This window comes from Kitasatospora sp. NPDC059577, assembly GCF_042735475.1.
Lineage (GTDB): Bacteria > Actinomycetota > Actinomycetes > Streptomycetales > Streptomycetaceae > Kitasatospora.
The window spans coordinates 357,734-402,827 of sequence record NZ_JBHWBZ010000001.1 but is presented as its reverse complement, the minus strand read 5'-3'; the positions used below and the strand labels follow the sequence as shown (position 1 = coordinate 402,827).

Annotated in this window: 43 protein-coding genes; 23 read left to right on the top strand and 20 right to left on the bottom strand. The window is 73.3% G+C overall.

Annotated features, from left to right (window positions below):
• Positions 1-127 precede the first annotated feature (127 nt).
• The gene (locus ACFV0O_RS01900) at positions 128-2,209 is read right to left on the bottom strand and encodes a discoidin domain-containing protein (protein ID WP_380334952.1); all 2,082 of its coding nucleotides are present in this window, start codon (positions 2,207-2,209) and stop codon (positions 128-130) included.
• Positions 2,210-2,460: 251 nt separating this feature from the next.
• Between ACFV0O_RS01900 and ACFV0O_RS01895 the strand changes: the two genes are divergently transcribed.
• The gene (locus ACFV0O_RS01895) at positions 2,461-3,255 is read left to right on the top strand and encodes a hypothetical protein (protein ID WP_380334949.1); all 795 of its coding nucleotides are present in this window, start codon (positions 2,461-2,463) and stop codon (positions 3,253-3,255) included.
• 177 nt (positions 3,256-3,432) lie between these two features.
• Here the strand turns inward: ACFV0O_RS01895 and ACFV0O_RS01890 are convergent, their stop codons facing one another.
• Entirely contained in the window at positions 3,433-4,599 is a 1,167-nt protein-coding gene (locus ACFV0O_RS01890; protein WP_380334946.1) for an alanine--tRNA ligase-related protein, read from the bottom strand.
• A 455-nt stretch (positions 4,600-5,054) separates the two neighbouring features.
• On the opposite strand from ACFV0O_RS01890, the gene tgmA reads away from it, so the two are divergent.
• From tgmA to tgmC, 3 genes are read left to right on the top strand one after another with little or no spacing between them, the layout of a single operon-like run.
• Positions 5,055-5,321 (top strand): putative ATP-grasp-modified RiPP, encoded by a 267-nt coding sequence (tgmA, locus tag ACFV0O_RS01885; protein ID WP_360261247.1) that lies wholly within the window; start codon positions 5,055-5,057, stop codon positions 5,319-5,321.
• Positions 5,321-6,286 (top strand): ATP-grasp ribosomal peptide maturase, encoded by a 966-nt coding sequence (gene tgmB / locus ACFV0O_RS01880; RefSeq protein ID WP_380334942.1) that lies wholly within the window; start codon positions 5,321-5,323, stop codon positions 6,284-6,286. Before tgmA ends, tgmB begins: the two co-directional genes overlap by 1 nt.
• Positions 6,283-7,425: an ATP-grasp peptide maturase system methyltransferase gene (gene tgmC / locus ACFV0O_RS01875; protein WP_380334939.1), complete on the top strand. Its 1,143-nt coding sequence runs from the start codon at positions 6,283-6,285 to the stop codon at positions 7,423-7,425. Before tgmB ends, tgmC begins: the two co-directional genes overlap by 4 nt.
• 74 nt (positions 7,426-7,499) lie before the next feature.
• Here tgmC and ACFV0O_RS01870 read toward each other — a convergent pair whose 3' ends face one another.
• Positions 7,500-8,885, bottom strand: coding sequence for a helix-turn-helix domain-containing protein (locus ACFV0O_RS01870; protein WP_380334936.1), 1,386 nt, complete (start codon positions 8,883-8,885; stop codon positions 7,500-7,502).
• A 360-nt stretch (positions 8,886-9,245) separates the two neighbouring features.
• Between ACFV0O_RS01870 and ACFV0O_RS01865 the strand changes: the two genes are divergently transcribed.
• Positions 9,246-10,514 (top strand): Ig-like domain-containing protein, encoded by a 1,269-nt coding sequence (locus ACFV0O_RS01865; RefSeq protein ID WP_380334933.1) that lies wholly within the window; start codon positions 9,246-9,248, stop codon positions 10,512-10,514.
• A gap of 71 nt (positions 10,515-10,585) precedes the next feature.
• Here ACFV0O_RS01865 and ACFV0O_RS01860 read toward each other — a convergent pair whose 3' ends face one another.
• Positions 10,586-11,077, bottom strand: a complete 492-nt coding sequence (locus ACFV0O_RS01860) for a MarR family winged helix-turn-helix transcriptional regulator (RefSeq protein WP_380334930.1) — start codon at positions 11,075-11,077, stop codon at positions 10,586-10,588.
• Between the two features lie 118 nt (positions 11,078-11,195).
• Between ACFV0O_RS01860 and ACFV0O_RS01855 the strand changes: the two genes are divergently transcribed.
• The 5 genes from ACFV0O_RS01855 (at position 11,196) to ACFV0O_RS01835 (ending at position 16,128) form a co-directional block, all read left to right on the top strand.
• Positions 11,196-11,588: a nuclear transport factor 2 family protein gene (locus ACFV0O_RS01855; protein WP_380334927.1), complete on the top strand. Its 393-nt coding sequence runs from the start codon at positions 11,196-11,198 to the stop codon at positions 11,586-11,588.
• A 76-nt stretch (positions 11,589-11,664) separates the two neighbouring features.
• Positions 11,665-12,396, top strand: coding sequence for a hypothetical protein (locus ACFV0O_RS01850; protein ID WP_360266034.1), 732 nt, complete (start codon positions 11,665-11,667; stop codon positions 12,394-12,396).
• A gap of 630 nt (positions 12,397-13,026) precedes the next feature.
• On the top strand, positions 13,027-13,632 hold the full coding sequence (locus tag ACFV0O_RS01845) for a hypothetical protein (protein WP_380334925.1): 606 nt from the start codon (positions 13,027-13,029) through the stop codon (positions 13,630-13,632).
• Between the two features lie 45 nt (positions 13,633-13,677).
• Entirely contained in the window at positions 13,678-14,481 is an 804-nt protein-coding gene (locus ACFV0O_RS01840; protein WP_380334923.1) for a class I SAM-dependent methyltransferase, read from the top strand.
• Between the two features lie 360 nt (positions 14,482-14,841).
• The gene (locus ACFV0O_RS01835; RefSeq protein ID WP_380334920.1) at positions 14,842-16,128 is read left to right on the top strand and encodes an MFS transporter; all 1,287 of its coding nucleotides are present in this window, start codon (positions 14,842-14,844) and stop codon (positions 16,126-16,128) included.
• A gap of 180 nt (positions 16,129-16,308) precedes the next feature.
• Here the strand turns inward: ACFV0O_RS01835 and ACFV0O_RS01830 are convergent, their stop codons facing one another.
• The gene (locus ACFV0O_RS01830; RefSeq protein WP_380334917.1) at positions 16,309-16,935 is read right to left on the bottom strand and encodes an XRE family transcriptional regulator; all 627 of its coding nucleotides are present in this window, start codon (positions 16,933-16,935) and stop codon (positions 16,309-16,311) included.
• Positions 16,936-17,198: 263 nt separating this feature from the next.
• Between ACFV0O_RS01830 and ACFV0O_RS01825 the strand changes: the two genes are divergently transcribed.
• From ACFV0O_RS01825 to ACFV0O_RS01805, 5 genes are all read left to right on the top strand, one after another.
• The gene (locus ACFV0O_RS01825; protein WP_380334914.1) at positions 17,199-17,804 is read left to right on the top strand and encodes a CatB-related O-acetyltransferase; all 606 of its coding nucleotides are present in this window, start codon (positions 17,199-17,201) and stop codon (positions 17,802-17,804) included.
• A gap of 91 nt (positions 17,805-17,895) precedes the next feature.
• Positions 17,896-18,306, top strand: a complete 411-nt coding sequence (locus tag ACFV0O_RS01820) for a PPOX class F420-dependent oxidoreductase (RefSeq protein ID WP_380334911.1) — start codon at positions 17,896-17,898, stop codon at positions 18,304-18,306.
• 127 nt (positions 18,307-18,433) lie between these two features.
• A complete protein-coding gene (locus tag ACFV0O_RS01815) occupies positions 18,434-18,604 on the top strand; it encodes a hydrophobic protein (protein ID WP_380334908.1) in 171 nt (56 codons plus the stop codon).
• A gap of 140 nt (positions 18,605-18,744) precedes the next feature.
• On the top strand, positions 18,745-19,233 hold the full coding sequence (locus ACFV0O_RS01810; protein ID WP_380334906.1) for a hypothetical protein: 489 nt from the start codon (positions 18,745-18,747) through the stop codon (positions 19,231-19,233).
• A gap of 864 nt (positions 19,234-20,097) precedes the next feature.
• Positions 20,098-20,691: an isochorismatase family protein gene (locus ACFV0O_RS01805; protein WP_380334903.1), complete on the top strand. Its 594-nt coding sequence runs from the start codon at positions 20,098-20,100 to the stop codon at positions 20,689-20,691.
• Between the two features lie 192 nt (positions 20,692-20,883).
• Here the strand turns inward: ACFV0O_RS01805 and ACFV0O_RS01800 are convergent, their stop codons facing one another.
• A complete protein-coding gene (locus tag ACFV0O_RS01800) occupies positions 20,884-21,297 on the bottom strand; it encodes a MarR family winged helix-turn-helix transcriptional regulator (protein WP_380334900.1) in 414 nt (137 codons plus the stop codon).
• 281 nt (positions 21,298-21,578) lie between these two features.
• The gene (locus ACFV0O_RS01795) at positions 21,579-22,421 is read right to left on the bottom strand and encodes an NAD(P)H-binding protein (protein ID WP_380334897.1); all 843 of its coding nucleotides are present in this window, start codon (positions 22,419-22,421) and stop codon (positions 21,579-21,581) included.
• Positions 22,422-22,526: 105 nt separating this feature from the next.
• Here ACFV0O_RS01795 and ACFV0O_RS01790 point away from each other — a divergent pair, with 105 nt between their 5' ends.
• The 3 genes from ACFV0O_RS01790 (at position 22,527) to ACFV0O_RS01780 (ending at position 24,484) form a co-directional block, all read left to right on the top strand.
• Positions 22,527-23,084 (top strand): MarR family winged helix-turn-helix transcriptional regulator, encoded by a 558-nt coding sequence (locus tag ACFV0O_RS01790; protein WP_380334894.1) that lies wholly within the window; start codon positions 22,527-22,529, stop codon positions 23,082-23,084.
• A 183-nt stretch (positions 23,085-23,267) separates the two neighbouring features.
• Entirely contained in the window at positions 23,268-24,002 is a 735-nt protein-coding gene (locus ACFV0O_RS01785; RefSeq protein WP_380334892.1) for a hypothetical protein, read from the top strand.
• Between the two features lie 107 nt (positions 24,003-24,109).
• Positions 24,110-24,484 carry a hypothetical protein gene (locus ACFV0O_RS01780; protein WP_360266067.1) on the top strand — a complete coding sequence of 125 codons (375 nt, stop codon included), beginning with the start codon at positions 24,110-24,112 and terminating at the stop codon, positions 24,482-24,484.
• Between the two features lie 91 nt (positions 24,485-24,575).
• On the opposite strand, the gene ACFV0O_RS01775 is transcribed toward ACFV0O_RS01780, so the two are convergent.
• Positions 24,576-25,433, bottom strand: a complete 858-nt coding sequence (locus ACFV0O_RS01775; protein ID WP_380334889.1) for a patatin-like phospholipase family protein — start codon at positions 25,431-25,433, stop codon at positions 24,576-24,578.
• Between the two features lie 228 nt (positions 25,434-25,661).
• Between ACFV0O_RS01775 and ACFV0O_RS01770 the strand changes: the two genes are divergently transcribed.
• Both ACFV0O_RS01770 and ACFV0O_RS01765 read left to right on the top strand, forming a co-directional pair.
• Positions 25,662-26,384, top strand: coding sequence for a hypothetical protein (locus tag ACFV0O_RS01770; RefSeq protein WP_380334886.1), 723 nt, complete (start codon positions 25,662-25,664; stop codon positions 26,382-26,384).
• 92 nt (positions 26,385-26,476) lie between these two features.
• Positions 26,477-27,268 (top strand): DUF2785 domain-containing protein, encoded by a 792-nt coding sequence (locus ACFV0O_RS01765; RefSeq protein ID WP_380334883.1) that lies wholly within the window; start codon positions 26,477-26,479, stop codon positions 27,266-27,268.
• A 55-nt stretch (positions 27,269-27,323) separates the two neighbouring features.
• On the opposite strand, the gene ACFV0O_RS01760 is transcribed toward ACFV0O_RS01765, so the two are convergent.
• On the bottom strand, positions 27,324-27,761 hold the full coding sequence (locus ACFV0O_RS01760) for a hypothetical protein (protein WP_380334880.1): 438 nt from the start codon (positions 27,759-27,761) through the stop codon (positions 27,324-27,326).
• Between the two features lie 137 nt (positions 27,762-27,898).
• Positions 27,899-28,474: a hypothetical protein gene (locus ACFV0O_RS01755; RefSeq protein WP_380334877.1), complete on the bottom strand. Its 576-nt coding sequence runs from the start codon at positions 28,472-28,474 to the stop codon at positions 27,899-27,901.
• 223 nt (positions 28,475-28,697) lie between these two features.
• Here ACFV0O_RS01755 and ACFV0O_RS01750 point away from each other — a divergent pair, with 223 nt between their 5' ends.
• The gene (locus tag ACFV0O_RS01750) at positions 28,698-29,624 is read left to right on the top strand and encodes an alpha/beta hydrolase (RefSeq protein ID WP_380334875.1); all 927 of its coding nucleotides are present in this window, start codon (positions 28,698-28,700) and stop codon (positions 29,622-29,624) included.
• A 178-nt stretch (positions 29,625-29,802) separates the two neighbouring features.
• Here the strand turns inward: ACFV0O_RS01750 and ACFV0O_RS01745 are convergent, their stop codons facing one another.
• The 3 genes from ACFV0O_RS01745 to ACFV0O_RS01735 all read right to left on the bottom strand — a co-directional run bounded on the left by ACFV0O_RS01745 (position 29,803) and on the right by ACFV0O_RS01735 (position 31,658).
• Entirely contained in the window at positions 29,803-30,153 is a 351-nt protein-coding gene (locus ACFV0O_RS01745) for a DUF6296 family protein (protein ID WP_380334872.1), read from the bottom strand.
• Positions 30,150-30,494, bottom strand: coding sequence for a hypothetical protein (locus ACFV0O_RS01740; protein WP_360266086.1), 345 nt, complete (start codon positions 30,492-30,494; stop codon positions 30,150-30,152). The genes ACFV0O_RS01745 and ACFV0O_RS01740 overlap by 4 nt, the downstream gene beginning before the upstream one ends.
• A gap of 591 nt (positions 30,495-31,085) precedes the next feature.
• On the bottom strand, positions 31,086-31,658 hold the full coding sequence (locus ACFV0O_RS01735) for a TetR/AcrR family transcriptional regulator (RefSeq protein ID WP_380334869.1): 573 nt from the start codon (positions 31,656-31,658) through the stop codon (positions 31,086-31,088).
• A 102-nt stretch (positions 31,659-31,760) separates the two neighbouring features.
• On the opposite strand from ACFV0O_RS01735, the gene ACFV0O_RS01730 reads away from it, so the two are divergent.
• On the top strand, positions 31,761-32,672 hold the full coding sequence (locus tag ACFV0O_RS01730) for an alpha/beta hydrolase family protein (protein ID WP_380334866.1): 912 nt from the start codon (positions 31,761-31,763) through the stop codon (positions 32,670-32,672).
• 85 nt (positions 32,673-32,757) lie between these two features.
• Here ACFV0O_RS01730 and ACFV0O_RS01725 read toward each other — a convergent pair whose 3' ends face one another.
• The 6 genes from ACFV0O_RS01725 to ACFV0O_RS01700 form a co-directional block, all read right to left on the bottom strand.
• Positions 32,758-34,533 carry a glycoside hydrolase family 35 protein gene (locus tag ACFV0O_RS01725; protein ID WP_380334863.1) on the bottom strand — a complete coding sequence of 592 codons (1,776 nt, stop codon included), beginning with the start codon at positions 34,531-34,533 and terminating at the stop codon, positions 32,758-32,760.
• Positions 34,534-34,640: 107 nt separating this feature from the next.
• Positions 34,641-36,608 carry a glycoside hydrolase family 5 protein gene (locus ACFV0O_RS01720; protein ID WP_380334860.1) on the bottom strand — a complete coding sequence of 656 codons (1,968 nt, stop codon included), beginning with the start codon at positions 36,606-36,608 and terminating at the stop codon, positions 34,641-34,643.
• 172 nt (positions 36,609-36,780) lie between these two features.
• Positions 36,781-37,620, bottom strand: a complete 840-nt coding sequence (locus ACFV0O_RS01715; protein ID WP_380334857.1) for a carbohydrate ABC transporter permease — start codon at positions 37,618-37,620, stop codon at positions 36,781-36,783.
• A 7-nt stretch (positions 37,621-37,627) separates the two neighbouring features.
• A complete protein-coding gene (locus ACFV0O_RS01710) occupies positions 37,628-38,620 on the bottom strand; it encodes a carbohydrate ABC transporter permease (protein ID WP_380334854.1) in 993 nt (330 codons plus the stop codon).
• A complete protein-coding gene (locus tag ACFV0O_RS01705; RefSeq protein WP_380334851.1) occupies positions 38,617-39,891 on the bottom strand; it encodes an ABC transporter substrate-binding protein in 1,275 nt (424 codons plus the stop codon). The genes ACFV0O_RS01710 and ACFV0O_RS01705 overlap by 4 nt, the downstream gene beginning before the upstream one ends.
• A gap of 241 nt (positions 39,892-40,132) precedes the next feature.
• Positions 40,133-41,293 carry an ROK family protein gene (locus ACFV0O_RS01700; protein WP_380334848.1) on the bottom strand — a complete coding sequence of 387 codons (1,161 nt, stop codon included), beginning with the start codon at positions 41,291-41,293 and terminating at the stop codon, positions 40,133-40,135.
• A 171-nt stretch (positions 41,294-41,464) separates the two neighbouring features.
• On the opposite strand from ACFV0O_RS01700, the gene ACFV0O_RS01695 reads away from it, so the two are divergent.
• Positions 41,465-43,579: an alpha-galactosidase gene (locus ACFV0O_RS01695; protein WP_380334846.1), complete on the top strand. Its 2,115-nt coding sequence runs from the start codon at positions 41,465-41,467 to the stop codon at positions 43,577-43,579.
• 168 nt (positions 43,580-43,747) lie between these two features.
• Here ACFV0O_RS01695 and ACFV0O_RS01690 read toward each other — a convergent pair whose 3' ends face one another.
• Positions 43,748-44,764, bottom strand: a complete 1,017-nt coding sequence (locus ACFV0O_RS01690) for an Lrp/AsnC family transcriptional regulator (RefSeq protein WP_360266114.1) — start codon at positions 44,762-44,764, stop codon at positions 43,748-43,750.
• Positions 44,765-45,094 lie beyond the last annotated feature (330 nt).

The following is a 45,094-nucleotide window of genomic DNA, read 5'->3' as shown; positions in this document are numbered from 1 at the left end:
CGGGCGCGCGCGGGCCCCGCGCCCCCCCCACACCGGGCGCCCCCCCCGCGCCCCCCACCCCCCCCCGCGCCCCCCCCCCCCCCCCCCCCCCCCCCCCCACGACCGGAAGGACCGGAAGGACCGGGCCTCAGGTGCTGTACACGCCGACCTCGTGCAGCGAGTAGCCCCACTGGGTGCCGCGTTGCACCCCGTGGACGCGGACGTAGCGGGCCGGGACGCCGGCGAACCGGGCGGTGTCGAGGCCGCCGTCCCCGGTGGTGGTGGACCAGACCGACTGCCACGTGTTCCCGTCGGTGGAGACCTCGATCCGGTACGCCCGCCCGTAGGCGCGTTCCCAGTCCAGGGTGACGCGCCCGACCAGGGTGGTGGAGCCGAGGTCGATGCGGAGCCACTGGTCGTCGCTCCACTCGCTGGCCCAGCGGGTCCCCGGGTCGCCGTCCACGGCCCGCCCGGGCGCGTAGCTGACGAACGGGTTCCACCACTCGGTGGTGCTGGCCGTGGCCGGCCGGCCTGCGGCAAGGTCGACCGTGGCGTGGTGCCGTTCGGAGGCGCCCCAGGTGGTGAGGTACGACTCGGCGCCGCGGAAGAGGTCGTCCATGACGCCCTGCCCGCCCACCTGCCGGATGTCCTCCAGCCAGTCCGGGACCAGGCCGTAGTGCGCGGCACCGTCCGTGTTGATGTCCCAGGTGCGAGCGCCGGTGGTCTGGCGGTCGATGAGGGACCCGCCGTCCTGGCTGCGGAACGGGTAGTGCACCGGGTTGGGGGTGTTCGCGCCGCGCGGGCCGGGCCAGCCGCCGACGCCGTTCATGTCGGTGCCGTAGCCGTACCCGACGTGGTACTTGTCGCGCAGGGCTTCGGTGCGCTTGGCCTCCGCGCTGAACCCCTCGGCTCCGTTCATGTACTGGGCGACGAAGCCGCCGAGCTTGTAGACCCGCTCGATCCAGTCGAGGTCCATCCAGCTGTGCGAGGAGATCACGCCCGGGTAGGACTCGGACTCCAGGATGTCGAAGGAGCGGGCGGCCGCCTTGACGCTCATGTGGTCGACTTCGAGCATCATCTTGCGTTGCATCAGTCCGCGCACCGCGTACTCGCCGAGGTCGGTGAGCCCGCGGCTGTTGCACTGCGCGTCGCCGGTGTAGGCGGGCACGGCCACCCCCGCCGGGAGTTGCTTCTGCGCCTCGGGTGCCGGGGCGAGGCCGATGGGGTTGTCGTGTTGCGGCCCGGCGCACGTCTCGGTCTTCCAGAAGGTGCCGGTGGAGAGGAACTGGCCGACGTTGATGGCCGTCCCGAGCGCGCCCTCGTCGAAGCGCACCCCGCAGAGCGCGTTGTCGAACTTGTGGCAGAGGAACATGCTGCGCACGCCGAGCCCGTAGAGCTCGTCGAGGCCTCGGTCGATGTCGGCCTTGCTGCACTGGGCGACGTCGAGGATCTGCTTGCAGCCGAACGGCTCGGAGGTCTCCACCCCGAGGACGACGGCCAGTTTGCCCTGTTCGACGACCTGGCGGGCCTGTGCGCTGTCGGTGACGATCCGGAACCAGCCCTTGCCCGGGCCGCCGTACATCGTGTCGATGTAGGCCTGCAGTTCGTAGGTCTTCTGTGCCTGGAGCCGGATGGAGGTCATCTCGTCGCAGCTGCGGTCCTTGAAGAAGTAGACCGAGCAGATCACCCCGTTGGTGACGAGGTCGTTGACGAGGACCCGCTGGCCGCCGCGCCAGGCGCGTTCGATCCAGGCGTAGTAGTTCTGCTGGTGGGTGAGCGAGTCGTGGGCCGGCCAGTCCTTGAAGGTCGGCCAGCCGACCGGGTCGTGCTTGCCGTCGCCGCCCTTGGTGAGGAAGTCGAAGATGGCGAGCGAGCCGTCGGGGTAGTGCTCGGGGCAGTCCTTCAGCGCGTCGGCGATCCCGGCTTCGGAGAAGGACTTGCCGCAGATGAGCCTGCCGCCGAAGGCCTCGTTGGCCATGATGTGGTCGTGCGCGTCGACGAAGCCGCGGACCTTGCCCTGGGCGTCGGTCCCGCGGAACGGCTCGCCGGTGACGCCGATCTGCGAGTCGGGGGCGGGCCGTGCGGTCGGGGTCCACCAGTCCGTCCCGGCCGTGTCACCGGACGCGGCGGGTGCGGCGGGTGCCGGGGCGGCGAGCACCACGGCGGCCAGGGTGAGGAGCGCGGCCAGAAGTGCGATGAATCCGTGCCTGTTGCGCAGGAGTTGGTGCATGGTCACCACCCGTGTCCGAGGTGAGGGGTGGCGCGGCCGCCGGGCGCTGGGAACCGTCCGGGGCGCGGGGACCGACCCGTCCGGGCCGGCTGTCATGGACCGCGCACTCGGTGTGACGAGAATCGCCACTGTTGGACTTTTAGTCAATAGCCGTGCGCGGACTCGGGCTCCGGCGACCACCGCGCGGGCGCGGGCCCGGGGCACCGGAAAACCGGGTACGAGCCCGGCGGCACCCGTGCTGTACTGGGCACATGGGGGTTGACGACGGGCGCACGGGAGTCCACGACGAGCGCGCACGAGCCGACGGGCGCACGCGAGCCGACGAGCGCGCGCGAGCCGTCGACGGGCGGATGCGGCTGCGGGTGACGAGCCATCCGGTCGCCGGCACCACCGGATCCGGGCTCAGCCGGATCCTGAGCACCGGCCCCATGCTCCGCAACACCTTCGTCCTCCCGCCCGACCGCCAGGTCGGGTACCTCAACGCGAGCCGCGCCGATCTCCTGCGCCTCGGCGCCCTGTTCCGCGTCGCCGCGACGAGCCCGCACAGCGCGGTCCACGTCCCCGTCCCGCCGGGCGGCCGGCCGACGTCCTCCCTCGGTGGCGAGAGCCGTCCGCTGCCGATGCTGCTGGCCCGCGAGGACACGGGACTTCGGCCCTCCGACTGGCCGGACCTGCGGCGCGCGATGCGCCGCGCCTCGACGCCCCTGACGGTGACGGCCCCGGCGGCACGGCCTCCCGAGCGGCCGGACGACGTCCGGCGCCGGGCCGACCGCCACCCCGCCCGCTTCGCCGAGCACGCCGCGACGATCGTCATCACCGCCCGCGCCGAACTGCTGTTCTGGATCGGCGACTGGCTCACCGACGTCGGCGACGGCGTCGCCCGGGACGGCCACGTCCACCGGCACGGCGAGAGCTTCCTCGGCGACATCGTCGGGTTCTTCGACCCCGAGGGCACGAACCGGCCCATGCACGCGTTCTGTGTGGTCGCCGTCGAGCCGATCTTCCACCGGGCCCGCTGGCGGCGGCAGCGGACGCCCGCGGGCTGACCGGGGACGACGGAGGACGGCCGCGCCGGAGGCCGGGGCCGGGTCCAGGTCCGGGGCCGGAACGCACGCGCCGGTCCGGCGGCGAGCCCGTGCGTCCCCGGACCCGTCCGGGCCCGGGGACGCGACCCGAGGAGAGCGCCCCGGGCAGAGCAAGCCGAGCAGACCGCCCCGGGACCGTCACCCCGTCCGCAGGTCCAGCACGAGGTCGCGGGGCAGGCCGTGGGTGTCGTGGAGGTAGTGCAGGTCGTCCTCGGTCAGCGGGCCGCGGAAGCGGGGGCGGGAGAGCACCCGGCGGCCACGCTCCAGGAGGCGGACGAACCGCTGCTCCTCGTCGAGCAGGACCCGGCGCACGGTCTCCGGGTCGACGTCCTGGCGGAAGCGGTCGAGGGTGTGGCCGACCAACTCGACCGGCAGGTCGCCGAGTCCGCGTCGCGGGTCGTCCCGGTGGAGCACGGTGAGCACCCGGCGCACCAGGCGGCGCAGCACGTAGCCGCGGCCGGTGTTGGAGGGGCGGACGCCGTCGCCGATGACGACGACGGCCGAGCGCAGGTGGTCGCAGACCAGCCGCAGGGACGGTTCGTCCAGCTGCCACAGGGGCGGGACGAGGCGGCGCCAGGGGTCGAAGACGTCGCACTCGAAGACCGACGACCGGCCCTGCAGCAGCGAGGAGAGCCGTTCCAGGCCGAGGCCGGTGTCGATGTTGCGCTGGGGCAGCGGGACGAGCGTGCCGTCGTCGAGGCGCCGGTGGCGCATCATCACGTGGTTCCACACCTCCACCCAGCGGTCGTCCCGGGTGGGTGTCGACTGCGGCGGGGTGTCGCCGGTCCACAGGAAGATCTCCGAGTCCGGGCCGCACGGGCCGGTCGGCCCGTTGGACCACCAGTTGTCCTCGACGGTGAGTTCGACCGGCACGCCGCGGTCCTGCCACAGCTCCAGCGAGCCGGTGTCCGGGCCGACCCGGTCGTCGCCGCCGAAGACGGTGACGTGGAGCCGGCCGGGGTCGATGCCGAACCCGTCGGTGAGCAGCCCGTAACCCCAGTCGAGGCTCTGCGGGCCCTCGTAGTCGCCGAGGGACCAGGTGCCGAGCATCTCGAAGACGGTCAGGTGGGTGCGGTCGCCGACCTCGTCGAGGTCCGTGGTGCGCAGGCAGCGCTGGACGTTGACCAGCCGCCGGCCGAGCGGGTGCGGGCGGCCCTCCAGGTAGGGCGTGAGGGGGTGCATGCCGGAGGTGGTGAACAGCACCGGGTCGCCGGGCGGGGGCAGCAGGGTCGAGCCCGTGATCCGGCGGTGGCCACGGTACTCGAAGTACTCGATGAAGGTGCGGACGAGCTGGTCGGTGTTCATGGGGTGGCTCCTTCGCGTGTGCCGGGGGGAGGCACCGGACGACGGGCCACGCGGTCATCGGAGCCGAGGGCGGAAACGCCTCGGGGCCACCAGCGGCGGACCGTGTCCGGTCGCCGTGGGGAGGGGTACGTCAGGCGGCGGCAACCGGCGAGCTGGTCGCTCGCGCGGTGGCGGTGATCGGGCCGGTGACGTTCATGACGCCGAGGGTAACGCGGCCGGCGCCCCGGCGGCATCCGGTTTTCCGCGCGAACGCCCGGACGCCCGGACGCCCGGACGCCCACAGCCCCGTCGCCGCGCTGACACGCCAACGCACCGACGCACCGACGCGCCGACGCACCGACGGCCGCACCCCGCCCTGGACAGGCCGGGCCGGCCGGGGTGGGATGACACGACTCGGCCATCGGGCCGGGCTGTTGATCCTGTCAGCACCGCCACGGAATGGAGGCGCAGCACAGATGACGACCGCACCGTGGGGCACGACCCGGATGGGTCCGTACCCCGAGTCCGGCTCGATCCCCGCCGTCACGCCCGTGATCGACCCCGACACCCAGATCGCCGTGTTCGTGGACGAGCACGGGCGCAGGGTCGAGTCGGGTACGCACGGCACCAGCACCAGCGGGCTCACGCCGACGAGCACGCAGCCCGGCGACGGGGCCGGCCCGGGCGGGGCCACCGATGCCGACAGCACCGAGTCCTACGACCAGGACCAGAGCTCCGGCTGATGGACGACCGGTGCGGGTCGGTGCTGGTGCTGACCAATCCCCTCGACGTGACGGCGGATGCGGTCCTGCGGGTGCTCGCGGAGCGCCGGGTCCCGGTGGTCCGCCTCGATCCCGGCGCCGACCTGCACACGGGTGCCTCGCTGACCGCCGCGTACCGCACGGGCGGGCAGCGGGGCGCCCTGCGCACCGCCAGCCGGGTCCTCGACCTCGGCGCGGTCCGGTCGGTGTGGGTGCGCCGGGCCTCGCCCTACGAGGGCCCGTCCGAACTGGACGGGCAGGACCGCAGGTTCGCCGCCTCGCAGGCCCTGTGGGGTGCGGGCGGCATCCTCGCCTCGCTCCCCGGCGCGCACTACGTGAACCACCCGTGGGCCAACCGCGCCGCCGAGCACAAGCCGGCGCAGCTCGCGGCCGCGCAGCGCTGCGGGTTCCCGGTCCCCGACACGGTGATCACCAACGACCCGCGCGAGGCGCGGGAGTTCGTGGCGGCCCAGGCCACCGGGGCGGTGTACAAGCCGCTGTGGAACACCCCGTACGCGGTCGACGGGCGGCCGCACGCCGTGTGGGTGCGCGAGGTCGAACCGGCCGAGATCACCGACGCCGTGGCCGCGTGCCCGCACCTCTTCCAGGCGCGGGTGCCGAAGGCGTTCGACGCCCGGGTGACCGCCGTCGGCGACCGCCTGTTCGGCGTGCGGATCGACAGCCCCGACCTGGACTGGCGGCGCCGCCAGGACCGGATGGCGTGCACGCCGATCGACGTACCCGAGTCGGTCGCACGCTCGGTCGCCGCCTACCTCGGACGGCTCCGTCTGGTCTACGGCGCGTTCGACTTCGCCGTGACCGGCTCGGGCGCCTGGTACTTCCTTGAATGCAACCCGAACGGCCAGTGGGCCTGGCAGCCGGCCGCGACCACCGACGCGATCGCCCGGGCCCTCGCCGACCAGTTAGAGAAAGGTCCCGATTCGTGAGCACATCGGCCCAGCTCCGCGACGCCCTGGTGGACGGGTTCACCGGGGGCGACGGGATCCCCGATCCGGCGTGGGAGCGTGCGGCCCGGGCGGTCCGCCGGGAGCTGTTCGCGCGGTCCTTCTTCCTGCCGGTCCCGGGGAGCAGCCCGAGCGCCTACCGGCCGGTCGTGGAGGGCGATCCCGGCTGGCTGGAGCACGTCTACGCGGACGAAACGCTGATCACCCAGCTCGACGGGCGGATCCGCCCGGCCGACGTGGCCGGGGGCACCGCGACCGGCTCGCCCTCGTCGTCCTCCACCCTGCCGTCCCTCGTGCTGCGCATGTGGCAGCAGCTCGGCGCCGAGGCCGGGCACCGGGTCCTGGAGATCGGCACCGGCACCGGCTACTCGACCGCCCTCGGCGCGCACCGGCTCGGGGACGCCGCTCTCACCAGTATCGAGTACGACCCGGAGGTGGGCGCCGCCGCCGCCACCGCCGTCCAGGCGGCCGGGTACTCCCCCCGGCTGATCATCGGCGACGGACTGCTCGGCGACCCCGACGGCGGCGCGTACGACCGGCTCATCGCCACCTGCTCGGTCCGCTACCTCCCGCCGCCGTGGCTGCACCAGGTGAAGCCCGGCGGCGTCATCCTGGCCACGCTGTCCGGGTGGGGGTTCGGGTTCGGGCTGGCCCGGCTGGTCGTCACGGCGCCCGGCGAGGCCTCGGGGCGGTTCCTGCCCGGCTACACCAGCTTCATGATCGCCCGCCCGCACGACCGTCCGCCCCGCCAGAGCCTGTCGCTGCTCCCCGGGGACGAGCGCCCGACCCGGATCGACCCCGAGGTCATCGGCACCTGGACCGGGAGCTGGGTCTGCCAGCTCGCGGCGCCCTCCGCCGAACGGATGGGGGCCGGCGGGCACCAGGTCCTCTCCGACGTGGCGACCGGGTCGCAGGCCAGGACCGCGCCCGACGCCGGCGGCGGATGGACCGTCGTGCAGCGCGGCCCGCTCCGCCTGTGGGACCGGGTCGAGGAGGCCGTCGAGGCCTGGCAGCGCGCGGGCGAGCCGCACCAGGACGGGTTCGGCATCACGGTCACGGGGGCCGGACAGCGGGTCTGGATCGGAACGGAGGACGGGCCGGGCTGGAACCTGCCGATCTGAACCGGTGAGGCCGTCACTGCCGGCGCCCCGTCACCGGCGGAGCCCCGTCACGGATCCCCATCACCGCCGGACCGTCAGTGCTGGTACGGGCTCGGCTCCCAGGCGTGCCCGCCGATCGGGTAGACGTACAGCGGCCGGCCCTTCACCGCGCTGGTGCGGAACGGCACGCCGTGGCCGAGGTCGACGGGCAGCGTCCCCTTGCGGTTGCCGCTGGACCACTCCAGCTCCAGGTACCAGCTGACGTCGTGGGAGGTGGTCTCGGCGGAGACCTCGATGACCTCCGGATCGCTCGCGCTCACCTTGACCGGCAGGCCGTGGCTTTCCCGGGTCACGACCGGGCGGGGGCGGGCCGCGTCCAGGTCGAGGTCGTAGGAGAGCTTGTCGACCCCACCGCCGCAGCCCTCGCCCATGGAGTAGGCGTTCCAGGCGAGCGGGGCCGAGACCCGGGTGACCCGGACGTTGAGGGCCGTCAGCACCACGGTGTCGCTGCCGGTGCCCTGCACGGTGAGCTCGATCGACTGGTAGTGGCCGGGGACCGCACCGACCTGGGCGGCCCAGCGCGGGACGTCCACGATCGCGGGCGGCCTGGGGACCTCGGACGGCGGGCGGTTCACCACGTACTGGTCGCACGCGGTGTCCCAGCCGGACGGGGTCACCGTGACGGTGATGGGGGCACTCGGGGTGGGGTCCGCCCCGCCGGTCGGCCCCGACGGGCCGGCTCCCGCACCGGTGGAGTCGGAGGCGGAGGCCGAGTCGGACGCAGCGGCGGAGGCAGTGCCACTGGACGGGGACGGCGGCGGGCTCTGGACACCGGGGGCCGGGGAACCGGCGGCCGGCCCGGCGCCTGCCGACCGGACGACGGCGGGATCGGAGTCGCCGCCCGGGTGCGCCCTCAGCTTGGTGACGACGGCCCCGAGGGTGGCGAGCACCACGATGGCCGTCACCGCGGCGATGGCGCCCCGGCGCCGGGCGCGCCGCCGCGGCGGCACCACGGGGGCGGAGGCGGCGGTGGTCTCGGCCCCGGCGGCGGCGCCCGCATCCCGGGTCCCGTCCGCGTCCCGCGTCCCGCCCGCGTCCCGTGTCCCGCCCGGGTCCGGGGTCGCCGCGGCCTCCGGGGTCGCCCCGCTCGCCGGGCTCGCTTCGTCTGCCGGGCTCGCTTCCGTCTCCGGCGTCAGCGGCCGCGCCTTCGCTTCGGCGAGGGGCGGTGGCTTCCTGCTCCCCCGCGCCGCCTGGGCGATCACCCACAGCCGGTACAGCTCGACGAGTTCCTGCGGGGTCGCCCGGCACAGCCGCGCGAGCTGGTCCAGCGGGGCGAACTCCGTCGGCGTCACATCGCCGTTGCAGTAGCGGTGGAGCGTCGACGTGCTCAGGTGCAGCCGCTTCGCCAGCGCACCGTAACTGAGCCCCGACCGGCTCTTCAGCTCCTGCAGCAGCAGCGCGAGCTCACTCGTCTCCTTCAACTCCCCGACCCCTCTTGCTCTGTTCCTTCGACCCGCTCGTCGATCCCGCAGCGATCGCGCCCGCGGTGACCATGCCCTCGCACGCCCCGGCACGCCCCGGCACGCCCCGGCAGAGAAGCACGCCGCACACCGCCCCGCGGTTCCCCCTCCCCCGGTTCGCGCGGGGAGGACGGGCCCTTCCCGGGGCGCCTCCCGCGCCGGTCACTCCGTTCCTCCGTCCCACGGGCGCGTCCCAGGAAGGTTACGTCTTCCCAGCTCACAGCGGGTATCGGCGTCCCCGCGTCCCTGATCGCGGGCCGTTCGTTGCGGCTGGGACGAAGCGGCGGACAAGCTTTCGGCGAACACCGAGAGGGAGCAACTGTGAGGACTGTTCGGGCGGCCCGGGCCGCGATACGCACCACCGACCGTTTCCACCGCGGGGCGGTGGCGCTGACGATGGGCGGGATCCTGCTCATGACCGCGGCCTGCGGCGACGACCAGGGGAAGGCCGCCGACGCGGCGGGGACAGCGGGCGCCGCCGTCTCCGGCGGGCCGTCGGCCGCCGGTGGCGGTGCCGGTGCCGGTGCCGGTGCGGCGAGGACGTCGGCCGCCGTGCTGGACGTCCAGCCGAAGGACGGGGCCCAGGGCGTCGCACCGAACGCGCTGCAGGTGTCCGTCGCCCACGGCAAGCTGACCGCGGTCGACGTGACCGACAAGGACGGCAGGTCCGTCCAGGGCGCGATCACCCCGGACGGCGCCGGCTGGAAGCCCGCCGCCGCGCTCGCCCCCGGCACGGCGTACACGGTGAACGCCCAGGCGAAGGACACCGACGGACTCGTGGCCGCCGCCACCACCGCCTTCACCACGCTCACGCCCGACCGGAAGGTGTCCACCAACGACAACATCGGCGACGGCCAGACCTACGGCGTGGGCATGATCGTCAAGGTGGACTTCAGCGGGAAGGTCGTCAACAAGGAGGCCGTCGCCAAGGCCATCACCTTCGAGACGGACAACGGCACCGAGGTGAAGGGCCACTGGTTCGGCGACGACCGGCTGGACTTCCGCCCGGCCGAGTACTGGAAGCCGGGCACCAAGGTCACCATCCACTACCGGCTGAAGAACGTCGAGGTGTCCCCCGGCGTCTGGGGCGACGTCGACAAGGACGAGCCGTTCACCATCGGCCGCTCCCAGGTCTCCACCGCGGACGCCGCCGCGCACCAGCTCACGATCGTCCGGGACGGCAGGTCCACCACCGTGCCCGCGACCCTCGGGGACGACAAGCACCCGTCGTGGGGCGGCACCATGGTGATCATGTCCAAGGAGAAGGTCACCCACATGAACTCCCAGACGGTCGGCCTCGGCAGCGAGTACGACATCCCCGCCGTCCCGCACGCGATGCGGCTGACCAGGAGCGGCACCTACCTCCACGGCAACTACTGGTACAAGGGCGACCCGTTCGGCAAGGCCAACACCAGCCACGGCTGCGTCGCGCTCAAGGACGTGGAGGGCGGCAGCGACACCTCCGTCGCGGGGTCGTTCTACAACAGTTCGCTGATCGGCGACGTCGTCACGGTCGTGAACACCAAGGAGAAGACCGTCTCCCCCGACAACGGGCTCGGCGGGTGGAACCTCCCCTGGGCCAACTGGTAGGCCCGTCCCGGGCCTCCCGGGCCGGGAGGCCCATCTCGGCTGCCTCGACCGCCTCGACCGGCCGGTGACGGTCAGTCACGTCCGGTGGCGGAGGTGCCCTCGTCCCCGGAGGCCCCCTCGTCCCCGAAGGGCCCCTCGTCGACGAAGCGGCGCAGGAGGCGGGCGAAGTCGCGGGCGTCGGCCTCCGGCCAGGCGGCGAGCGAGTCCTCGATGCCGGTGGCGAGCCGCTGCCTGGTGGCCCCGATGACGGCGCGGCCGTCGTCGGTGAGGGCGAGCAGGGTCGCGCGGCCGTCGGCCGGGTCGGGCCGGCGCTGCAGCAGGCCGGCTCGTTCGAGGCGGTCGGCGCGGCGGGTGACGGTGGTGCGGTCGAGCCCGATCTCGCGGCCGAGGTCGGCGGCGCTGCAGGATCCGGTGCGGGCCAGGCCGCTGAGGACCGGGTAGGTGAGGTCGTCGACCGCCTCCCCCAGCCCGTCGGTCAGGGTGGTGTAGAGGTGGGCCCGGGTGCTGCGCCGCAGGAGCAGTCCGAGGGCGTCGGCGATGTCGTGTCCCGTCGAGTTCTTCACCCCTCCAGATTAGCGTGCACCAAGCACGCTTCTTCTGTATAGTCATAAGCGTGCTTCAGGCACGCATCTCGACACGGTCCACCGCGGGCCCGGCCCGCACGCGAACGAAGGAATCCCCGTGAACCACACCGACATCCGCGCCGCCCTGACCGACCTGCTGCTCACCCCCGGGCTCGACCTCGACGAGGCCGCCGACCGGCACTTCGCCCCCGACTACCGCCAGCGCACCGACGGCGAGTGGGCCGACCGCACCGAGTTCCTCGACCACATCGCCCACCTGCGCACCGTCGTCGCCGACGGCTCCGTCGAGGTCCACGACGAACTCTCCGACGGCGACCGCTACGCCGACCGCCACACCATGACCATCCTCAAGACCGACGGATCCACCGTCCGCATCGAGGTCTACCTCTTCGCCGAGTTCGCCCCCGACGGCCGCTTCCGCCGCATCGAGGAGACCACCCTCATGCTCGAAGGCGCCGACGGCGACCGGAACCTCGGCAGCGCCCGCTGACCCGGCGCGTACCCCGGCACCCCGGCACCGAAAATTGGGTGTCGCCAATCCGTTCGAGACTGGTAGCGTCCTGGACGTGGCAAAGCTGAACCAGATCATCGCCGTTGAAAAGGGCGTCAAGTCCAAGTCCTTCCAGGAGCTGACGCAGGCCCACCAGGACCTGCAGAAGCCCGCGCTGCTGGCCGGCATCTCCCGGACCTACCAGCCCAAGGACGAGGAGGGCGAGCAGCTGCCGGCGGAGTCGACGCGGGTCCAGCTGAAGGCCGAGGACATCCTGCAGTCCACCGCGCGCACGCTGACCCGACTGTTCGACGTGACGGCCACCAAGGACTGGGCCAACATCGGAGCCAGTGCGGACGTGGTGGTGGACGGTCAGGTGCTCCTCCCCCGAGTGCCGGTCCCGTACCTGCTCTTCCTGGAGAAGCAACTCACCGACCTCTTCACCTTCGTGAAGAAGCTCCCGGTCCTGGACGCCTCCGAGTCCTGGAACCTGGACCCGTCCACGGACTCCTGGAAGACGGAGCCGGTGCGCACCATCCGGACCAAGAAGGTGCCGCGCAACCACGTCAAGGCCGAGGCCACCGAGAAGCACCCGGCCCAGGTCGAGGTCTACTACGAGGACGTCCCGGTCGGCTACTGGACCACGGTCAAGTTCTCCGGATCGCTGCCCGCCCGCCGGGTGAACGAGCTCGCCGAGCGCGTGGAAAAGCTCCAGCAGGCGGTCAAGTTCGCCCGCGAGGAGGCCAATGCGGTCGAGGTCACCGACCAGCGCGTGGGCGACGCCGTCTTCGGCTACCTGTTCCGGTAGCCCCATGATCGCCCGCCCGGGGAGCCGGGCGGGTGCGCCGAGCTCGTGCAGGACCTCGCCCCGCTGAACGGGGCGGGTACGCTGCGCGGCACGGCGCGAAAAGCTGACACTGATGTTGAAGCTGACCAGGGGTCACAGTGGAGGTTCGATTCCTCCCCCCGGCACCACCGGCCGGGGTAGCCCAAGCAGGCAGAGGCAGGCCCCGTGAATCTCAGACTCTCGCTCCAGTCTCAGCATTCGCCGCCGAACACCGGATCGACCGGGTGCGGACGAATATCGACGAATGCAGGTTCAAGTCCTGTCTGTGCCGCTCCGTGGCACGGTAGTTCAAAGGTAGAACGCGTCGGTTTCAACCTGATCCGCGACCCTTAAACGTGCCGGTGTGCGCAATTGGGCGGCACACAGGGGCCCGGGAGCAGGCTACGCTCCCGGGTCCTCTTTTCCTTTCCCCACTTGGTCACTCCTCCGACCGTCCCCTCCCTGCGGCCCGACTCCCCCGGACGATCCGACGGTTACCCGTGCCCCGCCGCCGCCCCTACCGTCGGGGAGTCACCCGCGGGTCGCTGTCGCCTGGTCGGGCCGGCTTCGGGAGGCGGGCGCCCGGGCCGGCGCCGCAGAGAGGCGTGCACCGTGTCCGCGGCCGCGAACTTCCGTACGGCGAAGCAACTGACGGGCGGCCGGGTGCTGCTGTGGTCACTGCTCGGCCGGCTGCCGAACGCGATGACCCCGATCGGCACGCTGCTGCTGGTCAGCCGCAACACCGGCAGCGTGTGGTCCGGTTCGCCGGTCGCCGGGGCGCTGGCGGGCGGTCAGGCCCTCGGCGGCCCGGTCCTCGGACGGATCGCCGACCGGCACGGGCAGCGGACGGTGGGCCTGGCCGCCGCCCTCGTCAACGCGGCCGCCCTGATCACACTCGTCGTCGTGTCCGAGCGCGGGCTCCCCCTCGGCTGGCAGGTCGTGCCCGCCGCCCGGCTCGGCGAGGCGATGGCCGCACTGGTCAGCGCACTGATCCTGGCGCAGGCCGCGGGCACCTTCCTCGCCGGCTGGGCCGCCGGCCACGTCGCCCCGGGCACCGTCCCCTTCGCCGCCCCCTTCGCCGTCACCACCGGGGCCGCCGCGACCGCCTTCGCCCTCGCCGCCTGCACCGCCACCGAACGCCGCTACCGCCGTCGCGACGACCCGACCCACGCCCCCGCTCCCCGGGCCGGCCGGGCGGCCCGGGTGGGCGGAGGGTGAAACGGGTCGGAGGACGAGTTCACGGAGTCGGAGGAGAGTGGAGGGGTGGATTCCTCCCCCGGCGGCCGGTTCGCCTCGACGGTGCCGTACTACGCGAAGTACCGGCCCGCGTACGACCAGCACTTGTTCGCGCTGCTCCGCCGACGCTTCTCGCTCGACGGCACCCAGCGCGTGCTGGACCTCGGGGCCGGCAGCGGAGCCCTCACGCTGCCGCTGGCCCCCCTCCTGCGCGAGGTGATCGCCGTCGATCCCGAGCCCGCGATGATCGCCGAGGGCCGACGGCTCGCCGCCCGGGCGGGCGTGAACGGCGTCAGCTGGCGGCTCGGCGACTCCGACACGCTCCTGGCGCTGGACGTGGGGCCGGTACTGCTCACGGTGATGGGCGCCTCCTTCCACTGGACGGACCGCGAACGGCTGCTGCGGGACCTGGACACCCTGATCGAGCCCGGAGGCGCGGTGGTGCTGGCGACCTGCGGAGCCCGGCACGACGACCTCGAACCGCCGGACTGGCTGCCCGTGGTCGAGGAGGTGCGCCGCCGCCGTACGGACCAGGACCGCCCGCCCGGCTCCGGGCCGGCCGGGTATCCCGACGTGCACCACCGCGACGTCCTGCTCCGCTCGCCGTTCTCCCGGATCGAGGAGAGCCACTGGGACCGGACCGTCAGCCGGAGCGCGGAACAGGTCATCGGACTTCAACTCTCCTACAGCTTCACCAGCCCGGCCGCGCTCGGCGCCGGTCGCGCGGCCTTCGAGGACGACCTCCGCCGGGCACTGACCGCCTTCCGACCCGGCGGCGGTCAGTTCGACGAACGTGTCCGCACGGAGGTCGTCATCGCCACCAGACCGTAGCGGCAGCGGCGGTGGCGGTGCCGGCACCGGCACCGCTCTCCTCATCTGGTCCGCTCGTAACAGGCACCCCGCGAGGGAAGCACCACTACGCACAACCGGGCGTGCCGTGCGCAGATTCCCGTTTTCGCTGTGACATTCCCCCACCGCCGGGCGTCTTCTCACGATGGCTCCCACCTGGGCATACTCCACGCCTGCCTCGTCCCAGGACACCACAGTGCGGGGGCCGTTGGGCGTGCCGCTCAGTCTCTCGACGAGCAGTTCGCCCCTCGTGATCCTCGCACCGGAGTCGTGTGGCACGCCGCCTCCACATGCACGTCCCTGAACCCGGGACGACACGATCGACAGACCATGGAGTACAGGGTGAGTCAAGCCCCCGCCACGTCAACCGACAGCACTCCCGGGCGATTCGGCGACGCGCGCCGATCCTGGCCGGTACGGCGAGGGCTGCTGCTGGAGTCCGGGCCCCAGCGGAAGCTGGCCCTCGCCGGATTCGTCAACCAGCTCGGCACCGCGGCCTTCCTGGCAACCGTGCCGCTGTACGCCCATCAGGTGATCCAGCTGTCCATCGGGCAGGTCGGCCTCGGCCTCGGTGCCGCGGGAGTGGTCGGGCTGATCGCCGGGATCCCGGTAGGGCATCTGGCCGACCGCCGCGGCCCGCGGGACATCTTCGTGATCACTCTGCTGATCCAGACACTGTCCATGTTGTCGCTGCTGTTCGCCCACTCGTTCCTGGCGTTCACGCTGGCCGTGGCCGTGACGGACCTCGCCGGCTCGTCCGGTGGTGCGGCTCGTGGCCCGTTGATCCGCCGCTTCGGCGGTGACGAGGTGCCGAAGTTCCGCTCCTACCTGCGATCGGTGGCCATGCTCGCCGGCACGTTCGGCGCGATGGCGGCCGGTGCGGTGGTGCAGATCGACAGCGACTTCGCCTACCGCGTCCTCATCCTCGGCAACGCGCTGACGTTCGTCGGCAGTGCCGCTGTCCTGGTCGGGCTGCCCAGGCTCGACCCCCTGGCGTCCCCGCGCGAGGAAGGCCGGTGGATCGCGCTCAAGGACAAGCCGTACATGGCGTTCGTCGTGCTCGACGGCATCATGTGGATCCACAACGAGGTGCTGTCGTTCGCCCTGCCGCTGTGGGTGGTCCTGCACACGGACGCACCGCGGTGGTTCGTCGGTCCGGCGATCGCCGTCAACACCGTGATGGTGGTGTTCCTGCAGATCCGGACCAGTCGCGGGGTCAAGGGTGGCCCGGCCGCCGGCCGGGCCACCCGCCGCGCCGGGTTGGCGTTCATGATCGGCATGGCGGTCATCGCAACAGCCTCCGGAGTACCCGGCTGTGCCGCCGTGGCCATCATGACGGCCGGCGTCGCCGTTCACACCGTGGGCTCGCTGTGGCATGCGGCCGGATCGCTGGAACTGCGGTTCCGGCTGGCTCCCGCACACGCCCAGGGCCAGTACTCCGGAGTGTTCGGCATGGGCATGGGCCTGTGCTACACCGTCGCACCGAGCCTGCTGGGCCTGCTCTGCGTGTCCTGGGGGACGCCCGGCTGGCTCGTGATGGGCGGCGTGTTCGTCGCAGCCGGCCTCGCCATGCCCTACGTGATCCAGTGGGCCGGCCGCAGCCGGGAGATCGCGGACACCGCCGACTGAGCTGCCCCGGACCTGGTCACCCCTCGATCCGATCGCCCACGCCGCCCGCTGACATCGACTACCGCACATCGTCTTCGAGCAGGAACAGGGATGACTCTCGATCGGGGAGACAGGGCCCTCGTGCCACATCAGGCGCTCGGAACAGCGCCGACGCCGCATCGTGGTGCCGCCGCCCGTCAGCTACTGCGTACTGCCGTCGTCGAGTCCGGCAATGACTCTGACGTCCGCTTCGGACATGCCCAGGACCTTGGCGATCTCCTGGGTGAGCAGGGGCTCCGGGTTGTGTCTTCCGATGCGAAGCATCTGGATGGTGGGCGCCGACCGTCCGGTTTCCATTGCCATCGCCCGGACCGGGATCCCGCGCAGGTCCATCAACCCGGTGAGCACTCTTGCGAACGGGTGCGGCTCCAGCCGCCCGGCCGGGGCGACGGCAGGACCGAGGACCACGTCGCCGATCTTGGCCTGGAATCGGATCAGTCGGTCACCCGAGAATCCGACCTTCGCGACGAAAGGCAGGCTCTCGCCGCCGCCGGAACCGACCGTGCCCGGCACCGATACTTCGGTGAACGTCGAAGGGTAGCCGTGGTGGTCACTGTCGATCTCCAGGGGAAGGCCCGGTTCGACGTGGCTGACCTGCCAGTCGCGGTTCCACCAGGGAAGTTCCTGCAGCACCTCGTTGAAGAAGGGGGGCAGCACAGTGAGATCCACCGGGTCCGGAGGGTTCTTCTGACCGCCCCAGAGAATTCCGGGCCAGTACGTCAGTGCCGCGATCACGTGCACCGTCAGCGTGCGGTTGGCAATCTCCATGCCCACACTCTCCCACCAGTCGACAGAGCAACCTCCCGCTACCAGGCGAACGTTGTCCGAGGCGACACCAGCCGGACAGGGCCCGGCCGAACCGGTGCCGACCGAACCGGTCCCGGCCGAACGGGTCCGCCGTCCCACGCCGTGCGCGCACGGGGCGACCCGCGAAGGCTGCGATCATGGACGCGTCGTCCACGCCGTCGCACGTGAACCGGATTGGTGCTGCCGTGAGTTCTGTCCCGCCGGACCCTTCGACGCTCCACCCGATGCCGGAACAACCGCGTGTCGTCCTCCTGAAGCCGCTGGTGACGTCCCCCCTGATCGAGGTCGGCGAGTACTCCTACTACGACGATCCGGACGGTGCGACCGACTTCGAGACGCGGAACGTGCTGTACCACTACGGCCCGGAGAAGCTCGTCATCGGGAAGTACTGCGCGCTGGGGACCGGGGTCCGGTTCCTCATGAACGGCGCCAACCACCGGATGGACGGCCCGTCGACCTTCCCGTTCCCGATCATGGGCGGGGGCTGGGCCGAACACCTCGACCTCCTCGCCGGCCTCCCCGGCCGCGGAGACACGGTGGTCGGCAACGACGTCTGGATCGGCTACGGCGCCATGGTGATGCCCGGAGTCCGCATCGGCCACGGCGCCATCGTCGCGTCCGGAGCCGTCGTCGTCGACGACGTCCCCGACTACGGCATCGTCGGCGGCAACCCGGCCCGGCTCATCCGCACCCGCTACAGCGCGCCCGACGTCGCCCGCCTGCTCGCCCTGGCCTGGTGGGACTGGCCGGCCGAACACCTCACCCGGCACGTTCGCACCGTCATGTCCGGCACCGTCGAGGAGTTGGAAGCCGCCGCGCCCGCCGGGTGACGGGCCCGGGAATCCGACCGGCCCCGACTCGGCGTGTTGCGTCCCCGACGGCCTTGACCTCAAGCGCACTTGAGTTCCTAGGCTCGACCGCATGATCTTCACCGAGAAGGAACGCGAGTACCTCACCGCCCAGCTGCTGGCCCGGCTGGCCACCACCGGCCCCGACGGCCGTCCACAGGTCCGCCCGGTCGGCTTCCGGCTCAACGCCGACGGCACCATCGACATCGGCGGACCCGCCATGGCCCGCAGCCGCAAGTACCGCAACGTGCAGGCCAACCCCGACGTCTCCGTGCTGGTGGACGACCTGGCCCCGGCCGACGACCCGGTCGCGGGCGGGTGGGGGCGCGGCGTCGAGATCAGGGGCCGGGCCGAGACGCTGACGGTCGACGTGCCGCCGGTGGCGCCCGACCGCTTCAGCAACGACATCGTCCGCGTCCACCCCCGCCGGGTCATCACCTGGAACCTGGAGGCGCTGGGGAGCACCGCCCGCAACGTCGACTGACACGGGGAACGGGAGTCGCGAGACGGCAGACGGCAGACGGCAGACGGGAAATCCGGGGGAATACCCGTCCGGAGTCGGGGCAGGCGAATGACGTCCACAACCGTCACCGACCGGGAGGTCGATCACCGTGGTTCCGCTGCTCCTCGTTCTCCTTCTGGCCCTGGTCCTTTTCGGTGCGGGATTCGCCGTCAAGATCCTGTGGTGGGCCGCCGTCCTCGTCCTGGTGATCTGGCTGCTGGGATTCATCGCACGCGGTTCCGGCACCTCCGGAAACCGCGGCCGCTGGTACCGCTGGTGATCCCCGGACAACGGGAATTCCGGAGCGGTACGCGTTCCGCAAGAAAGCACCACGGAGGAACGCGTACCGCCCGGATCCGGTCGATCCGGAACCGACGAAGCGGGCGCGCCCGCGGACGGAACGAAGGGAAAAAGGTCGCCATGAACCCCCTGCACAGGACGCCTCACCCGGCCGCCGTGGAAGCCCTCCGGGCGCGGGCCCACGAGGCGGTCGCCGGCCCCGCCGCGGCCACGGCGGACGGCCTGTGGCGCACCGCCAGGTCCGTCACGGCCCGACTGGGCCGGACCCGTCCGGGCCACGCCGCGACGCACCGCACGCGGCCCCGGGCGGCTGCGGCCGACGGCCACCGCCGACGGGTGGCCCTACGGACCGCGGCCGCCGCCCGGGACCGGCTGACGGACTCCGCGCACGGCGCCCGCGCGGCCGTACGCACGGTCCGGCACTCCGTGCGGACGGCCGCGCGCCGGAACCGGGGCCGCACGCACACCGCGTTCACCACGCCGACCGCGCTCGCGATCCCGACCGCAGAGGCCTCGACGGCTGCGAAGGCCGCCCGGATCGGCGCAGCGGTGGCCGCACTGACGGCAGGCGTCGTCGGGATGTTCCTGGCACGCCGGCGACGGGGCTGACATTCCCGCCGCACCGAGCCGGGGAAGCCGCCGAATTCCCCGGAGGAACTCCCCGGAGGAATCCGACGGACCGGTGGGTGCCCCCTGAGCGTTGTCGGAAAGCTCGACGACCACCAGCCGCGGCACCGCCGGGCGGGCCTCGCACTCGCGGTCCTCTACACGTTCATCGACGATCAGGGCACATTCACGGCGGCCCTGATCACCTAGTGCGGATTCCTGTCGCTCTTCCCGATGCTGCTGCTCCTGGTCGCGACACTCGGATTCGCGCTTCACGACGGTCCACAGCTGCAGCAGCGGCCGGTCCTGCATTCCGCCCTCGGCCGGTTCCCGGTGATCGGCGACCGGATCGAGCACAGCATCCACTCCTTTCACGGCAGCGGATTCGCGCTCGCCGTCGGCATCACGGGCAGTCTCTACGGCGCGCCGGGAGCCGCGCAGGCGCTCCAGAACGCTTTCAACCACTACGCCAGCCACGAACTGTGCGGCACCACGGCCACGTACGGGCTGTTTCGGCGTGGTGCTCGGCCTGATGGCCTGGGTCTACCTCGGCGCCCTCACCCTCGTGCTCTGCGCGGAGAGTGCGGCGGTGCGCACCCGCCGACTGTGGCCGGGCGGCATCACGGCGCCCTTCACCGACGACGGCGCGCCGTGCGGCGCGGACCGGCGGGCCTACGCCTCCTGCGCCACCGCGGCCGCCCACGAGCCGTGCGAGGAGATCACCGGCGACCTCCACAAGCCCCCCGCCGCCCCGGCAGGACGCCTACGGCCCGGCGGCCGAGTGAACCCGGCAGCCCGAACGCGACCGCCCCGTCACCGACGGGGCACGGATCAGGTCCACAAGTCTCCTCCGGAAAGGACTGCGCCATGCACCGCGCACTGATCGTCGTCGACGTGCAGAAGGACTTCTGCGAGGGCGGCAGCGTCCCGGTCAGGGGTGGGGCCGACCGGGCCCGCGCCATCGCCGACCTCGCCGGCCGCACCGCCGGCACCACGTACTCCCACATCGTCGCCACCCGCGACCACCACATCGACCCCGGCGGCCACTTCTCCGACCACCCGGACTTCCGCGACTCCTTCCCGGTGCACTGCGTCGTCGGCAGCGACGGCGGCGAGTTCCACCCCCACTTCGCCCCCACCGCCCAGTCCGGCACCGTCGACGAGGTCTTCTACAAGGGCGCGCGATCCGCCTCCAAGAGCGGCTTCGAAGGCTTCACCGAGTCCGGCACCCCCCTCACCGACTGGCTGCGCGCCCGCGACGTCACCCACGTCGACGTCGTCGGCATCGCCACCGACCACTGCGTCAAGGCGACGGCCCTCGACGGCACCCGCGCCGGCTTCACCGTCCGCGTCCTGCTCGACTACACCGCAGGCGTCGCCCCCGACACCACCGCCGACGCCCTCGACGAACTCCGCCGAGCCGGGGTCCACCTCACCGGCCACCCCGTCGTCCTGACCTGACCCGCACAGCACGGCCTTCGCGCACAGCACCCCGGCCCGGCCGCCGCGGCAACGGCACCGGGCACAGCTGGAGACGTGCAGCCGGTCCGGCTGCCGCAGTCGACGGTGGCGCCGACCCGGGGCGCCCACCCGGGGCGCCGACCCGGGGATAGCGATTCCGCTACCGCTGACGAGACCGCGGCCGGGGTGCAGTCATCGTTCTGCCCCGTTCTCCAGGTTGTAGGTCATCCGTTCCAGGACGGTGACGGCGAGCCGGTACTCCTCGCCGGTGATGCCGGCTGTCGACAACTCCCGGAAGGCGTCGACGCGTTCGCCGACCTCGGCGAGGCGGGCGCGGCCGTCGTCGGTCAGGGCGAGGCGGCCCGGCTCCGGGCGGATGGCCCAGCCGTCGGCGACGGCGGTCCCGATGGCCTCGGTCAGGGTGGTGACGTCGGCATTCGCGGCCAGGACGGTCAGCACGCCGGTGTCGGTGGCCTGCGGGTCGTCCCCGACGACGTTGAGGACCTGCCAGGCGGGTCGGGTGAGGCCGAACTCGGCCAACACGGTGTTCATGGAGGTGGTGAGGGCCTTGTCGGTGCGGTTGAGCCAGTATCCGATGGGCTTCACTTGGTGCTCCCGGGTGGGTCGGTGGTGCCGGGGTCGGGCGTTGCGGGTCGGCAGCCGCACGAGGGCGCGGCAGGCGAGAATGGCGACGGCGACCACGGCGAGGCTGTGGACGGCTGCGTTCGAGGAACCGCCGGGGTCGGGAAGTAGACGGTGGTGACGGCTGCGGCGCCGATGCAGTCGGCGAGCTGGGCGACGGCGGACAGGGAACCGCTGGCGCTGCCCGACTCCTTCGGGCCGACGCCGCCGCGGGTGACCTCGCCCGTGGCCCGGGCCCGTCCGGATCAGTGCCGGGTGAAGGCGGGGGCGTTCTCGCGGGCCCACTTCCGGTACGTGCGGGCGGGGCGGCGGAGGAGGGTGTCGGTGGTGTCGGCGATGGCCGCCGGACCGTGGTCGGCGGCCTCCCACAGGTCGAGCAGCGAGGAGACCACCGGTGCGGGCATGTAGGTGCCCATCTGCTGCTCGGCCTCGGCGCGGGTGATCCGCTCGACCGGGATCTCATGGCCGAGGGTGTCGGCGAGGACGGCGAGCTGCTCGCGGAAGCTGAGCGACTCGGGGCCGGTCAGCGTGACCGAGGAGCCGGTGAGGGAGGTGCCGGTCAGGGCCTCGACGGCGATGTCGGCGATGTCCTCGGGGTGGATGGGCGCGATGTGCGCGTCCGGGTAGGCGAGTTGGACCGGCATCGACCGGCCGATGGCGCGGGCCCAGCCGAGCGAGTTGCTGGCGAAGGCGTCCGGGCGCAGGAACGTGCGGGTGAGGCCGGAGGCGGCGAGGGCGCGCTCGACCTGGAGGCTGTGGTTGGCGAGCGGGTCGTTCTCGGCGTCGGGGCCGAGGACGGAGGACGAGGAGAGCAGGACGACGTGCTCGACGCCGGCGGCCTCGGCGGCCTCGGCCAGCTCGTGCACGCCGGTGGGCTGGGGGTAGAGGAAGACCTGGCGCACTCCGCGGAGCGCGGCCTCGAAGGTCTCGGGCCGGTCGAGGACAAGCCCGACGGTCTCGACGCCCGCCGGGACGGTCAGTTCGGCGAGGTTGGCGCTGGCAGCGCGGACGGTGCGGCCGGCGGAGTGCAGGCGGCCGATGACGGCCTGGCCGACCTTGCCGCGGGCGCCGGTGATGAGGATGGTCATGAGGGACTCCATTCGCTGCTTAACAACATATGCATGCTTACATGCACACGTTTGCGAGTCAACACATGCCTTCATGAGGTCATCCATACCTTGTACGATGGGGGCATGACGAAGCATGAGCCGAAGACGGCGAACGAGCTGCTGAACGCCGTAGGCCCGGCCTTCGGGAAGCTGCGACGCTCCTCGCTCCTGGACGTCGAGGACCCGATCTCCCAGAAGGACCTCAGTCGCACGCTGGTGCTCAGAATCGTCCTGGAGTCCGAGCAGAACGCCCCGGACAACGGGCAGGACAACGGGCGGGAGAACGGCCAGTCCGGGCAGTCCGGGCAGTCCGGCGCCAACGAGGTCACCGTCGGCGCGGTCGCGCGGCACCTGGGCGTGGACCCGTCGGTGGCCAGCCGCATGGTCTCCGACTGCATCTCGGCCGGCTACCTGATCCGCGCGGCCTCCCAGCAGGACGGCCGCCGCACCGTCCTCCGACTGAGCCCCGAAGGACGCGAGTTGATGGCCCGCTTCGGCCGCCACCAGCGCTCGGCCTTCGAGTACATCACCGCCGACTGGAGCGAGCGGGAACGCCTGGAGTTCGCCCGCCTCATGCTCAAGTACGTCGCCTCCCAGGACGCGCTCCGCCACCGACCCCCCGGCGAGAACCCCCCGCGCTGAGCGGCCGGGCCTTCGATCACGGCGGAACGTACGGGATTCGAACTCGCGAGCGGGTGCCCCGCAGCGGGCTCTCCGGCGGTCCGCCGCGCGCTGCCGATCGGCTGCTCCCGGGCGGCGGGCGAGCGGAACGACTGCCGGGGCCCACCGCTCGCGGCGGGCGCCGGGCCTGGTTGGATCCTCCGCATGACGGACTGGACGGAACTCAGCCACGCCTACGGCTCTGCCGAGGACATACCCGCCCTGCTCGCACGGATCGCGGCGGAGCTGGAGCCCGGGCTGTGGAGCGAACTGTGGTCCGCGCTCTGCCACCAGGGCAGTGTCTACTCGGCCAGCTTCGCCGCACTGCCCTGGCTGGCCGGCACGGCCGAGAGCGACGACCGGGAGCAGGCGGTGAACGCCCTCTGTCTTGCGGGTTCCATCGTGGCGGGTGCCGGGCAGTCGCACGGCGCGGATGACGTCCGGGCCCGGTACTCGGCGGAGATCGCGGCGCTGTCGGTGTCGGCGAACCGCCGTCTCCGGACCGCGGCCGACCAGGTCGAGTACGTCGACCTGCTGGCGTCCATGCTCGGCTTCGAGGGTGTCGAGGGCTGGGGCGAGGACCTGGCGTGGGGGCTCGGGGCCGAGGAGTTCCAGGTCTCCTGTCCCGGATGCGAAGCCGGGCTGTTCATCGCCCTCGGCGAAGGCGGGTTCTTCTGCAGCAGCGAGGACTACGCCCTGTCGGACGAGCCCGTCGAGAGCCGCCCGCTCCGGCCGGCGCGCCCTGCGGATCTGACGGGCCTCGGCGGTCGCCTCCACGGCATCGCGCTCGGCGACGGCCGGGACGAGGTCGCGCGTCTGCTGACCTACGTCTTCGGGGACGCGTCCTGCCCGGACTGCGGGAGCGGGTTCTCGGTCGCCGACCGGATCGGCGCCGGATAGTCCCGATCCCCGCGAGGTCCGGCGCGCGGTGCCGGTGTCGTGCCCGGCGGATAATGGCCGCGGGCCGGCGGCGCCGGCGGAACGGATCGAGGAGAGGCAGAGGACGGATGACCCTGGTGGAAGGCCTGCGTGTCAGGCTGGCCGAGGACCTCGGGATCGGTGAGGCGGTCGCCGGGGAACCCGGGGCCGTCGTCGGCTTCCTCTCGTTGGGGGCCGGGATCGAGGGCACCGTCGAGCGGGTGGACGGGGAACTCCCGGAGAGCCACGAGGTCCGCGAGTACCAGCGGCTCAAGGCACTGTTCGAGGACTACGGGCACACCATGCCGGTGGCGAGCCGGGAGCGGCTGGAAGCGGAGATCGCCGTGCTGGAGCCGCAGTGGGCCGCGTTCCGGGACCGGGGGAAGCTGGTGACGGTCCGGGTGCGGTGGGACAACGGCCTCGTCCTCGACGGCGCGCACCAGGACGTCCTGGTCCCGCTGTGACGGACGACGCCCCGGAGCAGTGACGGGCCCGGCACCGGGTCGGGCCCGGGCGCTCGGCCGGGTCGGGCACCCACGGCGGGTGGCCCGCCGTTCAGTCCCCGGTGCTGCGGCGTACCGGCCAGGTGCGGGCGACCGAGGCGGCGAGCGCCGTGCCCTGGCGGTGGCCGGCGCGGGCGGCGGCCGGGCGGCGGGCGTTGGCGGTCAGGTTGCGTCCCATGGCGCGGCGGGCGTCGGCGTCCGGCGCGATCAGAGTGGTGTGGGTGCCTGCGGCGCGCAGTTCCGCCGCCTGCTGGTGGGCACCGGGGTGCGGGCCGACGGCGGTGGGGATGGGCGTGACGGCGAGCACCTGGCGGTGGCCGGAGGCGAGTTGGAGGTTGCCGGTGGAGCGGGTACCGCCGTCGATCCAGCGCCGCCCGAGGGCTGCGGCGGGCGGCCAGACCAGCGGGACGGCACAGCTGGCGGCGACGGCGTCGGCGAGGTCGAGGCCGGAGTCGGCGTCGAAGGCTTCGACGGTGCCGGTCTCCGCGTCCACGGCGGTGATCCGTAGCGCGGCCGCGGGCCAGGCGGTGGCACCGTTCAGCAGGGTGCGCACGGTGTCGTGGAGGTCGTGGGCGGGGGTGGGACGCGCGGTCAGGGCGGCGCGGCCCAGGCGTCGGACGGAGCGTTCGGGGTCGCGGGTGGCGAGGGCCGCCCAGAGGAAGCGCAGGGTCTGTGCGGTGGTGACGCCCATGTCGACCCGGTCGAGGTCGGCCAGTTGACGTTCGTACAGGTCGCGGGCCGTTTCGCCGCTCACGAGCCGGGTGCCGAAGACGGCTCCGGCGGAGGTGCCGATGACGGTGTCGGCGGCGGTCAGGTCGATCCCGCCGTCGGCGAGGCCGGCGAGCACGCCGGTCAGCCACGCCCCGCCGACCGGTGCGCCGCCGCCCAGCACCAGTGCTGTCCCGTCCATGGTGTTCCTCTCCCCCAGCCGCCAGAAGTGGGGATTACTCCCCACTTCATTCTCGTGTGACGATACACCGCCGGAGGACGGCGCGGAACGGCCAAGGCGGCGTCAGACATCGGCCCGGACCGGGAGATCGACGACCCGCCGCCCCCACCGGCCGCAGCGCCGCCCGCACCGACCACGAGCAGCGACATCAGGGTGCGCAGCAGCGCGCCTGCGCACTACAAAGTGGGGATGGCCGTCTCCTTCTGTTTCACCTACGGCACCGTGATCAGGCCGGAACCGGTCGGGCTCGCCTGGTACCTCCTGGTCCGGGAGGACGAGGACGGGGCGGAACGGCTCTGGGGGAGGTGCGCGGGAGTCGAGGGACTGTTCGTCGACCCGGTCCCGCCGCCGCGCGAGGTGCTCACTTTCCGCGGCTGCCGCCCCGACGGTCTCCTGAAGGACGTCCTGGCCGGGCCCGGCGTCTCCCTGCGGGGGCCTGGGCGACGTGTGCGTCGAGGTCCGCAGCGACGGGCGGCCCGTGCAGTGGTGACACTCGTCGACGCGGTCGTGCCGGCGCATCGGCCCCACCCGGCGGACCCGGCGCGGTACGACGTCGTGTTCGGCGCCGGCGTCAGGAGCGAGGGGAGCGGCGTCGCACTGCCCGCGGCGCCGCGCTTCGAGCTGTTCGCAGGACCGGTGTCCACCACGAACGCCGGCCGGTGCGCCGCCGTCGACAGCCTGTTCAAGGCGCGGGCGGACCCAGCCCCCGTTCCGATGGAGCTCGTCGGCTGTGAGCCTGCGGAGCCCCTGCTCGCGGTGCTGCGGCACCCCGGGCGGTCGGAGCGGGACCGGGCCCGCCTCCTGGTGCTGGACCGTCATGGCGCGTGGGAGGACCCGCAGGGCCGGCTCTCCTACGTCGAGGAGATCGTGCGACTCCTCGAACGGCGCGGTGTCACGGTCGTGCTGCGGTGAGCCGCCGACGCGGGTCCCGCTGACGGGTCGAGACCGGTGCCCGGACATAATTCGCGGGCGCACGGCACCGGCCGGAAGCTAGGCTGCCCGCCGTGATCGACTGGAAGAGCGTCGAGGCCGCCGACTGCGCCGTGCCCGCCGGCCGCCCCGTGGACGACCTCGTCGGCGAGCTGTCCCGGGCGCTGGCGGATCCCGATCCGCTGGTCCGGGACGGCGCGCCCTACACCGTCCTCGCGACCTGGATCGCCCGCGGGACGATCGGGACGCCCCGGCGGCTGGAACTCGGGGACGAGATGGCCGGCCGGTTCGCCGACCCCCGGATCGAGGCCCGCAGCTTCGCGCCCCTCGTGCTCGACATGCTGGTGGCCGCAGGGGACTTCAGGGCCGGCTGGGTCGACGCGTTCGAGCGCTGGTACCCGGCGGAGCAGGACCTGCGCGGCCACGACGGGACGCTCGGCTGGCTCCACGCGGTGGCGCACGGCGCGGACCTGCTCGCCCGGTTCGGCCGCCACCCGGAGGTGGCGCCGACCCGGATGCTGGACCTCGCCGCCGCCCGGCTGACGGCACCCACCGACCACGTCTTCGAGCAGATGGAGGACGACCGCCTGGCCCGGGCCGTCGCCCTGGTCCTCGCCCGTACCGACCTCGGCGAGCGCGACGCCGTCGGCTGGCTGGAGCCGATAGCCGACCGCTTCGGGTCCGACCGCATCAGCACCCCGGTGCCCGCCCACATCAGCAACTGCCTGCGCACGCTGCGCCAGCTCCACGTCCTCGCCGACCGGGGCGTGCGCCCCGGCGGCGACCTGCCCGCGGAGCCCGTCCCCCACCGCGACACGGTCAAGTCCGGCGTCGCCGCCGTCCTCGACCGGATCGTCAGGCGCTGACCGGCGGGACACGGACCGACCCGCCTCCGCGGGGGAGCACGAGGGCCCGCCCGGATCAGGCGGCCGGGTCCGCGGGGGCCTCTGCCAGCCGGGCCTCGATCTCCTCCAGGACCGGACGGTAGGCCTCCTCGGCGGCCCGCATCAGGGTCCGGCACTCGGCGAACAGCCGCCGGGAACGGGCCCTGCGGCCGGGTATCAGGTCGTAGCGGCGCAGGCGCACCGACCGCATATCCACCATGAAGCCGGGCCTGCAGCGCACGCCGTGGGCGTGGCGCACGACGTCCTCGGCGTGGCTCAGCAGACCGTCGTAGGCGTCGTGGGCGACCTTCCAGCGGGCGGCGTCCTCCGGGGTCCCGGGCACCTCGATGCCGCGCCCCGGCGGCTGGACGACGTCGTACAGGGTGAATTCGAGGTCCTCGGGCACCTGGACCCAGCGCATGACGCGCCACGGCCACGGGATCAGGGTGTAGGTGCGTTGCTTTACGCGTATCACGCGGTCCCCCCGGGGTCTGTGCGGATCGGGCCGGACGGCCCGCACCCGCACCAGGTGCGCTGATGCGTCGCCGAGCCGCCCCGCGCCCGCGGCGGGCCACCGGTCCGTTCGGCCGACGCGGACGTGCACGCCGCAACCTACTCCACGTAGGCCGGTTCCGGCTCCGCCCCCGGGCAGCAGACGGTGTCCTCATCGGCGATCTCCGCGAGGCAGCCACCGCAGAGCCACACCGTCTCGGGCTCCACGGGCCCGGACGCGGACACCTCGTTGTCACGCACCGTCAGCTGCCAGGTGTCCCAGGACTCCTCGCCCTGCGCGTCGATCACACCGTTCAGCACGTGGTCGAAGGTGAAGCCCTCGAACCCGGCCTCGCCCCGGGCACGGGCGCCGGGCTTCAGGAAGTGGTCGATCAGGTAGGCCATCCACTCCGACGCGTCGTAGAACTTCTCGTGCCCGTTCCATTCGATCGCGGCCCCGTCATCCGTGGGCTCCCACTTGCACCACAGGCCGGGCTGGCCCGCCGGCGGCCTGTTGAAGTCGCGGATGTCCGCGTCGTGGCCCTGTCCCGCGAAGCCGGTGCCGCCGACGTAGTAGGGACCGTGGGCACGGTCCATGCGCCGGGTGTGCGCGAACGTCCGCAGGTAGGCGATCTCCTGCGCGCCGAGTCGCGGCTCGACGGCGATCCGTCCGGTGAACGTCGTGGTGTAGCCCATGCCCGGGATCGTAGCCACGCCCTCCGACATCCCGGACCGTCCGGCCGGGGGCCGGGCGACGTCGATCACGGTGACCGATGCCGGAGGACCGTGTCAGCACCGTCATTTGACTGTTCCGCCGGACTCCTCCCGGGCGGAGAGTGAAGGCCCGGTCGGCGCCCGGCCGGTACGGGGCGGGCGCCGACGGAGCAGTGACGAGCCGATCGACAGGGAGAGTGCCCGCATGGCCAGGTCCGACATCCGTTTCGACAGCGCCGGCATCGAGATCGCCGCGCACCTGTACGTCCCCGACCTCCCGGCGGTCCGGGGGCTTCCGGCGCTGGTGGTCGGACACCCGGGGACGGGGGTGAAGGAACAGGCCTCCGGAACGTACGCACGACGGATGGCCGAACGTGGTTTCGTCACCCTCGCGTTCGACGCGGCGCACCAGGGCGAGTCCGGTGGGCTGCCGCGCGGGCTGGAGGACCCGGCCCGGCGCGTGGAGGACTTCAAGGCCGCGGTGTCGTACCTGGTCACCCGTCGGGAGGTCGACGCGGAGCGGATCGGTCTGCTCGGCATCTGCGCGTCGGGCGGCTACTCGCTGGCCGCGACCGGCGGTGACAGCCGGGTCCGGGCGGTGGCCGCCGTGTGCACCGCCGACCCGTCCCGGCAGTTCCGGCTGGGGGCCGACGGCGGCCAGGACCCGGCCGTCTTCCGGGCCCTGCTGGACGCGGCCGCGCGGGCCCGCACCGCCGCCGCCCTCGGTGAGGACCCCGGCGTGATGACGGTGTTCCCGGAGACGGCCGAGCAGGCGGGCGCGCTCGGCGGCGAGCACGGCGCCGAAGGCTTCGCGTACTACTGCACCTCGCGCGGTGGGCACGAGCGTTCCGCGAAGGTCCTGGCCTGGGAGAGCATCGACCGGCTGGCCGGCTACGACCCCTTCTTCGCCGTCCCGCTGATCGGCCCCCGCCCGGTGTTGCAGATCGTCGGCGAGCGCGCCGTCACCTCCTGGATGGCCGTCGAAGCGCACCAACGCGCCACCGGGCCCAAGGAGTTGTACCGGATCGACGGGGCGAGCCACGTCGACCTCTACGACCGCAAGGAGTACGTCGACCAGGCCGTCGACAAGCTGGCCGGCTTCTTCGGCGCTCATCTGGCCTCCGCGAGCTGACCGGCCACCCGTGTGCGTGCGACCGGGAGGGGCGGACGAGGGGCCCGCGTCCGGCGGTGGGGCCACCCGGGGGCGGCCGGGGGACGCCGTCGCGGGCCGGGGCGCGGGGCGATGTCAGTGCCCCGCGCTAGTCTCCGGGGACCCTGAGGAAACGCGGGGCCCGCTCCCGGGAATTCGCCTACCGGGAGTGGGTCCGGCCCTCGGCCGCGGCGGCGCCGGGCCGGAACGGGACTGCGCCGAACGGGGTCGCACCGGACGGGCCGGTCGAGCCGTACACGCCGAACGGGCCGGACGCGCAGGGTTCGGCGGTCAGGATGCGGGTGTCCGCCGGACGGGCGATGACACGGTGGCTGCCCTCGGCGCTGATCTCCACCAGGAGCCGCCCCTCGCAGCCGGTGTAGAGGGGGTGCCCGGCGGGGCCGAAGCGGCCGGTGGCCGCGACGGGCGAGGTGCTGAGCGTGCCGGCGGGGCCGCGCAGCCGCAGCAGGTAGCCGGACACGGGCGCGGAGGTGCGGACGGGCGCGCTCACGGTCGCCGGCCGGCCGGGACGAAGCCGAGGATCCAGCCCAGCGCGTGGGCCGCACCGGCCGCGCGGGCCCGTGCGTCCTCCGGGCGGCCGGGGTCACGGGAGGCCTCGATGGCGGCGCGCTCCTCCACCGCCAGGTCGAGTTCGGACGGTGCACCGTCCAGCACCCGGCCGGTCACCGGCGCCGGACCCACCGGGTCGAGCGCCCACCGGTACACGGCGAGCGCCCCGGCCGCCTCGACGGCCACGGGCCCCGCGCCGCGGCCGGTGAGCTCGGCGACCCCGGCGGCGACCTCCTCACGGGGGCGAACGGCGATGAACTCCGGTTTCGGCTGACCGGGCACGGACCCACCTCAATCACGGCAGAGGAAAGCAGAGAGCAGAACGGCCGCGTGGCCGCGTGGCCGCACGACAGCGGGCGCCCGCTGGGGCGGGCGTCGGGCGGCCGGGCTGATCCGACCATCCTGCAGTGCGCGGGCCGCGAACGCACGACGGCGGCGGCGGCGGGTTCGCGCGTCGGGCCCGACGGCGTCGACGGTTGCGGACCCGGCCGGCGGGTCACGGCGGGTCACGGCGGGTCGGTGCCGGTGGGCCTGCCGCCGAAGGCCCGGCGGACGGGAGCCCGGCCGACGGCCGGGACACCGACGGCGGGCCGATGGCGGGCCGACGGCGGGCAGCGGCAGCGGCGGCGGGCGGCGGGCCGGCCCCGGACGGTGCGCCCGAACGGTCCGGGCGGAGCCGTGCCGGGACGGGCACGGCCGTCGGGCCCCCCGGCGGGGCCGCGCCTTGCGCGCCCGGGCAGGGGGCGATGGTGCGCGCAGCACGCGGCTGGGACGGGCCGGGGGCCGTCACCCTGCCGTGCCATCACCCTGCCCTGCCCTGCCGTGCAGTGACGTGCAGTGCCGTGCCGTGCCGTGCCGTGCCGTGCCGTGCCGTCACCCTGCCGTACTGCGGCATCCGGCAAGGAGGGTGGCGACCATGTGCTTCGCGTCGGCCTGGTCGTAGTCGGGGCCGGTGATGCTGAGGTTCCCGATGGCGCGCATGAAGGTGTAGGCGGTGATGCCGGGGGCGAGTTCGCCGGCGGCGGCGCAGGCGTCCAGGAGCGTCGCGCAGGCGGGGACCAGGGTGTCGAGCATGAGGGCGTGGAGGTTCTCCAGCCCCGGATCGCCGGACCCCAGTGCCGCGCCGAGGCCGTGCTTGGTGACGAGGAACTCCACGAACGCGTCCGCCCAGCGGGTCAGGGCGGTGAACGGGGAGGCTGATTCCGCCAGCAGGCGGGGCGCGAGCGCGGCGCAGGTGTCGATCTGGTGCCGGTAGACGGCGGTGACGAGGTCCGCCCGGGTCGGGAAGTTCCGGTAGACCGTGCCGACGCCGACGCCGGCGCGGTCGGCGATGTCCCGGACGGGGGCCTGGACCCCCTGGTCCACGAAGACCGCCGCGGCGGCCGCCAGCACGGCGCTTCGGGTGCGCTGGGCCTGTGCTTGGCGTACTCCGACCGGTTCCGGCACGGGTTTCTCCTTTACTCGCGGAACATTGTTCCGCTAGATTGGCGGAACGCTGCTCCGCCAAATTATGGCAGAGCCTTCCCTCGGAGAAAGCGCAGGTCTCCCATGCCCACCCGCCACCTCGACCGGCGGATCGTCGCCGTCAAGCCCATCACCGTTCCCGCCCCCGGCCGCGGCGTCGACCTGCAGGTGAAGGTCACCGCCCCGGTGTCGGGCCAGGACCTGCCCGTCATCGTGTTCTCCCACGGCAACGCATGGTCCCTCGACGGGTACGAGCCCCTCGTCGACCGGTGGGCCGCCGCCGGATTCGTCGTCGTGCAGCCCACCCACCTGGACTCCCGCCGCAACGGCATCGGGTGGGACGACCCGCGCTTCGCCACCGTCTGGCGCGTGCGGATCGCCGACCTCCACGCGGTCCTCGACAACCTCGGCGACGTCCTCCACCAGGCCGGCGGCCTGGAGGCCCGCGCCGACCGCGAGCGCATCGCGGTCGTCGGCCACTCCTGGGGCGCCCAGACGGCCGGGACGATCCTCGGCGCACGCGTGCTCGACGCCGACGGCCTGCCGGGCGAGGACTTCTCCCACCCCGCGGTCTCCGCCGGCGCACTGATCGCCGTGACCGGAACCGGCGACAGCCTCACCCCGTTCGCCGCCGAGCACCTTCCGTTCATGAGGCCGGACTACTCCACCATGACCACCCCCGCCCTGGTCGTCGCAGGCGGCAAGGACCGGTCGCAGCTCTCCACCCGGGGGCCGGAGTGGTTCACCGACGCCTACCACCTCGGCCCGGCCCCGAAGAGCCTGCTCGTCATCGCCGACGGCGAGCACACCCTGGGCGGCATCGCCGGCGAGGCGGTCGCCGAGACCGGCGACGAGGACCCCGCCCGCGTCGCCCTCGTCGCCGACGCGGTCTCCGCCTACCTCCTCGACGCCTTCGAGGTCGACGGCGCCGCGTGGACCGCACTGCGCGACGCCGCGGCGGCCGGCGACGGCACGTGGAGCATCTCCGGCAGGTGAACCCGCCGGGCCGGGGAGACGGCGCCCTCACGACACGCCCGGGGTGGGGCGCTGCCCGCCATGCGCGGTGGTCCCCCGGCGGCCCTCAGTCCTCGGTCGGGCCGAGGTCGGGCCGGTCCCGCAGCCGGACGGTGGGCGTGGTGGAGGCGTGGAGTTCCAGGACGGTGATCTCGTTCCCGCCGCGGCGGAGCACCGGCGCGGGGACGTACAGGGTGGTCTGCGGGCCCCGGGACCAGTAGCGGCCGAGGTTGAAGCCGTTGATCCACGCCTGGCCCTTGGTCCAGCCGGGCAGCGCCAGGTACCCGTCGGCGGGCTCCTCGACGTGGACGCGGCCCCGGTGGAAGGCCGGGCCGACGACGGGCACGGCGGGGGCGGCGGGGGCGGCGGGCACGGCGGCGGGGGTGAAGCTGAGGCCGTCGAGGGTGTCCAGGGGCAGCGCGCGGCTGGACCAGCCGGCCGGCTCCTCGCCGTTGACGGTGACCGGGCCGAGCAGGCCCTTGCGGTCGTGGATGCCGGTCCCGTAGTTGACCCGGCCCTGGTTCTCCACCAGGACGGCCAGGCGCGCGCCGCGCCGGTGCGCGGTGAAGGCGAGGGCGTGCTCGTGGTTCTCGCGCTCCAGCACGCCGACGGGCTGCCCGTCGACGAAGACCTGCGCCCGGTCGCGGACCTCGCCGGCCCGGAGCACGACGGGCCCGGCCGCCGGCAGCTCCGTCTCGTACAGCACGAAGCCGAACGACTGGCCGAGCTGCTCCATGGTCTGCGGACGGTGGGCGGTGACGGCCGGGCCGAACAGCTGCGCCTGGTCGAACAGGCCTGCGCAGGAGTCGAGTTCGACGGTGACGGGGGCGAGCTTGGGACCGGGGGCGGGGACCGGCTCGGCCGGGACGGGCGCGTGCTTCGCGATGACCTCGCGGAACGCCCGGTACTTGGGGGTGGGGTCGCCGGCCTCGTCGAGGAGCGAGTCGTAGTCGTAGGAGGTGACGGTGGGCCGGTAGGTGCCCTTGTCGTTGGCGCCGTTGGTGAAGCCGAAGTTGGTGCCGCCGTGGAACAGGTAGACGTTGACGGAGGCGCCGGCGGCGAGCAGGCGGTCCAGGTCGGCGGCGGCGTCGGCGGGGCTGCGGGTGGTGTGGGTGGCGCCCCAGCGGTCGAACCAGCCGATCCAGAACTCCGAACACATCAGCGGACCGGTCGGCTGCTGCCTGCGCAGTTCGGCGAGGCCGGAGTCGACGCGGCTGCCGAAGTTGGCGGTGCGCAGCACCCCGTCCAGACCGCCGCGTTCCAGGTCGGCGGGCTGGTCGCAGGTGAACAGGGGGACGTCGACGCCGTGGGTGCGCAGCAGTGCGGCGAGGTCGGCGAGGTAGCCGCGGTCCTCGCCGTACGCGCCGTACTCGTTCTCCAGCTGGACGGCGATGACCGGGCCGCCGCCGGTGGACAGGTGGGGTTTGACGGCCGCCATGAGGTCGGCGAGGTAGCCGTCGACGGCGGCGAGGAAGCGGGGGTCGCGGCTGCGCAGCCGGATGCCGTCCTCGGCGAGCAGCCAGGCGGGCAAGCCGCCGCCCTCCCATTCGGCGCAGATGTAGGGGCCGGGGCGGAGCAGCACGTGCAGGCCCTCGGCGGCGGCCAGGTCGAGGAACCGGGGCAGGTCGAGACCTCCGTCCCGCCGGAACCGTCCGGGCCGGGGGGCGTGGAGGTTCCAGGGGACGTAGGTCTCGACCGTGTTGAGTCCCAGCAGCCTCGCCTTGTGGAGGCGGTCGGCCCACTGCTCCGGGTGGACACGGAAGTAGTGCAGTCCGCCGGAGATGATGCGCAGCGGTCGGCCGTCGAGGCGGAAGCCGTCGTCGGCGGTCTCCAGTCGTGGCATGCCGGGGTGCTCCTAGCTGGTCGGTGTGGGGGCGGGCCGGGTCCGGGGCGTCTCGGGGGTGGGGGCGGCCCGGGTCCGGGGGCGGGCCCTGCGGGCGAGCGGGCGGGTCAGGCGAGCGGACGGCAGAGCAGGGCGTCGGGGGCGCCGCCGTGCATCCACTTCCAGGTGAAGGCGACACCGGCGAGGTACTCGTTGTCGGCGCACTGGCCCTTGTAGTGGCCGGGCGCCCAGTCGCTGGCGTTCGATCCGCCGGTGGCGGGCCGGTTGTCGCCGTGGTCGAACCAGACGAGGCGGTCGGTGGCGGGCAGCGGCGTGGTGGAGGGGGCGCAGAGCAGGGTGGCCATGGCGTTGCCGTTGACGCTGTAGCCGACGGCGAAGCTGTTGTCGGGGCACTGGAGCTTGTTGTAGCCGCCGGCCCAGTCGGCCTTGACGTACCGCTCGTCGTTGACGGCGGTCCATCCGGCGGCGGTCCCGGCCGGCTGGTTCGCGTCGGTGCACAGGCCTCGGTTCGAGCTGCGGGCGAGGCCGACGACGCGCTGGGTGTCGGGGCAGTTGCCCTTGCGGTAGCCGACGGCCCAGTCGGCCTTGGCGCGCATGGTGCGGGAGAGGTCCTGGTCACCGAAGTCGAGGTCGAGCATGTTCCAGTGGTCGCTCCGGGGGACGGGCCCGGTCCTGGCGGGGGCGTTGACGAGCTTGTTCCAGTCGGTGGCGCGCCAGTCGCCGGGGTCCTCGACGCTCGTCCTCCTGCCGGCGGCGTCGTAGGAGATCAGCGCCCAGGTGTCGTTGGGCTTGCCGGTGGGGTCGCTCCAGCCGACGAGCGGCCACTGGGCGAAGTCGGTGTCGTTCTTCACCAGGATGTCGGTGAAGCGGTCGAACCAGTCCTTCTCCTTGGCGTTGTCGGAGCCGCGGCCGCCGGCGCCGAACTCGCTGATCCACACGGGGGCGGTGAAGTGCTGTCCGGACTGCGTGACGAACAGGGCCTCGTCGTTCACGACCTGGACGAGTTGCTCGGGGGTGAGGTCCTGGTAGCGGGGGTCGTTGGTCTCGCCGTTCTGCCAGCCGCCGCTCGCTCCGGTGTGGTTGGGGCCGGTGTACGCGTAGAAGTGCGCGGAGTAGACCAGCTTGCCGGAGTCGATCAGGGTGTTGGAGAGGGTGCGGACCGGGGTGAGCATCGGGCGGCCGTGGCTGAACATCCCGGAGGGGATGCCCTGCCAGTTGATGCCCTCCATGATGATCAGCATGTCGGGGTCGGCTTCGAGGATCCTGTTGCCGGCCTGCTCGAACGCGGCGTAGAGGTCGTGGCCGTCGCCCGACCCCCAGTTCGGGTCGTCCCAGGTGTCGCGCCGGACCTCGTTGCGCAGGTCGGCGCCGGCCACCCGCTTGTTGCCCTTGTACCGGTTGACCAGGAACACCCAGTCGTCGATCCACTGCTGCGTGGACTGGCCGCTGTTCCAGCGCTCGTTGCCGTCCAGGGCGCAGCAGAAGCGGTAGCTCGTGGTGTGGTTGTTGAGGATGACGGCGAAGCCGTCCGCGGTCAGCGCGGCGACGACGGCGTCGTACACCTGGAGCGGTGTCATGCCCCTGAGCTGCGGGTTGGCGGCGACGGCGGAGTCCGGGACGGCCACCGTGTCGTGGATCATCGCGTTGGCGAAGGGCAGCCGGATGCTGTTGACGCCCACCGCGTGGAAGTCGGACAGGATCCGGCTGATCGGGGTGCGGTCCAGGCCGAGCGGGATGTTGTGGGAGACCTGCCCGGCCTGGTTGTTCGCCGGGTCGTCGACGGCGCCGCTGCCCTCCCACGTGCCCTGGGCGCCGGCCCAGTTGCTCGCCTTGAGCTTGAAGCGCTCGCCGTTCGCGTCGACGACGTACCGGCCCCGGGTGGACAGCGGTCCGGTCCAGGAGGCGGCGAGTTGGGCTCCCGTCATCGCGACGGGGGCGGAGGCGGTGGCGCTCGCGGTCGCGGTGCCGGTGGTCGGCGCGGCGACGGCGACGGCGCCGGGGGCGGACAGGACCAGCAGGGCGGTGGTGACGAGCACCGCGGGCAGGCCGCGCGGGGCGGGTCGGACGGATCGCATGAGGGTTTCCCTCCGGTCTTCTGGTGGGGTGAGGGAGGAGCGGGGTGGTGCGGACCCCGGCTCACGACGTCCGGGGTGTCTGGGGGGCGGTTCGGCCCTCGGGGCGGGCGGTTGCGGGGAGTTGCGGGCGGTTCCGCCCTCGGGGCGGGCGGTTGCGGGGGGTGCGGGCGGTTCAGCCCTTGAGGCCGCTGGTGGCGATGCCTTCGACGATGTACCGCTGGGCGATGAGGAACATCACCACCAGCGGGGCGACGGTCACGACGGCGCCGGCGAACAGGCCGGGCAGGTTGATGGTCTGCGAGGTGAGGAAGGTGGACAGCGCGATCTGGGCGGTCCAGCTGGACGGGTCCTGTCCGATGACCAGCGGCCACAGGAAGGCGTTCCAGCTGTCGATGAAGGCGAGCGCGCCGAGGGAGGCGAGCATCGCGCCCGAGGCGGGGAGGGCGATCCGCCGGTAGAGCCCGAACCAGCCGAGCCCGTCCAGCCGCCCGGCCTCCTCGATCTCGGCCGGGAACTGCAGGTAGAAGTTGCGGAACAGCAGGACCGCGAACGGGTTGAACAGGCCGGGTGCGATGAGGCCCCACAGCGTGTTGACCCCGCCCATCGAGCCGACCACCACGAAGGTGGGCACGAAGGTGACCGAGCCGGGGATCATCAGCGTGGCCACCACCAGGGCCAGCAGCACGCCGCGTCCGCGCACCGGGATCCGTGCGAAGGCGTACCCGGCGGCGGAGGCCAGGAGCGTCGAGACCGGGGCGGTGATCCCGGCGATCAGCAGCGAGTTCCCGAGGGCCCGGCCCATGTGCAGGGTCGGGTCGTCGAGGAGCGCGGTGAAGTTCTCCCAGTGCATGGGCGAGGGCCACCAGGTCCACCGGGGCGAGGCCAGGCCCTTGGAGTCCATCAGTGCGTTGCGCAGCATCAGGTAGAACGGCGTCAGGAAGACCGCCGTCAGCAGGCCCACCAGCAGGCCGCGCGCGCCGGGGCGCAGGCGCCCGAACGGGTTGTTCGTCACGGCCGGTTCACTCCCCGCCCTTGCCGAAGCCGGTCAGCCGGCCCTGGACCAGCGTCACGGCCACGATCAGCGCGGTGAGGACGAAGGCCCCCGCCGATCCGAGGCCGTAGTCCTGGGCGCCCATCGCGGTGTCGTACAGGTAGACCAGCGGGGTCCGCACGGGCGCGGTGCCGCCGCCCGACAGACCGCTGTTGAACAGGTTGTAGAACTCGTCGAAGGCCTGGAAGGCGGCGATGAACTGGAGCATGAGCACCGCGACGGAGGTGTTGCGCAGCATGGGCAGGGTGATCCGCCGCAGCAGCCGCAGGCCGGTGGCGCCGTCCAGGGCCGCGGCCTCGTACACGTCCCGGGGGACGGCCTGCAGGCCGGCCAGGAAGAGCACCATGTAGAAGCCGACCTGGAGCCACAGCCGGAGGGTGACCAGGACGATCCAGTAGAGCGGGGGGTCGGTGGTCTGCAGCCAGGGGACGGCGGCCATCCCGAACCAGCCGCCGACCGTGTTGGCGATGCCCGCCGGCAGGCCGTTGAACAGGCACATCTTCCACAGCAGGGACGCCGCGACGTAGGACACGGCGGCCGGGATCAGGAAGGCGGTGCGCACCACCGCCCGACCGCGCCGGACGCGGTGCACGAGCAGCGCGAGGCCGAGCGAGACGGCGAAGGTGACCGGCACGATGGCGAGGGTGAAGAGCACGATCCGGACCAGCGAGGAACGGAAGGCCGGGTCGGCGAGCAGGTGCCGGTAGTTGTCCAGGCCCACCCAGTGGCCGAGGGCGATGGTCCCGTGGGCGTCGCTGAGGCTGAGCAGGAAACTCCAGCCGATGGCCACGTACTTGAAGGTCCCGAGGCCGATCAGCATCGGGCCTGCGAGCAGGGCGAACGCTCCCCAGGCGCGCCGGTCGGCGCGCCCGGGGCGGCGGGCCGGGGCGTGGGCCCACGGTTCCGTCGCGGGTGACGCGGCACGCCCGAGACTCCGGGTGCTGTCCGGGGTGGCGTTCATCCGCTGTGCTGCCTGTCCACGGAGGTCTGGGCCTGCTCGGCCGCTTCGGCGAGGAGCCGGGCGGGGTCGCCCTGTCCGGCGACGATCTTGGCGGCGGCCGCGTTGAACGGGGTGGAGACCGTGCTGTCCCAGAGGTTCGGGTTGTTCCTGCCGTACTGGGCGGCGAGCGCGAGGGTCTCCTTGGCGGGGCCCTGGGCGAGCTTGTCCGCGGCGGCGGCGACCGAGGTGCGCGGCGGGATGTGGAAGCCGTAGCTCTCCGCGAAGTCCTTCTGGAGGTCGGTCTGTTCGACCCAGAGCCACTGGACGAACCGCTTGGCCGCGTCCACGTGCCTGCTCTTGGCGTTGACGCAGCTGGTCCAGCCGCCGACCCGCACCACCGGGCGGCCGCCCGGCTTGAAGGCCGGCCAGGGCAGGACGCCGAAGTCGTCGCCGAGTGCGGTCCTGATCGCGGGCATCGCCCACAGGCCGCACCACTGGATCGGGACGACGTCCTGGACCAGGGCGGACGGGTCCCACCAGTCGGTGGTGAAGCCGAGTTGCAGGGACTGGTCGTCGTGCAGCCGCTTGAGGCCGGTGACCGCCTCGACGGCCTGCGGGGAGGCGTACCCGACCCTGCCGTCGGTGACCAGGTCGCCGCCGTTGGAGAGCACCGCCAGCAACGGGGTGTCACCGATGCCGTCGTTGCCGACGAACAGGCCCTTGCCGTTCCTGGTGGTGAGCGCCTTGGCCGCGGCGACCAGTTCGTCGAAGGTGGCGGGAGGGTTGATGCCCGCCTTGGCGAGGACGCTCTTGCGGTAGTAGAGCATCACGACGTCGTCGACCATCTTGACGCCGTGGGGCTTGCCGTCGACGGTCACGTAGGCGAGGTCGCCCGGGTTGAAGTCCGGTGCGGCGGTGCCGTACAGGTCGTCGAGCGGGGCTATCTGGCCGCGCCGGGCCATGGCCGCGCTGAAGTCGCCGATCTCGAAGACGTCGGGGGCGCCGTCGGTGAGGAGGGTCGCGTTGAGCTTGCCGGTGTAGTCGCCCGGGACCCAGGTGACCTTGACCGCGATGTCGGGGTGGGCCTTGGTGAAGGCCTCGGCGTAGCGGGTGGCGGCCTGTTGGGTCCCGGCTTCGCCGTAGGCGTGGAACCAGACGTTCAGCGTGGTCCTGGCTCCGGAGGAGCCGCCGCCGGTCGGGTCGGTGCTGCAGCCGACCGCGGCGCCGGCGACGAAGAGCAGCGAGCCGCTGAGGAATCCGCGTCGGCTGAGCTGCGATGCGTGTGCGCTCATATCGCATCCTCGAGGGTGGGGGTACGGGTGGGTCCGTCCCGGGCGGGTGTCCGCCGTCCGGTGCGGGTGGGTCCGCCCCCGGTGGGTGTCCGCTGTCGGGTGCCGGCGACGGTTGCGACCTCGGTCGCTGCCGTCGGTCGCTGCCGGGCGTTGCGCGGACACCGGCCGGGAGTCCGGTGCGATGTGGTGGTGCACTGGCCGGGCTCCCGCGTGTGCGGGGCCGTCAGGGTGGTGCCGTGCCTTACGGGAAGAGCGCCTGGATGCCCAGGACGGCGGCGCCTCTGGCCCATTCCTCCCAGGGGAGCGGACGCAGCGTCAGCGGGCACTTCGCGGCGGCCTTGAAGCAGTGGGCGGCGTACGCGTTCCTGATGTGCACGCCGAAGAGGTCGTAGGTGTCGAGGCCCTCCCCGGTCACGACGACCCGTTCGGGGCCGAGCAGGCTGACCAGGGTGGCGATTCCGGTGCCGATCGCCCGTCCTGCCCGGGCGAAGGCCTCGCGGGCGGCGGGGTCTCCGCCGCGGGCGAGGCGGACGGCGCCGTCGAAGTCGAGGTCCGCGTCACCGGTGGCGTCGCGGACGGCGGCCAGGATGGCGTCGCTGGAGGCGATCGCCTCCACGCAGCCGGTCTGGCCGCAGTGGCAGGGCGGTCCGGCCGGGTCGATGCAGATGTGCCCCATCTCGCCGGCGACGCCGTACGCCCCGGCGATCAGCCGGCCGTTGACGACCAGGCCGGAGCCGATCCCCGCGCCGATCGTGACCAGTGCGAAGTACTCGGTGCCGATGCCCTCGCCGAACCAGTGTTCGGCCGCGGTGAGGGCCTTGACGTCGTTCTCGACGGTGACGCTCAGGCCGGTCGCCCGCGCCACCGTCTCGGCGAGCGGGACGTCCTGCCACCCGGGGAGGACGGAGTAGCGGACCCGGCCGGCGGTGCGGTCGACGTCGCCGGAGACCGCGATCCCGAGGTGGCGGGTGCGCTCCCGGAACGCCGGGTCCGCGTCGAGCAGGAGCTCGACGAGTTCGCCGACCAGGGCGCACACGGCCGCCGGGCCGCGGTCCTCGCCCAGCCTGCGCTCGGCGGTGGCCCGCAGGCCGGCCCGCAGGTCGCAGACCGTGCCGAACAGGGCCTCCGCGCTGATCTTGACCCCGACGAAGAACTCCCGGTCGGCGGTGACGGCCAGGGGGTTGACGGGCCGTCCGGCGCCCGGGGCGGTGCGCTCCGGGGGGAGTTCGTGCAGGTAGCCGTCGTCGATGAGCGGCCGGGCGGCCTTGGTGACGGCGGTGGACGACAGGCCGGTGCGACGGGCCAGTTCGACCCGGCTGAGGGGGCCTTCGGTCAACAGGAGGGCGAGCATCGACGTCTCGGCCGGCGCGGTGACCAAGGGCTGGACATGGGTGGGGAACACGGCTGCAACCTACGACAAATAAATAACTTCTTCCAGTATTGATTTGGACAGTCCGCCGGACCTAATCTCGGGCCACCCACGTGCCCGCCACCCGCACCAGGACCCCGCCCGGACGCCCGCCCCACCGCCCCGCCCCGGTCCGACCACCCACCTCCTCCCTGGGGGACACCCGTGCCCACCACCCCTCCCGCCGTCTCCTTCGACACCGACCACGGCACCGCCGTCCTGCGCACGCCGAACAGCGTCTACGCCGTACGCGTCGGCGCCGACGGCAGCCCCCGCCACGTCCACTGGGGGCCGCCCCTCGACGCCCTCGAACTGCCGCACCCCCACTCCCCCGCCGACAGCAGCTTCGAGGACGACGCGGCCCCCGACGAACTCGGCATCCAGACCGGCGCCCGCTTCGGCCCGGCAGGCCTCCAGGTGCGCTTCCCCGACGGCACCTCGGGCGCCCAGTGGCACTTCCGCGGCCACCGCGTCGACGGCGGCGAGCTACGACTCCTCCTGACCGACCGTCACTACCCGCTGGCCGCCGAACTCTGCTACCGGGTACGGCCCGACAGCGACGTGATCGAACGCTGGACCGAACTCACCCACACCGGCACCGCGGAGAGCGACGCCGGCCCGATCACGGTCCTCCGCCTCGACTCGGCGTCCTGGACCGCTCCGCACCTGCCCGACTACCGGCTCAGCCACCTGGTCGGCGGCTGGGCCAGCGAGTTCCAGCTGCACCGCGACCGGCTCCCGGTCGCCGAAACCGTCCTCACCAGCCGCCGGGGCCTCACCGGCCACCACGCCGGCCCCTGGCTGGCCCTCGACGACGGATCCGCCACCGAGGAGCAGGGCGACGTGTGGAGCACCGCGCTCGCCTGGAGCGGGAGCTGGCGCATCACCGTGCACCGGGACCCGGTCGGCCGCACCACCTGGACCGGGGGCTTCGGCCACGAGGGGCTCGGCTGGGCCCTGCAACCGGGCGAGACCCTGCACACCCCGGTCTTCGCCGGCCTCTACACCCCCGACGGCTTCGGCGGGGCGAGCCGCGCCTGGCACGCCCACGTCCGGACGGCCGTCCTGCCCGAACCCGACCGCGACCGGCCCGTCCTGTACAACTCCTGGGAAGCCACCGGCTTCGCCGTCGACCAGGCCGGCCAGTGCCGCCTCGCCGACCTCGCCGCCGGGCTCGGCGTCGAACTCTTCGTCCTGGACGACGGCTGGTTCGGCGCCCGCACCGACGACCGCGCCGGCCTCGGCGACTGGACGCCCAGGCCCGGGGCCTTCCCCGACGGCCTGCGACCGCTCGCCGACCACGTCCACGGCCACGGCATGGCCTTCGGCGTGTGGGTGGAACCGGAGATGGTCAACGCCGACAGCGACCTGTACCGCGCCCACCCCGACTGGGTGCTCCACGCACCCACCCGGGACACCACCGAACTGCGCCACCAGCTCGTCCTCGACCTCGCCCGCCCCGACGTCGAGGAATGGGTGCGGGCGACCCTCGACCGGCTGGTCACCGAGAACGACGTGGACTGGCTCAAGTGGGACGCCAACCGCCCCTTCACCGACACCGGCCGGTCCGTCCACCCGGACCCCGACCGGCGGTGGATCGACCACACCCGGGCCGTCCACCGGATCATGGACCGGCTGCGCGCCGACCACCCCGGCCTGCGGATCGAGGCCTGCGCCGGCGGCGGCGGCCGCGTCGACCTCGCCGTCCTCGCCCGGACCGACCAGGCCTGGACCTCCGACAACACCGACCCGGTCGACCGGATCTCCGTCCAGCACGGCTTCAGCCAGCTCTTCCCGGCCCACACCATGGCCTCCTGGGTCACCGACTCACCCAACGGCATCACCGGCCGCACCACGCCCCTGCGCTTCCGCTTCCACGTCGCCATGGCCGGGGCCCTCGGCCTGGGCGGCGACCTCACCCGGTGGACACCGGACGAACTCGCCGAGGCCGCCCGCCTGGTCGCCGAGTACAAGCGGATCCGGCCACTCGTGCAGCACGGCCTCCAGCACCGGCTCACCGGCCACGACGGACTCACCGCCGTCCACTACGCCGCCCCGGACGACACCGAGCACGCCGTCCTCGCCTGGCGCCCGACCACCCGCTTCGGCCACCACCCCGCCCCGCTGCGCCTGCCCGCCCTCCACACCGGGCACCGCTACCGCGACCCGGACACCGGCCGGGTGCACGACGGCGCCGTCCTGCGCAACCGCGGCATCGACCTGGACCTGCCCGCCGGCGACCACGCCAGCCGCCTGGTCCGGCTGCACCGGGTCGGCTGACGCCCCGTCCGGTCGCCGGCACCGGGCCCGGCGGCGCCGTCCCCACCCGGACCGTCCCGACCGGCACCGCGTCCCGAGCCCCGAACCCCGGCCCCGGGCGGCGCGGTACCGGTCACGCCGGAAGGGCCCGCCCCGTTCGCCCACCCGGGCGTACGGGGCGGTGCGCCCTCACCCCGACGGGACCGGTCGGACCGGCATCGGAGTGCGTTTGGCGGCGTGACTCACGACGGCCGTCTCGACGTGGGTGATGCCCAGGCCGACCAGGTCGTGGGAGAGGAAGGTGTAGAGGGTCGCCAGGTCCGGGAAGTACGCGGCCGCGTGCAGGTTGGAAGGACCCGACGTCGCGAACGCGCCGTGCACCGCGGGGTGGTCGGCCAGCGCCTGCCCGGCGGCGGCCAGGTGGTCCGGGGCCACCTGCAGCAGGAACTTGGCTTCGATGGGCAGCCCGAGGCGGCGGGGGTCGACCAGGACCTGGGTGACCAGACGGCCTTCGGCCGCCAGGTGGGCGAGGCGTCGGCGCACCGTGCTCTCCGGGTGACCGGTGCGCTCTGCCAGGGCCACCGCGCTCAGCCGCGCGTCGGGCGTGAGGGCGTCGATGAGGGCCTGTTCCAAGGCATCGGTGTCGACGCCGTACGGGCCCGGCGACGTGGCGGCCGTCGCCCCGGCGGCCGGCGCGCCCGGGCCGAGCGCCTCCCGCTCGGCCGCGGTCAGCACCTGGTGGCGCCACTCGGAGGTGAGCCGGAAGACGTGCAGGATCGTGGCGCTCTCCAGGGAGGTCACCGCCTGGGTCGAGGGCAGTTGACGGAAGACCAACTGGTCCCGTGAGCCCGGCTCGGTACGGGCGACCGCGAAGATCTCGTCACCCGACGTGGTGATGTCGATGAAGGGGATGTCCTCACGCGCCGCGAGCGCGGCCACGATCGTGTCGAGCTTTCCCCGCAGGACCCGGATGCGCAGGAACAGGGCTCCGGCCGAGCCCCCGTTGCGCGGTCGCGCCACCGGCGAGACGACCACGCGCACGGTGCCGTCGGCGCCGAGCGCGTGCAGGCGGCGGCGGACGGTGGCCGGGCTGAGCCCCAGCGCGTGGGCCGCCCGCTCGGCGGTGAGGCGGCCGTCCCACTGCAACGCGGCCACCAGCCGCTGGTCCGGGAGGCTCAGTACGGAATTCGTCGATTCACGTGCCATGAACGAGAGTTTCGCCCATTCCGTGGCCTCGCGGCGCCCGTTCCGCGGACGACACCCCAACCATGGAGGTCATCCGCTCCGCCCGTCCCCGACCGACGTCGGCGGACCCGAGCCCCGGAAAGGAGCAACCCGTGATCCTCGACCCGCGCATCTGGTTCCCCGGCCTCACCGGCTGACCGTCAGCACCCCCGGTGCCGCCACCGGCGGCCCGGGAGGAGCGGGGGGGGGCGGGGGGGGGGGCGCCCCCCGCGCCCCCCCCCCCCACCCCCCCCCCCCCGCCCACCCCCCACCCCACCACGGCCGCCGCGCCCCCGCCCGCGCCGCCCAGAC

Coding starts and splice junctions, on each gene's coding strand:
- ACFV0O_RS01750 (WP_380334875.1), top strand. CDS start 28,698: ATGGCCAGGTCCGACATCCGTTTCGACAGCGCCGGCATCGAGATCGCC.
- ACFV0O_RS01790 (WP_380334894.1), top strand. CDS start 22,527: ATGACGAAGCATGAGCCGAAGACGGCGAACGAGCTGCTGAACGCCGTA.
- ACFV0O_RS01710 (WP_380334854.1), bottom strand. CDS start 38,620: ATGAACGCCACCCCGGACAGCACCCGGAGTCTCGGGCGTGCCGCGTCA.
- ACFV0O_RS01895 (WP_380334949.1), top strand. CDS start 2,461: ATGGGGGTTGACGACGGGCGCACGGGAGTCCACGACGAGCGCGCACGA.
- ACFV0O_RS01770 (WP_380334886.1), top strand. CDS start 25,662: ATGGCCGTCTCCTTCTGTTTCACCTACGGCACCGTGATCAGGCCGGAA.
- ACFV0O_RS01730 (WP_380334866.1), top strand. CDS start 31,761: ATGCCCACCCGCCACCTCGACCGGCGGATCGTCGCCGTCAAGCCCATC.
- ACFV0O_RS01785 (WP_380334892.1), top strand. CDS start 23,268: ATGACGGACTGGACGGAACTCAGCCACGCCTACGGCTCTGCCGAGGAC.
- tgmA (WP_360261247.1), top strand. CDS start 5,055: ATGACGACCGCACCGTGGGGCACGACCCGGATGGGTCCGTACCCCGAG.
- ACFV0O_RS01900 (WP_380334952.1), bottom strand. CDS start 2,209: ATGCACCAACTCCTGCGCAACAGGCACGGATTCATCGCACTTCTGGCC.
- ACFV0O_RS01780 (WP_360266067.1), top strand. CDS start 24,110: ATGACCCTGGTGGAAGGCCTGCGTGTCAGGCTGGCCGAGGACCTCGGG.
- ACFV0O_RS01775 (WP_380334889.1), bottom strand. CDS start 25,433: ATGGACGGGACAGCACTGGTGCTGGGCGGCGGCGCACCGGTCGGCGGG.
- ACFV0O_RS01690 (WP_360266114.1), bottom strand. CDS start 44,764: ATGGCACGTGAATCGACGAATTCCGTACTGAGCCTCCCGGACCAGCGG.
- tgmB (WP_380334942.1), top strand. CDS start 5,321: ATGGACGACCGGTGCGGGTCGGTGCTGGTGCTGACCAATCCCCTCGAC.
- ACFV0O_RS01825 (WP_380334914.1), top strand. CDS start 17,199: ATGCCGGAACAACCGCGTGTCGTCCTCCTGAAGCCGCTGGTGACGTCC.
- ACFV0O_RS01890 (WP_380334946.1), bottom strand. CDS start 4,599: ATGAACACCGACCAGCTCGTCCGCACCTTCATCGAGTACTTCGAGTAC.
- ACFV0O_RS01720 (WP_380334860.1), bottom strand. CDS start 36,608: ATGCGATCCGTCCGACCCGCCCCGCGCGGCCTGCCCGCGGTGCTCGTC.
- ACFV0O_RS01810 (WP_380334906.1), top strand. CDS start 18,745: ATGAACCCCCTGCACAGGACGCCTCACCCGGCCGCCGTGGAAGCCCTC.
- ACFV0O_RS01705 (WP_380334851.1), bottom strand. CDS start 39,891: ATGAGCGCACACGCATCGCAGCTCAGCCGACGCGGATTCCTCAGCGGC.
- ACFV0O_RS01830 (WP_380334917.1), bottom strand. CDS start 16,935: ATGGAGATTGCCAACCGCACGCTGACGGTGCACGTGATCGCGGCACTG.
- ACFV0O_RS01820 (WP_380334911.1), top strand. CDS start 17,896: ATGATCTTCACCGAGAAGGAACGCGAGTACCTCACCGCCCAGCTGCTG.
- ACFV0O_RS01795 (WP_380334897.1), bottom strand. CDS start 22,421: ATGACCATCCTCATCACCGGCGCCCGCGGCAAGGTCGGCCAGGCCGTC.
- ACFV0O_RS01725 (WP_380334863.1), bottom strand. CDS start 34,533: ATGCCACGACTGGAGACCGCCGACGACGGCTTCCGCCTCGACGGCCGA.
- ACFV0O_RS01755 (WP_380334877.1), bottom strand. CDS start 28,474: ATGGGCTACACCACGACGTTCACCGGACGGATCGCCGTCGAGCCGCGA.
- ACFV0O_RS01805 (WP_380334903.1), top strand. CDS start 20,098: ATGCACCGCGCACTGATCGTCGTCGACGTGCAGAAGGACTTCTGCGAG.